At 68.6% G+C, this 57671-nt stretch carries 44 protein-coding genes, 2 pseudogenes and 1 CRISPR repeat array; of the genes and pseudogenes, 29 read left to right on the forward strand and 17 right to left on the reverse strand.

The genetic code is table 11. The features are described from left to right. The 5 genes from RT051_RS02955 to rpmH all read right to left on the reverse strand — a co-directional run. On the reverse strand, nt 1-1527 hold a 1527-nt coding region (locus RT051_RS02955), incomplete at its 3' end, for an ABC transporter substrate-binding protein (RefSeq protein ID WP_313071380.1). A 132-nt stretch (nt 1528-1659) separates the two neighbouring features. Further along, the gene (yidC, locus tag RT051_RS02960; protein ID WP_313071382.1) at nt 1660-3357 is read right to left on the reverse strand and encodes a membrane protein insertase YidC; all 1698 of its coding nucleotides are present in this window, start codon (nt 3355-3357) and stop codon (nt 1660-1662) included. Continuing rightward, entirely contained in the window at nt 3354-3647 is a 294-nt protein-coding gene (yidD, locus tag RT051_RS02965; RefSeq protein ID WP_313071384.1) for a membrane protein insertion efficiency factor YidD, read from the reverse strand. The genes yidC and yidD overlap by 4 nt, the downstream gene beginning before the upstream one ends. After that, nucleotides 3644-4105, reverse strand: coding sequence for a ribonuclease P protein component (gene rnpA / locus RT051_RS02970; RefSeq protein ID WP_313071389.1), 462 nt, complete (start codon nt 4103-4105; stop codon nt 3644-3646). The genes yidD and rnpA overlap by 4 nt, the downstream gene beginning before the upstream one ends. Before the next feature lie 53 nt (nt 4106-4158). Continuing rightward, nucleotides 4159-4293 carry a 50S ribosomal protein L34 gene (gene rpmH / locus RT051_RS02975; protein ID WP_005798102.1) on the reverse strand — a complete coding sequence of 45 codons (135 nt, stop codon included), beginning with the start codon at nt 4291-4293 and terminating at the stop codon, nt 4159-4161. A 205-nt stretch (nt 4294-4498) separates the two neighbouring features. Between rpmH and dnaA the strand changes: the two genes are divergently transcribed. From dnaA to gyrB, 3 genes are all read left to right on the forward strand, one after another. Further along, entirely contained in the window at nt 4499-5920 is a 1422-nt protein-coding gene (gene dnaA / locus RT051_RS02980) for a chromosomal replication initiator protein DnaA (protein WP_313071395.1), read from the forward strand. A gap of 107 nt (nt 5921-6027) precedes the next feature. Beyond that, nucleotides 6028-7134, forward strand: a complete 1107-nt coding sequence (gene dnaN, locus RT051_RS02985; RefSeq protein ID WP_313071399.1) for a DNA polymerase III subunit beta — start codon at nt 6028-6030, stop codon at nt 7132-7134. Between the two features lie 82 nt (nt 7135-7216). Continuing rightward, on the forward strand, nt 7217-9841 hold the full coding sequence (gyrB, locus tag RT051_RS02990; RefSeq protein WP_313071403.1) for a DNA topoisomerase (ATP-hydrolyzing) subunit B: 2625 nt from the start codon (nt 7217-7219) through the stop codon (nt 9839-9841). Nucleotides 9842-10021: 180 nt separating this feature from the next. On the opposite strand, the pseudogene RT051_RS14670 reads toward gyrB, so the two are convergent. Beyond that, nucleotides 10022-10420: pseudogene (locus RT051_RS14670) on the reverse strand (DoxX-like family protein); the annotation flags it as partial. A gap of 343 nt (nt 10421-10763) precedes the next feature. Continuing rightward, nucleotides 10764-11306: pseudogene (locus RT051_RS14675) on the reverse strand (NAD-dependent epimerase/dehydratase family protein); the annotation flags it as partial. On the opposite strand from RT051_RS14675, the gene RT051_RS03000 reads away from it, so the two are divergent. Further along, nucleotides 11305-11526: a hypothetical protein gene (locus RT051_RS03000; protein ID WP_313071581.1), complete on the forward strand. Its 222-nt coding sequence runs from the start codon at nt 11305-11307 to the stop codon at nt 11524-11526. The pseudogene RT051_RS14675 and the gene RT051_RS03000 overlap by 2 nt on opposite strands. 29 nt (nt 11527-11555) lie before the next feature. Here RT051_RS03000 and dprA read toward each other — a convergent pair whose 3' ends face one another. Both dprA and RT051_RS03010 read right to left on the reverse strand, forming a co-directional pair. Further along, nucleotides 11556-12728: a DNA-processing protein DprA gene (gene dprA, locus RT051_RS03005; protein WP_313071409.1), complete on the reverse strand. Its 1173-nt coding sequence runs from the start codon at nt 12726-12728 to the stop codon at nt 11556-11558. A 5-nt stretch (nt 12729-12733) separates the two neighbouring features. Beyond that, complete coding sequence (locus tag RT051_RS03010) at nt 12734-13975, reverse strand: LysM domain-containing protein (protein WP_313071412.1); 1242 nt, start codon at nt 13973-13975, stop codon at nt 12734-12736. 140 nt (nt 13976-14115) lie between these two features. On the opposite strand from RT051_RS03010, the gene def reads away from it, so the two are divergent. The 7 genes from def (at nt 14116) to RT051_RS03045 (ending at nt 19254) form a co-directional block, all read left to right on the forward strand. Continuing rightward, nucleotides 14116-14634: a peptide deformylase gene (def, locus tag RT051_RS03015; protein WP_313071415.1), complete on the forward strand. Its 519-nt coding sequence runs from the start codon at nt 14116-14118 to the stop codon at nt 14632-14634. Nucleotides 14635-14651: 17 nt separating this feature from the next. Then, the gene (fmt, locus tag RT051_RS03020) at nt 14652-15626 is read left to right on the forward strand and encodes a methionyl-tRNA formyltransferase (RefSeq protein ID WP_313071572.1); all 975 of its coding nucleotides are present in this window, start codon (nt 14652-14654) and stop codon (nt 15624-15626) included. Continuing rightward, on the forward strand, nt 15623-16375 hold the full coding sequence (locus tag RT051_RS03025) for an AzlC family ABC transporter permease (RefSeq protein WP_313071419.1): 753 nt from the start codon (nt 15623-15625) through the stop codon (nt 16373-16375). Before fmt ends, RT051_RS03025 begins: the two co-directional genes overlap by 4 nt. Next, entirely contained in the window at nt 16372-16707 is a 336-nt protein-coding gene (locus RT051_RS03030; protein ID WP_313071423.1) for an AzlD domain-containing protein, read from the forward strand. Before RT051_RS03025 ends, RT051_RS03030 begins: the two co-directional genes overlap by 4 nt. Nucleotides 16708-16826: 119 nt before the next feature. Further along, complete coding sequence (locus tag RT051_RS03035) at nt 16827-18020, forward strand: phosphoglycerate kinase (RefSeq protein WP_313071427.1); 1194 nt, start codon at nt 16827-16829, stop codon at nt 18018-18020. A 119-nt stretch (nt 18021-18139) separates the two neighbouring features. Continuing rightward, nucleotides 18140-18685, forward strand: a complete 546-nt coding sequence (locus RT051_RS03040) for a hypothetical protein (RefSeq protein WP_313071432.1) — start codon at nt 18140-18142, stop codon at nt 18683-18685. A 2-nt stretch (nt 18686-18687) separates the two neighbouring features. After that, complete coding sequence (locus RT051_RS03045) at nt 18688-19254, forward strand: FlgO family outer membrane protein (RefSeq protein WP_313071436.1); 567 nt, start codon at nt 18688-18690, stop codon at nt 19252-19254. Between the two features lie 59 nt (nt 19255-19313). On the opposite strand, the gene RT051_RS03050 is transcribed toward RT051_RS03045, so the two are convergent. After that, nucleotides 19314-21632 (reverse strand): TonB-dependent hemoglobin/transferrin/lactoferrin family receptor, encoded by a 2319-nt coding sequence (locus RT051_RS03050; protein WP_313071440.1) that lies wholly within the window; start codon nt 21630-21632, stop codon nt 19314-19316. A gap of 249 nt (nt 21633-21881) precedes the next feature. Between RT051_RS03050 and RT051_RS03055 the strand changes: the two genes are divergently transcribed. Next, on the forward strand, nt 21882-23603 hold the full coding sequence (locus RT051_RS03055) for a cytochrome D1 domain-containing protein (protein WP_313071444.1): 1722 nt from the start codon (nt 21882-21884) through the stop codon (nt 23601-23603). Nucleotides 23604-23909: 306 nt separating this feature from the next. On the opposite strand, the gene RT051_RS03060 is transcribed toward RT051_RS03055, so the two are convergent. After that, a complete protein-coding gene (locus RT051_RS03060; protein ID WP_313071449.1) occupies nt 23910-24797 on the reverse strand; it encodes a DMT family transporter in 888 nt (295 codons plus the stop codon). A 59-nt stretch (nt 24798-24856) separates the two neighbouring features. Here RT051_RS03060 and pyrF point away from each other — a divergent pair, with 59 nt between their 5' ends. Further along, nucleotides 24857-25690, forward strand: a complete 834-nt coding sequence (pyrF, locus tag RT051_RS03065; protein ID WP_313071452.1) for an orotidine-5'-phosphate decarboxylase — start codon at nt 24857-24859, stop codon at nt 25688-25690. Nucleotides 25691-25770: 80 nt separating this feature from the next. Here the strand turns inward: pyrF and uvrA are convergent, their stop codons facing one another. Further along, nucleotides 25771-28860, reverse strand: coding sequence for an excinuclease ABC subunit UvrA (gene uvrA, locus RT051_RS03070; protein ID WP_313071456.1), 3090 nt, complete (start codon nt 28858-28860; stop codon nt 25771-25773). 183 nt (nt 28861-29043) lie between these two features. Here uvrA and cas1f point away from each other — a divergent pair, with 183 nt between their 5' ends. The 8 genes from cas1f to RT051_RS03110 all read left to right on the forward strand — a co-directional run bounded on the left by cas1f (nt 29044) and on the right by RT051_RS03110 (nt 41807). After that, a complete protein-coding gene (gene cas1f / locus RT051_RS03075; RefSeq protein ID WP_313071460.1) occupies nt 29044-30036 on the forward strand; it encodes a type I-F CRISPR-associated endonuclease Cas1f in 993 nt (330 codons plus the stop codon). Beyond that, nucleotides 30033-33545, forward strand: coding sequence for a type I-F CRISPR-associated helicase Cas3f (gene cas3f / locus RT051_RS03080; RefSeq protein WP_313071464.1), 3513 nt, complete (start codon nt 30033-30035; stop codon nt 33543-33545). Before cas1f ends, cas3f begins: the two co-directional genes overlap by 4 nt. 365 nt (nt 33546-33910) lie before the next feature. Beyond that, on the forward strand, nt 33911-35317 hold the full coding sequence (gene csy1, locus RT051_RS03085; protein WP_313071469.1) for a type I-F CRISPR-associated protein Csy1: 1407 nt from the start codon (nt 33911-33913) through the stop codon (nt 35315-35317). Further along, nucleotides 35314-36390, forward strand: a complete 1077-nt coding sequence (gene csy2, locus RT051_RS03090) for a type I-F CRISPR-associated protein Csy2 (RefSeq protein ID WP_313071473.1) — start codon at nt 35314-35316, stop codon at nt 36388-36390. Before csy1 ends, csy2 begins: the two co-directional genes overlap by 4 nt. 56 nt (nt 36391-36446) lie before the next feature. Further along, nucleotides 36447-37472 carry a type I-F CRISPR-associated protein Csy3 gene (gene csy3, locus RT051_RS03095; RefSeq protein WP_313071476.1) on the forward strand — a complete coding sequence of 342 codons (1026 nt, stop codon included), beginning with the start codon at nt 36447-36449 and terminating at the stop codon, nt 37470-37472. Nucleotides 37473-37485: 13 nt separating this feature from the next. After that, nucleotides 37486-38061 carry a type I-F CRISPR-associated endoribonuclease Cas6/Csy4 gene (cas6f, locus tag RT051_RS03100; protein ID WP_313071479.1) on the forward strand — a complete coding sequence of 192 codons (576 nt, stop codon included), beginning with the start codon at nt 37486-37488 and terminating at the stop codon, nt 38059-38061. A 130-nt stretch (nt 38062-38191) separates the two neighbouring features. Further along, a CRISPR array of direct repeats spans nt 38192-40561; the repeat unit is 28 nt; unit sequence GTTCTCTGCCGTGTAGGCAGCTCAGAAA. Between the two features lie 157 nt (nt 40562-40718). Further along, nucleotides 40719-41132, forward strand: a complete 414-nt coding sequence (locus tag RT051_RS03105) for a YkgJ family cysteine cluster protein (protein WP_313071483.1) — start codon at nt 40719-40721, stop codon at nt 41130-41132. A gap of 27 nt (nt 41133-41159) precedes the next feature. Continuing rightward, entirely contained in the window at nt 41160-41807 is a 648-nt protein-coding gene (locus tag RT051_RS03110; protein WP_313071486.1) for an FMN-binding negative transcriptional regulator, read from the forward strand. 8 nt (nt 41808-41815) lie between these two features. Here RT051_RS03110 and RT051_RS03115 read toward each other — a convergent pair whose 3' ends face one another. After that, nucleotides 41816-42139: an acylphosphatase gene (locus tag RT051_RS03115; RefSeq protein WP_313071490.1), complete on the reverse strand. Its 324-nt coding sequence runs from the start codon at nt 42137-42139 to the stop codon at nt 41816-41818. 162 nt (nt 42140-42301) lie between these two features. Here RT051_RS03115 and RT051_RS03120 point away from each other — a divergent pair, with 162 nt between their 5' ends. Then, nucleotides 42302-42745 carry an OsmC family protein gene (locus RT051_RS03120; protein WP_313071494.1) on the forward strand — a complete coding sequence of 148 codons (444 nt, stop codon included), beginning with the start codon at nt 42302-42304 and terminating at the stop codon, nt 42743-42745. A gap of 168 nt (nt 42746-42913) precedes the next feature. Here RT051_RS03120 and RT051_RS03125 read toward each other — a convergent pair whose 3' ends face one another. Next, the gene (locus RT051_RS03125; RefSeq protein WP_313071498.1) at nt 42914-43204 is read right to left on the reverse strand and encodes a hypothetical protein; all 291 of its coding nucleotides are present in this window, start codon (nt 43202-43204) and stop codon (nt 42914-42916) included. Between the two features lie 220 nt (nt 43205-43424). Here RT051_RS03125 and dinG point away from each other — a divergent pair, with 220 nt between their 5' ends. From dinG to RT051_RS03155, 6 genes are all read left to right on the forward strand, one after another. Further along, the gene (gene dinG / locus RT051_RS03130) at nt 43425-45599 is read left to right on the forward strand and encodes an ATP-dependent DNA helicase DinG (RefSeq protein WP_313071501.1); all 2175 of its coding nucleotides are present in this window, start codon (nt 43425-43427) and stop codon (nt 45597-45599) included. 176 nt (nt 45600-45775) lie between these two features. Continuing rightward, a complete protein-coding gene (locus RT051_RS03135) occupies nt 45776-46279 on the forward strand; it encodes a pyridoxamine 5'-phosphate oxidase family protein (protein WP_313071505.1) in 504 nt (167 codons plus the stop codon). A 27-nt stretch (nt 46280-46306) separates the two neighbouring features. Then, nucleotides 46307-46504, forward strand: a complete 198-nt coding sequence (locus RT051_RS03140; RefSeq protein WP_313071508.1) for a hypothetical protein — start codon at nt 46307-46309, stop codon at nt 46502-46504. Between the two features lie 143 nt (nt 46505-46647). Further along, nucleotides 46648-47175 (forward strand): C40 family peptidase, encoded by a 528-nt coding sequence (locus RT051_RS03145; protein WP_313071512.1) that lies wholly within the window; start codon nt 46648-46650, stop codon nt 47173-47175. A 70-nt stretch (nt 47176-47245) separates the two neighbouring features. After that, nucleotides 47246-48346 carry a 3-deoxy-7-phosphoheptulonate synthase gene (locus RT051_RS03150; protein ID WP_313071516.1) on the forward strand — a complete coding sequence of 367 codons (1101 nt, stop codon included), beginning with the start codon at nt 47246-47248 and terminating at the stop codon, nt 48344-48346. Nucleotides 48347-48522: 176 nt separating this feature from the next. Then, complete coding sequence (locus RT051_RS03155; protein WP_313071520.1) at nt 48523-52896, forward strand: EAL domain-containing protein; 4374 nt, start codon at nt 48523-48525, stop codon at nt 52894-52896. Here the strand turns inward: RT051_RS03155 and RT051_RS03160 are convergent. The 3 genes from RT051_RS03160 to RT051_RS03170 all read right to left on the reverse strand — a co-directional run bounded on the left by RT051_RS03160 (nt 52884) and on the right by RT051_RS03170 (nt 56385). Continuing rightward, the gene (locus RT051_RS03160; RefSeq protein WP_313071525.1) at nt 52884-54686 is read right to left on the reverse strand and encodes an SLC13 family permease; all 1803 of its coding nucleotides are present in this window, start codon (nt 54684-54686) and stop codon (nt 52884-52886) included. The genes RT051_RS03155 and RT051_RS03160 overlap by 13 nt on opposite strands. Before the next feature lie 369 nt (nt 54687-55055). Further along, nucleotides 55056-55667 carry an acyloxyacyl hydrolase gene (locus tag RT051_RS03165; RefSeq protein ID WP_313071529.1) on the reverse strand — a complete coding sequence of 204 codons (612 nt, stop codon included), beginning with the start codon at nt 55665-55667 and terminating at the stop codon, nt 55056-55058. Between the two features lie 121 nt (nt 55668-55788). Then, a complete protein-coding gene (locus tag RT051_RS03170) occupies nt 55789-56385 on the reverse strand; it encodes a Spy/CpxP family protein refolding chaperone (RefSeq protein ID WP_313071534.1) in 597 nt (198 codons plus the stop codon). 205 nt (nt 56386-56590) lie between these two features. On the opposite strand from RT051_RS03170, the gene RT051_RS03175 reads away from it, so the two are divergent. After that, nucleotides 56591-57556 carry a recombination-associated protein RdgC gene (locus RT051_RS03175; RefSeq protein WP_313071538.1) on the forward strand — a complete coding sequence of 322 codons (966 nt, stop codon included), beginning with the start codon at nt 56591-56593 and terminating at the stop codon, nt 57554-57556. Nucleotides 57557-57671: the final 115 nt, after the last annotated feature.

The following is a 57671-nucleotide window of genomic DNA, read 5'->3' on the forward strand; positions in this document are numbered from 1 at the left end:
CTTGCGCATGGCCCAGGGGCGGATCTGGTGGTGCAGCGGCAGGTAGTAGTACTCGTCCTTGACCAGCTGCAGCGCGTCGTGGATCAGCTGGTCGCGCCGGGCCTGGTCCATCTCCACCTTGATCTGGCCGATCATCTCGTCGAGCTTGGGGTCGGAGAAGCGCCCGCCGTTATAGACGCCGGCCGCCGTCTTGCCCTGCTTGGTGGACATGAGCGAGTCGAGCGTGTAGAGCGAGTCGAACGTCGCCACGCCCCAGCCGAACAGGAAGGCGTTGACGTCGTTGTTCATCACCCGCGTGACGAACTGCGCCATGGGCGCGGCCGACAGCTGGGTCTTGACGCCGATGCGCGTCCACATGGCGGTGACGGCCTGGCAGATGGCCTCGTCGTTGACGTAGCGGTCATTGGGGCACTCGAGCTTGATCGAGAAGCCGTTGGGGTAGCCCGCGTCGGCCAGCAGTTTCTTGGCGCCCTCCACGTCGTACCTGGCAGCGCGCTCGTCGAGCTGCTTGGTCCAGCCATGCACCGAGGGCGCGACCATGACGCCGGCGGGCACGGACAGGCCACGCATGGTGTTCTTGTGCAGGCCCGCCGAGTCGATGGCCTGGTACAGCGCCTGGCGCACGCGCTTGTCCTTGAGCGGGTTCTTGCCCGGCGTGCCGGCGCCCGGCAGCTCGTCGCGGAACTGGTCCAGGCCCAGGTAGATGGTGCGGTTCTCGGCGCCCTCGATCAGCCGCAGGTCGGGCGTGTTCTTCATGCGCGCCAGGTCTTGCGGCGGGGGGTCGGGCACGAAGTCCACCTGGCCGGAGACCAGCGCTGCCGTGCGCGTGGCCGCCGACTTGATGGGCGTGAAAACGACCTCGTCGATGTTGCCGCGCGGCTTGTCCCACCAGTCGGGGTTCTTCTTGAGCGTGACCTTGACGTCGGGCTGCCAGCCGACCAGCTTGAAGGGCCCGGTGCCGTTGGCGTTGCGCGAGGCGTAGTTTTCTTCCTTGCCGCCGTAGTCCTGCGACTTGACCGAGTTGTTCTTCTCGGCCCAGGCCTTGTTCATGATGCGCGCCTCGGTCAGCTCGCGCAGCAGGATGGGGTTGGGGCCCTTAAGGATCAAGTCCACCGTGTGGTCGTCCACTTTTTTGGCTTCCTTGACACCCTGCACGGCGCTCATCATGTTGGACGGCGGTGTGGCGGCGCGGGTGATGGAGAACACCACGTCGTCGGCGGTAAAGGGCGAGCCGTCGTGGAACTTCACGCCCTTGCGCAGCGTGAAGCGCACCTGCGTGGGGCTGATCTGCTCCCACTTGGTGGCCAGCGCCGGCTCGATCTGGAACTTGTCGTCGTAGCGCACCAGGCTCTCGTACACCTGCTGCAGGAAGGCGTGCGTGGTCTGGTGGTTCTGCGCGTGCGGGTCCACCGTCAGGATGTCGTTGGCACCGGCCCAGCGCAGCGTGGCGGCGTTGGCCGCGCCGAAAGCCAGGGCGGCAGCGCCGGCCAGCAGGGCCAGGCGGAAGGTCTTGCGTTGCACCGTCATGGGGATCTGTCTCCTTGCAGGCATCGTGGTTGTGGTGGCGCATCCTAACCAAAACGACGACGGCCGCTGGGTGCGGCCGTCGTCGGGGTTTTCCTCGGTGGGCGGTGCCCCGCTGCCGGGGCGCCCGCACCTTCAGCGGAACTTGGGCAGGTTGAACTGCGGCGGCACGCCCATGCGGCGGTTGATGATCCACTGCTGGGCGATCGACAGCAGGTTGTTGGTGAGCCAGTACAGCACCAGGCCGGCGGGGAAGAAGAAGAACATCACGCTGAAGACCAGCGGCATGATCCACATCATCTTGGCCTGCATGGGGTCGGGCGGGGCGGGGTTGAGCGCCGTCTGCAGGAGCGACGACAGCGCCATCAGCACCGGCAGGATGAAGAACGGGTCGGGCGAGGACAGGTCATGGATCCAGCCGATCCAGGGCGCGCCGCGCATCTCCACGCTCGACAGCAGCACCCAGTACAGCGCAATGAACACGGGGATCTGCACCATGATGGGCAGGCAGCCGCCCATGGGGTTCACTTTTTCCTCGCGGTAGATGCGCATCATCTCCTGCTGCATCTGCTGGGGCTTGTCCTTGAGACGCTCGCGCATCTCCTGGATGCGCGGGTTGATGGCCTTCATCTTGGCCATGCTGGAGTAGGCCTTGGCGTTGAGCCAGTAGAACGCCACCTTCAGCAGCACCACCAGCGCGACGATGGACCAGCCCCAGTTGGCGATCACCTTGTGCAGCTGGTCGAGCAGCCAGTACAGGGGCTTGGCCAGGATGGTCAGCCAGCCGTAGTCCTTGACGAGTTCCAGGCCGGGGGCAAGCTTTTCCAGCAGCGTCTCGATCTGCGGGCCGGCGAACAGGCGCGCCTCCAGGGCCTTGGCCTGGCCGGGGGCGATCTCGCCCAGCGGCGTGATCATGCCGACCGAGTACAGGTTGGCGTCCACCTTGCGCACGAACAGGTCGCGCTGCACGCCCTCGGCCAGCAGCCAGGCCGTGGCGAAGTAGTGCTGCACCATGGCGACATAGCCGTTGGTGCTGCTCTTGTCGATGTCGGCCTTGCCGTTCTCGATGTCCTTGAAATCGACCTTGTGGTACTTCTTGGCCTCGGTATAGACGGCCGGGCCGGTGAAGGTGGAGTAGAAGGTCGATTCACCCGGCGGCTTGTTGCCATCGCGCACCAGCTGCAGGTACAGCTGCGGCGAGACCGGCGTGCTGCCGGTGTTGACCACCTCGTGGCGCACGCCGATGTCATAAGCGCCGCGCTTGACAGTCCAGGTCTTGACCAGCTTCACGCCGCCCAGGTCGGGCGACTCGAAGCGCAGCTCCAGCGCCTCGCTGCCCTCGGCCAGCGTGCGCGGGCCGGGCACGGCCGTCATGGGCGTCTTGTGCGTGGGAAAGCTGCCGCCGATCAGGCCGGTCTGCGCCACATAGACGCGGCGCGCGCTCTCGTCGAGCAGCACGAAGGGCTGGCCCGCGTCCTGCGACTCGGGGTAGCGCAGCAGCTCGCCATGCACCAGCGAGCCGCCTTCGCTGTCGAACGCCAGGCGCAGCACGTCGGTGGTGATGGTGACGCGCTCGCGCGGGGCGGCGGCCGGGGCCGGTGCCTCGGCGGCGCCTGTGGGCGGCTGGGCGGCGCCGCCGCTGGCCACCGGCACGCTGGAGGGGCTGGTCGCAGCCGGCTGGGCGGGCGCCGGGCCTGCGACGGCCTCGGTCTGCGCTGGCGGGCTGGGGAAGAAGGTGGCCTGTTTGCCGTTGTGGATCTGCCACTTGTCCCACAGCAACACCATGGAAAAGCCAAAGATCACCCACAGGATGGTGCGGCGGATGTCGTTCATGGAGAGGTCTTGTCCAAAGAGGAGGAAGTGGACGGGGCGACGAGCCGCGACAGCAGCCCGAAGGCGCGCGGCGCCTGCCCGGGCACGGGGTCGTGCCCGCCCGGGCACCACGGATGGCAGCGCGCCAGGCGGCGCAGCGTGAGGTAGCTGCCGGCGGCCGCGCCGTGCTGCTCGAGCGCGCCGATGGCGTAGAGCGAGCAGGTCGGCTCGAACCGGCAGGACGCGCCCAGCCAGGGGCTGAGCAGCAGCCGGTAGCCGCGCACCAGGGCGATCAGCAGGCGGCGCATCATGGGGCGGGCGCCTCGCGCTGGCGCGTGGCACGCGCGAACAGCTGCTCGAGCTCGGCGCGCACGGCGCGCTTGAGCGCCTCGGAGCTGGCGCTGACGAACTGGCCGCGGTCGAAGGTGGCGCGCAGGCGCACCACGTGGGCGGCCTGCACCGGCAGGCGTGCGCCGTGCTCGTGCGCGACGGCCCGGATCTGGCGCTTGATGGCGTTGCGCGTGACGGCGCGGCGCGCCCAGCGCTTGGGCACCATGGCACCCAGCCAGGGCGCGGCGGCCGTGCCGGCAGGCAGCAGGAACAGGGGGTGGAGCGGGGGCTGCGGCGCGCCGGCATCTCCGCCGGACGGCGCCTCGAGCGGCGCGTCAGCGTTCAGCATCAGGCGGTGCAGCGCAAAGTGCGCGGTGCGCGCGACCGTGCCGCCCGCCAATACCGCCTGGAACTGGGGACGGGTCTTGAGCCGGTGCATGACGACGCTGCCGCACGCCCAGGCCGGGCAACCGACGCGTGCAGCCTGTGGCCTCAGACGGCCAGGCGCTTGCGGCCCTTGGCGCGGCGGGCGTTGATGACGGCGCGGCCGCCGCGCGTCTTCATGCGCACCAGGAAACCGTGGGTGCGGGCGCGACGCGTCTTGGAAGGCTGGTAGGTACGTTTCATGATGGTTCTCGGTCCGTGAAGGGTTCAGTGGCCCCAAGCGCATCTCAGGGAAACCCGCAATTATTGCAGCCCCGCGCCGCCCTGGCAATGCCCCGCAGCGGGCAAGGCCCTCTACAGAGCCCGTCCCGCCTTGTGGATAACCTATTGACAAGCTAGAATTGCCGGCTGCGCGACGTTCCTCCTATCCACAACTACAACCACTTCAATGTCCGAGGAACCCCTGTCCTCCCCCGACCCCTTCGATGACGCCAGCGCCGGTCTGGGCCTGTGGCAGGCCTGCGCCGAGCAGCTCGCCCAGGAGCTGCCCGAGCAGCAGTTCAACACCTGGATCAAGCCGCTGGCAGCACAGGTCTCGCCCGATTTTTCCAAGGTCACCCTGCTGGTGGCCAACCGCTTCAAGCTCGACTGGATCCGCTCGCAATATGCCGGCCGCATCGCCGCGCTGCTCGAGGAGCTCTACGGCCAGCCCGTGACGCTGGAACTGGCCCTTGCCCAGAGGGAAGCGGTGGTGCGCACGCACGTGCGCCCGAGCGCCCCCGCACCCGCCCTGTCCAGCGAGGCGGCGCCCGCGCCGCTGGCGGCCGACGACGCCATGGGCGGGGGGTTCCGCTCCCGGCTCAACCCGGCGCTCACCTTCGAGACCCTGGTCGAGGGCACGGCCAACCGCATGGCGCGCTCGGCCGCCATGCACGTGGCGGGCTCGCCCGGGCACCTGTACAACCCGCTGTTCATCTACGGCGGCGTGGGCCTGGGCAAGACCCACCTGGTGCACGCGGTGGGCAACCGGCTGCTGCAGGACCGCGCGGACGCCAAAGTTCTCTACATCCACGCCGAGCAGTTCGTCTCGGATGTGGTCAAGTCGTACCAAAGGCGCACCTTCGACGATTTCAAGGCGCGCTACCACTCGCTGGATCTGCTGCTGATCGACGACGTGCAGTTCTTCGCCAACAAGGACCGCACGCAGGAGGAGTTCTTCAACGCCTTCGAGGCGCTGCTGGCCAAGAAGAGCCACATCGTGATGACGTCGGACACCTACCCGAAGGGCCTGGCCAACATCCACGAGCGCCTGGTCTCGCGCTTCGACTCGGGCCTGACCGTGGCGATTGAGCCGCCCGAGCTGGAGATGCGCGTGGCGATCCTGATCAACAAGGCCCAGGTCGAGGGCGCCGGCATGCCCGAGGAGGTGGCGTTCTTCGTCGCCAAGAACGTGCGCTCCAACGTGCGCGAGCTCGAAGGGGCGCTGCGCAAGATCCTGGCGTACTCGCGCTTCAACCAGAAGGAAGTGTCGATCCAGCTGGCGCGGGAAGCCCTGCGCGACCTGCTCTCGATCCAGAACCGCCAGATCAGCGTCGAGAACATCCAGAAGACGGTGGCCGACTACTACAAGATCAAGGTCGCCGACATGTACAGCAAGAAGCGCCCGGCCAGCATTGCCCGACCGCGCCAGATCGCCATGTACCTGGCCAAGGAACTCACGCAAAAAAGCCTGCCCGAGATCGGCGAACTCTTTGGCGGGCGCGACCACACCACGGTGCTGCACGCGGTGCGCAAGATCGGCGCCGAGCGCCAGCAGCTCACCGAGCTCAACCAGCAGCTGCACGTGCTCGAGCAGACCCTCAAGGGCTGATCCGCCATGCGCTGGCGGGCCATGGTTCAAAGGCAAAATGGCGCGTTGTCCGGCCAGCCGAGGCCGGGCCCACGCAGCACCACACCATCCCCTCCAAGGTTGATGACATGAATGTCCTGAAGGCTTCCCAAAACGAGGTTCTGGCCGTCCTGCAGGCGGTGTCCGGCATCGTCGAGCGCCGCCACACCCTGCCCATCCTGGCCAACGTGCTGATCCGCAAGACCGGCAATGCCCTGCAGTTCACCACCAGCGACCTGGAGATCCAGATCCGCACCACCGCCGAGCTGGGGGGCGACGCCGGCGACTTCGCCACCACCGTAGGCGCGCGCAAGCTGATTGACATCCTGAAGACCATGCCGGCCGACCAGACCGTGAGCCTGGAGTCGAGCCAGAACAAGCTGATCCTCAAGGGCGGCAAGAGCCGCTTCACGCTCACCAGCCTGCCGGCCGATGACTTCCCCCTGGTGCAGGAGGCGGCCAACTTCGGCCCAGCCTTCAGCGTGCCGCAGAAGGTGCTCAAGGGCCTGATGCAGCAGGTCTCGTTCGCCATGGCGGTGCAGGACATCCGCTACTACCTGAACGGCATCCTGTTCGTCGCCGAGGGCAACACCCTGAGCCTGGTCGCCACCGACGGGCACCGCCTGGCGTTCGCCAGCAGCCAGTTGGAGGTCGAGGTGCCCAAGCAGGAGGTCATCCTGCCGCGCAAGACGGTGCTGGAGCTGCAGCGCCTGCTCTCGGACGGCGACGGCAACATCGAGATGCGCTTTGCCGGCAACCAGGCGCGCTTTGGCTTCGGCGGCATGGAGTTCGTCACGAAGCTGGTCGAAGGCAAGTTCCCCGACTACAACCGCGTCATTCCGCGCAACCACCACAACAGCGTGACGCTGGGGCGCGCGCCGCTGCTGGCCAGCCTGCAGCGCACGGCCATCATGACCAGCGACAAGTTCAAGGGCGTGCGCCTGAACATCGAGCCGGGCTCGCTGCGCGTGGCCAGCAACAACGCCGAGCAGGAGGAAGCCATCGACGAGCTCGACATCGACTACGGCGGCGACACCATCGAGATCGGCTTCAACGTCACCTACCTGATCGACGTGCTCGCCAACATGGGCCAGGACATGGTGAAGATCGACCTGCAGGACGGCAACAGTTCGGCGCTCGTCACCATCCCCGACGACGACCGCTTCAAGTACGTCGTGATGCCCATGCGCATCTGAAGCGCAACACCATTTTTGATAGCTGTCAGCCCAGCCCCCAGGCGGGCTGGCAGCCTGTTTGATTCCAGAAGGCCGCCCTTTCATGACCGCAGAGCAAACGCACAGCGCACCCGACGAGCCCCTGTTCGGCGCCGACGAGACGCCCCCGACGGCGATCGCCGCACCCAGCGAGGGCTATGGCGAAGGCGCCATCCAGATCCTGGAGGGCCTGGAGGCGGTGAGAAAACGCCCGGGCATGTACATCGGCGACACCAGCGACGGCACGGGCCTGCACCATCTGGTCTTCGAGGTGGTGGACAACTCCATCGACGAGGCGCTGGCCGGGCACTGCGACGACATCCTGGTGACCATCCACTCGGACAACTCGATCTCGGTGCTGGACAATGGCCGCGGCATCCCGACCGGGGTGAAGATGGACGACAAGCACGAGCCCAAGCGCTCGGCCGCCGAGATCGCGCTGACCGAGCTGCACGCCGGCGGCAAGTTCAACCAGAACAGCTACAAGGTCTCGGGTGGCCTGCACGGCGTGGGCGTGTCGTGCGTGAATGCCCTCTCGAAGACGCTGCGCCTGACGGTGCGCCGCGACGGCCAGACGCACCAGCTCGACTTCTCGCGCGGCGCGGTGCAGAACCGCCTGATCGAAGAGGTCGATGGCGCTGAGGTCTCGCCCATGCGCGTCGTCGGGCCCACCGAAAAGCGCGGCACTGAGGTGCGTTTTCTGCCCGACACCGAAATCTTCAAGGAAAACAGCGACTTCCACTACGAGATCCTGGCCAAGCGCCTGCGCGAGCTGTCCTTCCTGAACAATGGCGTGCGCATCCGCCTGATGGACGAGCGCACCGGCAAGGAGGATGACTTCTCGGGCGCGGGCGGCGTGAAGGGCTTTGTCGAGTTCATCAACGGCACCAAGAAGGTGCTGCACCCCACGCCCTTCCACGCCACCGGCAGCCGCCCGGCCGAGACCTACGGCGGCATCCCCGGCACCGAGATCGGCGTCGAGGTGGCCATGCAGTGGAACGACGGCTACAACGAGCAGGTCCTCTGCTTCACCAACAACATCCCGCAGCGCGACGGCGGCACGCACCTGACCGGCCTGCGCGCGGCCATGACGCGGGTGATCGGCAAGTACATCGAGCAGAACGAGCTGGCCAAGAAGGCCAAGGTCGAGGTCACGGGCGACGACATGCGCGAGGGCCTGTGCGCCGTGCTGTCGGTGAAAGTGCCCGAGCCCAAGTTCAGCAGCCAGACCAAGGACAAGCTGGTCTCGAGCGAAGTGCGCGCGCCGGTCGAGGACATCGTCGGCAAGCTGCTGGCGGAGTACCTGGAGGAAAAGCCCCAGGACGCCAAGATCCTGTGCGGCAAGATTGTCGAGGCGGCCCGTGCCCGCGAGGCCGCGCGCAAGGCGCGCGAGATGACGCGCAGGAAGGGCGTGCTGGACGGCATGGGCCTGCCCGGCAAGCTGGCCGACTGCCAGGAGAAAGACCCGGCGCTGTGCGAGATCTACATCGTCGAGGGCGACTCCGCCGGCGGCTCTGCCAAGCAGGGGCGCGACCGCAAGTTCCAGGCCATCCTGCCGCTGCGCGGCAAGATCCTGAACGTGGAGAAGGCGCGCTATGAAAAGCTCCTCTCCAGCCAGGAGATCATCACGCTGATCACCGCTTTAGGCACCGGCATCGGCAAGACCAACGAGGATGACTTCAGCGGCAAGGGCAAGAGCGGCGCCGACGACTTCGACGTCGCCCGGCTGCGCTACCACCGCATCATCATCATGACCGACGCGGACGTGGACGGCGCCCACATCCGCACGCTGCTGCTGACCTTCTTCTACCGCCAGATGCCCGAGCTGGTCGAGCGCGGCCACATCTACATCGCCCAGCCGCCGCTGTACAAGGTCAAGAACGGCAAGGAAGAGCTGTACCTCAAGGACGCCGCGGCGCTGGACCAGTTCCTGCTGCGCGTGGCGCTCAAGGACGCGGCCGTGCACACCGCGGGCGAGGCCGGCAGCCGCGTCATCGCCGGCGACGAGCTGGCGGGGCTTGCGCAGCTGCACCAGCGTGCCGAGCACATCATCGAGCGCCTGTCGGCCTTCATGGACCAGGAGGCGCTGCGCGCCATCGCCGATGGCGTGGCCATCGAGCTGGACACGGTCGAGCAGGCCGAGGCCAGCGCCGCGCGCCTGCAGGCCTGGTTGCGCGAACGCGGCAGCGCCGGCGTGCCGGCCGAGGTGGCGGGCGAGTTCGACACGCGCAGCGACAAGCCGGTGCTGCGCATCAGCCGCCACCACCACGGCAACGTGAAAAGCAGCCTGATCACGCAGGACTTCGTCGCCGGCGCCGACTACGCCGCCCTGGCCGAGGCCGCCGAGAGCTTCCGCGGCCTGATCCAGGAGGGCGCGCGCGCCACGCGCGGCGAGGGCGAGCGCCAGCGCGAGGAGAAGGTGGGCGATTTCCGCCAGGCCATGCAGTGGCTGATCCGCGAGGCCGAGCGCACCACCGCGCGCCAGCGCTACAAGGGGCTGGGCGAGATGAACCCCGAGCAGCTGTGGGAGACCACCATGGACCCGGAGGTGCGGCGCCTGCTGCGCGTGCAGATCGACGACGCCATCGAGGCCGACCGCGTCTTCACCATGCTCATGGGCGACGAGGTCGAGCCGCGGCGCGACTTTATCGAAACCAATGCGCTCAGGGCTGGGAACATCGACGTGTGACCTACAGTGTAGGTAGACGCATAAGCTGAGAAAAAAGACCCATAAGTTGAGAAATTTATGGGTCTTTTGTGTTGGGCTGCCAAAATCTATCGGCCCACAGCAGGCCGATGAGCGCGGCCAGGGGCAGGTTTTTGGACAGGGGCCGAAGGGGTGCAGCCACCACTGGGGCACGCTTGCGCTCAGGATCAGCGTGTAGCCGGCCATGGTCGCGAGCTGGCCGGCCCAGACCCAGCGCCGTGTGCGGCCCCGCGTGCCTGCCACCGCCAGCCCCAGCGCCAGGTCGAGCGCGGCGGCACCGTAGAGCGACCACCACGCCAGCGTGCCGGTCACGCCCACGCTGGCCAGCAGCGCCAGGCTGTCCGCCGCCGGGTACAGGCCCAGGGACATCAGGCCGGTCCAGACCCACAGCAGGGCCACCACTGCGCGCAGCGGCGTCAGCCACAGGCCCAGCAGAGCGTCCTGGCGACGCCAGCGCGCTTCGGTGCTGCCTTCGGCGACCGGATCGGCGAGCGAGCGCGGCATGCGCCCGAGCAGCCGGGCGAAGGGCTCCACGGGCGCAGTGTTGCCGCGCAGCAGCATGGCCACATGCGTCGGCGGTGAACGGGCTGTCCGGCAGCCGCTCGAAGACGCGCGCGCCGGCCAGCGCCAGCGCTGCGGGCACCGGCAGCACCCGCTGGGGCGTGCGCACGCCCAGCCGTCGGCGCAGCACCAGCAGGTGCTGGCGCAGCGCCAGGGGCTGCGGGCCCACGAAGGCCAGCGTGCGCGTGCCCTCGGGTGGGCCGAGGGCAAGAGCCACCAAGCCGTCGATCACGTCCTGCAGGGCTACCGGCTGTACCTGCGACACACCGCCTTCCGGCAGCGCCACCCAGGGCAGCAGGGCCAGCCGGTCGAACAGGCCCGCGCTTTCGATGCCGGGGCCATGGACCAGGGATGGCTGCACGATGGTGGCGGGCAGGCCCAGGGTGCGCAACGCGTCGTCGGCCACCTTCTTGCTGCAGTGAAAGGGCGTGGCCGCCTGCGCGTCGGCGCCCAGGGCCGAGAGCTGCACCACGTGCTTCACGCCCGCCATGGCGCAACCGTGAAAAAGCTCGATCGGCCCGTCGGTGTGCACGGCCTCGAAACGATTGGCGCCGCGCTCGCGGATGATGCCCGCGGCGTTGACGACCACGTCGACGTTGGCCAGCTGGCGCACCCACCACTGCCGCGAGGGCGGATCGGAAAAATCGGCCTGCAGCCCTCCACCGGCGGGCGGCACGACGCGGACGCCCCGCTGCGCCAGCGCGGCGATCAGGGCGCGGCCAATGGCGTCGGTAGCACCCATCACCGGGATCTTCATGCCAGGCACGCTAGGGAGGCACGTCTGATGGCTGCGTCGGCGGACTTCCCCTGGCCGCGTCAGGATCGCCAGGAAACTCGCACGCCCTGGGGCTTCGGTGTGGTGGGCGGCGCTGCACGCTGCGGTCATGCAGCGCCATGCCTGGGGCCGCAGCCCGGCGGGCCTTGCCACTGAAGCGGCGGTGACGGGCGCGGTGGCCTGCGTGGTGGACGTGCGGTGCACGCCCGAGCGGCTCACGCCGGGGTTCGAGCACCACCTCTCGCGTCGCTCGCTGGGCGTGGTCTATGCCTTGTTCGCCGTGGGCCTGGCAGCGGGCGCCTGGGCGTCGCGGCCCGGCGTGGGGCGCTGAAGCCACGCCGCGCCGGAGTCTGGCATTTTTCAGCCCCGCCCCAGTCGCTGGAACAGTCCGCCGGCCAGCCGCGCCACGTGGCCGTCGAGCTCCAGCTCCAGCAGGCACGCCTGCAGCGCGGCCGCGTCCAGCCCGGTGCGGGCCACAAGCGCATCCAGCCCGAGGGGATCGAAGCCCAGCGCCCGCAACACCTCCCCGGCCCGGGCCGGGAGCGGCGGGGCGGCAGCCGGGCCCTCGGGAGCACAAGGTGCGGCAGCCGGCAGGGCCGACCCGGGCAGCTGCAGCTCTTCAAGCACGTCCTGCGCCGACTCGACCAGCTTGGCGCCCTGGCGGATCAGGGCATGGCAGCCGCGCGACTGCGGCGCGTGGATCGAGCCCGGGATGGCGAAAACCTCGCGCCCCTGCTCGGCGGCCAACCGCGCCGTGACCAGCGAGCCCGAGGCGAGCGCCGCCTCCACCACCAGGGTGCCCAGCGACAGGCCGGAGATGATGCGGTTGCGGCGCGGAAAGTTGGCCGGCAGCGGCGGCGTGCCCAGCGGGTATTCGCTCACCAGCAGGCCGGCGCGCGCGATGCGGTGCGCCAGCTCGCGGTGCGTGCGCGGATAGACGCGGTCCAGCCCGGTGCCGACCACGGCGATGGTGGCCGCCAGGCCGTCCGCGTGCGGTGCTTCGGCCAGCGCCCCTTCGTGCGCTGCGGCGTCGACGCCGCGCGCCAGGCCCGAGACGATGCACAACCCGGCCGCGCGCAGCGCGCGGGCGAACTGCCAGGCGTGCTCGGTCCCCTGCGCCGTGGGGTTGCGGCTGCCCACCACGGCCAGGCAGCGCTCGGGCGCCAGCGGCCGCCCGCCTTGCAGCAGCTGCGGCACGCCCATCAGGTACAGCAGCAGGGGTGGGTCTTCGGTAGCCAGCAGCGCCGGCGGGTAGGCCGCGTCGCCCAGGGTCACGAGGGCACGCGCCGCGCCGGCGCCGCTGTCCTCGCGCAGCCATTCCCACGTCGCCTGCAACAACTCCTCCTGCTGGGTCGCGCCGTCTGCCAGGGCGCGCGCCGGCCCGGCTCCCACGCAGTCGCGCCACTGCGCCTGGCTCTGCTCGAAGACGCTCTGCGGCAGGCCGAAGGCGGCCAGCAGGCGCCGGGCGCTGGTGCGCCCCACGCCCGGGGTGTGCGCGAGCCGCAGCCAGGCGGCGAGTTCGTCGCGTTCCATGTCAGTCAGGGGTTGACCAGGGGGTCGCCCACCCGCACCGGCTGCTGTGCGCTGAGGACCAGCGCGTAGGAGACGCGCTCGAAGGTGCGAAATACCATGGCCAGGCCGTTGGGCTCGCTCGGCAGCTGCACTGTGGCGCGCCCGGGATCGGTGCGGTCCACGATGCTGCGCCCCGGGGCGAGCAGCTGCAGCACATGGCCGGGCTGCATGCCGTCGTCGGCGCCGCGGTTGATGGCGATCACACTGCCTTGCGCTGCCAGGCGCGCCGTGTCGCCTCCGTAGAGCGAGACCACGGCCGCCGCCACCGCCTGTTGCGGCGCATGCGGCGCGTAGTGGGCGAAGCTGCGCTCAGGCGCGGGCAGCAGCCGGTCGCCCACGCGCACTTCCTGGCGGATGCGACCGATCTGCACCGTGGCCGGCAACCAGGGCGCCTGGCCCGCCGCCTGCGGCGCCGGCTCCTCGCCGCGCAGCAGCGTCGCCTGGCCGACGTACCGGGCCTCGTAGCCCAGCACCTGCCGCGTCACCGGGTCGATGAGGGGCACAGCGTCGCGGAACACGCGGTATTCGCGCGCCGCGCCAGCCGGCAACTCGACCGGGTGGCCCGGCGCGCCGCGCACGTAACCGTGGTCGCCGCCGCCCAGAATGGCCCGTCCGTCGCGTGCGGCAATCAGGCGCGGCGCCTGCTCCAGGGTCTGGTCATCGACCACCAGCGGCTCGGCCAGGAAGGGTTCGATCAGGTGCGGTTTGAGCGTGGGCAGCGCCTCGGACGGCAGGTTTTCGCTGCGCACGTGCGGCGACAGGCGCACGGTCGGCAGTCCGCCGTCGTCGCGGGCCGGGCCGGCGCGCAGCCAGGCGCGCTCGCCCGCGTGCTCCAGGTAGAGCGTCTGGCCTGGAAAAATGCGATGCGGGTTGGCCACCGCCTGCAGGTTCATGCCCCACAGCTCGGGCCAGCGCCAGGGGCGGCGCAGGTAGAGGCCGGCGATGTCCCACAGCGTGTCGCCCGGGCGCACCGTGTAGGTGGCGGGCGCGCCGGGCGCGAGCTCGGCCAGGGGCACGCCGCGCTCGGCCACCGCCTGCGCCGTGGCGCGCTGGCCGGCGGTGACCGGCTGGCCCCACGCCCCGTCGGTCTGCAGGCCGGCCGCAGCGGTGGCCACGGCCAGCGCCAGCGTGGCCGCCCGCGCCGCAGACCTGCGCGGCCGGCTGCCACCGGCGCAGGGTGCGCCCGAGGGATGATGCTCGTCCTGCATGGGAAAGAAACCTCCTTGCCGGCTGCCGCGCAGCGGGTCGATTGTGTGGGCAAGCCCTTGACCGGACAACGATTATTGCGGTGCAGCACGGCGCTGGCGCCTGAAAGTGGCGAAAATCGCGGCTTCTACGACACGCAGCCATGGCCATTCTTCCCATCCTTTGCTATCCCGACCCGCGCCTGCACAAGGTGGCCCGCCCCGTGGCCGCCGTCGATGACCGCGTACGCGCACTGCTGGCCGACATGTTCGCCACCATGTACGACGCCAAGGGCATCGGCCTGGCGGCCACGCAGGTGGACGTGCACGAGCGCATCGTGGTGATCGATGTGTCCGAGGAGCGCAACGAGCCCCTGGTGCTGATCAACCCCGAGATCACCTGGGCCAGCGAGGAGACCCGCGTTGGCGAGGAAGGCTGCCTGTCCGTCCCCGGCATCTACGATGGCGTGGAGCGCTCCCTGGCCGTGCGCGTGCGTGCGCTCGACGCCCAGGGGCAGGAGCAGACCATCGAGGCCGAAGATCTGCTGGCCGTGTGCATCCAGCACGAGATGGACCACCTCATGGGCAAGGTGTTCGTCGAATACCTCTCGCCGCTCAAGCGCGGACGCATCAAGACCCGGCTGCTCAAGCAGCAAAAGCAGCAGCAGGCCGAGCGCGCATGACAGCGCCGGCCGCGCCCCTGCGCCTGGTCTTCGCCGGCACGCCCGAGTTCGCGCGCGTGGCGCTGCAGGCGCTGCTGGCCGCCGGCTTCGACGTGCCCCTGGTGCTGACCCAGCCCGACCGCCCGGCCGGGCGCGGCATGAAGCTGCAGGCCTCGCCCGTCAAGCAGCTGGCCCTGCAGCACGGCATTGCCGTGGCCCAGCCGCGCAGCCTGCGCCTGGACGGCAAATATCCCGAAGACGCGGCCGCCGCACGCAAGGCGCTGCAGCAGGCGCACGCCGACGCCATGGTGGTGGCCGCCTACGGTCTGATCCTGCCGCAGTGGGTGCTGGACGCGCCGCGCCTGGGCTGCCTGAACATCCACGCCAGCCTGCTGCCGCGCTGGCGCGGCGCCGCGCCCATCCACCGCGCCATCGAGGCGGGCGACGCCGAGACGGGCGTGACCATCATGCAGATGGACGCCGGCCTGGACACCGGCGACATGCTGCTGCGCCAGGCCCTGCCCATCGCCCCCGGCGACACCACGGCCGCGCTGCACGACCGCCTGGCCGACCTGGGCGGGCAGCTCATCGTGCAGGCCGTGCGCCAAGGCGCCGCCGGACAGCTCGTGCCCACGCCCCAGCCCGGGGAGGGCGTGACCTACGCGCACAAGATCGACAAGGCCGAGGGCGCCATCGACTGGCGGGACGGCGCCCGGCAGATCGCCCGGCGCGTGCGCGCGTTCGATCCGTTTCCTGGCGCCAGCACCGGGCTGGAGGGCGACGCCATCAAGGTCTGGGCCTGCGAAATGGATAGCACCACCTCCAGCACTGGCGCCGCCCCGGGCCAGATTCTTTATGCAAACGACGCGGGCGTGGGCGTGGCCTGCGGCGACGGTGCCGTGCTGCGCCTGACCGAGCTGCAGCGCGCCGGCGGCAAGCGCCTGGCGGCGCGCGATTTTGTGCGCGGCTTCACGCTGGCGCCGGGCAGGGTGCTGAGCGGCGCGGCCCGATGACGCGCGTGGCGCTGCGCTCCTGGCTGGCCGACCCCTGGGCGCGCCTGGGCGCGCGCGACATGCTGGCCACCTGCCTGGGCATCGCCGCCTGGGGTCTGGTCACCGGGGTGGCCATGGTCAAGACCGGCATGCCGGTGGGGCTGGCCATCTTCATGTCGCTGCTGGTCTATGCCGGCAGCGCGCAGCTGGCGGTGCTGCCGCTGCTGGCTGCGGACGCGCCGCTGTGGGTGGTGTGGCTGACGGCGGCCTGCGTGAATCTGCGCTTCGTCATCTTCAGCAGTATGTGGCGCAGCTATTTCGCCCACCTGCCGCGCAGGCACCGCCTGTGGCTGGGCTACTTCAGCGGCGACGTGATCTTCGTGGCCTTCATGAAGCGCTTCGCCCGGCCCGAGCCCGCGCCCGAACAGGTGCCCTACTTCTGGGGCGCGGCGGCGGCCAACTGGCTGGCCTGGCAGGTGCCGTCCATCATTGGCATCCTGGCGGCCAACGCCATTCCGCTGTCCTGGGGCCTGGGCTTTGCCGGGGTGCTGGCGCTGCTGGGCATCCTGCTGTCCATGCTGGCCGACCGCGCCAGCTGGCTGGCCACGGCGGTGGCCAGCACGGCGGCCATCGCCACCTTCGCCCTGCCCCTCAAGCTCAACATCCTGGTGGCCATCGCCGCCGCCGTGGCGGCGGGCCTGGGCATGGAGGCGGCCGAGCGCAGCCTGGCGCGCGCGCGGCGCGCGCCCGCCGCGGGGGACGGCGCATGAACGGCTCGTGGCTGCTGCCCATCGCCGCCATCGTCGGCCTGGCGGTGATCACGCTCATCACGCGCGCCTTTTTCATGATCCCCGAGCGTGAGCTGCCCATGCCCGACTGGCTGCGCCGCGGCCTGAAGTATGCGCCTCTGGCGGCGCTGGCCGGCGTCATCGCACCCGAGATCTTCATGAGCGGCGGCGCGCTGATCCACACCCTGGCCGATGCCCGCCTGCCCGCCGTGCTTTGCGCGGGGGGCTACTACTTCTGGCGCCGCAGCATCCTGGGCACCATCGCGCTGGGCATGGCGGTGTACCTGCCGCTGCACATCGGGCTCGGCTGGTAGGCGGAAGCGGCCGGCGCGCGTCCCTACAATCGCGCGCCAGGCCCTGCCGTGGCGAGCGCCCGGGCAGGGCGCCCTTCTCCCCCGCAGACCTTCCCCTTCGCAGCCTCCCGCCACAGACCATGCACATTCTTCGCTTCTCCGATCTTTGCGCCCAGGGCCGGGCGCGCGGCCAGCGCGTGTTCATCCGCGCCGACCTGAACGTGCCGCAGGACGATGCCGGCCGCATCACCGAGGACACGCGCATCCGCGCCTCCGTGCCCTGCATCCGCATGGCGCTGGACGCGGGCGCCGCCGTCATGGTCACCAGCCACCTGGGCCGGCCCAAGGAAGGCCAGCTGCGCCCCGAGGACTCGCTGGCGCCCGTGGCCGAGCGCTTGGCCGAGCTGCTGGGCCGCGAAGTGCCGCTGGTGGCCGACTGGGTGGACGGCGTGCAGGTGCAACCCGGCCAGGTCGTGCTGCTGGAGAACTGCCGCGTCAACCCGGGCGAGAAGAAGAACGACCCGGTGCTGGCGAAAAAGATGGCCGCGCTGTGCGACATCTACGTGAACGACGCCTTCGGCACCGCGCACCGCGCCGAGGGCACGACCTACGGCATCGCCGAGTACGCGCCAGTCGCCTGCGCCGGCCCGCTGCTGGCCGCTGAGATCGACGCACTCACCCAGGCGCTGGCGCAGCCGAAACGCCCGCTGGTGGCCATCGTCGCCGGCTCCAAGGTCAGCACCAAGCTGACCATCCTGCAGAGCCTGGCGAAGAACGTGGACGGGCTGGTCGTGGGCGGCGGCATCGCCAACACCTTCATGCTGGCCGCCGGCCTGCCCATCGGCAAGAGCCTGGCCGAGCCCGACCTGGTGGGCGAGGCCCGCGCCGTGATCGACGCCATGGCCGCGCGCGGCGCCGAAGTGCCGATCCCGACCGACGTGATGGTAGCCAAGGCCTTTGCCGCCGACGCCCAGGCCACGGTCAAGCGCGCCGCGGACGTGCAGGACGACGACCTGATCCTGGACATCGGCCCCGAGACGGCGCAGCGCCTGGCCAGGCAGCTCGAGGCGGCCGGCACCATCGTCTGGAACGGCCCGGTGGGCGTGTTTGAATGGGACCAGTTCGCCGGCGGCACGCGCGCCATCGCCCAGGCGATCGCCGCATCGGGCGCCTTCAGCATCGCCGGCGGCGGCGACACGCTGGCGGCGATCGCCAAGTTCGGCATCGAGGACAAGGTGGGCTACATCTCCACCGGCGGCGGCGCCTTTCTCGAAGTGCTGGAGGGCAGGGAGCTGCCGGCGTTCGAGATCCTGCAAAAGCGCGCGGCGGGCTGAACGCCGCCCGTGCGGGGCGCGCTGCGCGCTGCTTGTTTTTGCCGCAGTCCGCCTCCAAAATGGTTCGCAAGCACCCCGCCCGGCATCCCGGGCGTTCGCCCTTCTCCAGGAGCTGTCCCATGTCCCCATCCAAACCACCGGGCCGCGTGCGTGGCGCCGTCGCGGCCTGCGCCGCGCTCGTGCTGGCAGGCTGCGCCAGCGCGCCGGTGCCCCTGCTCACGGGCTTCGAGACGACCCTGCAACGCGGAACGCGCTCGGCGGGCCACTGGGAGCTGCTGTCGCGCGAGGTGGCGGCGCAGACCCGCAGCACGCTGCAGCAGATCGGCTACGGGCAGGAGGTGCCGGTACACGTGTCCTTCGCGCCGCAGCCCAGCGCCTTCGACCTGGCCTGGCGCGACTTCCTCATCACCGCGCTGGTGCAGCAGGGCGCCATCGTGCAGCAGGCCGCGGGCGCACCGCTGGAGCTGACCTACCACACGCAGCTGGTGCATCACCGCAGCGCGCCCGAACTGTCGGAGGTGATCCTGACCACGACGGTCTCGCGCGGCGGGCAGTACCTGACGCGCGCCAGCGGCGTGTACTACCTGGAGAACGCAGATGCCTCGCTGTTCCTGCACCCGGCGCCCCAGTACCGCGCCGTGCCCATGAGGGTGGTGTCGCAATGAGCATGCCCTGCCGCCTCCCCGCCCTGGCCGCCGCATTTGGCGCCGCCCTGCTGCTGGCCGGCTGTGTCCAGCCGCCGCCCCAGGCGCCCATGCGCCTGGAGCCCACCTACGAGAGCGCCGCGCGTGCACCGCTGCTGCACAGCAGCCGCGAGGCCATCGCGCGCCTGCTCTCGGGCCTGGACACCACCGTCACCGGGCCCGGGCCGGTGCTGGTGGCCACCGTGGTCAACATCAACGACCTGGGCATGTCGGCGCCGCTGGGACGCACCCTGTCGGAGCAGTACGCCAACGCCATGGCCATGGCGGGCTTCGACGTCAAGGAGATCAAGCTGCGCGGCGAGGTCTTCGTCAAGGAGGGCGCGGGCGAGCTGCTGCTGTCGCGCGAAATCCGCGACATCGCGCGCCACCACAGTGCCTCCATGGTGCTGGTGGGCACCTTCTCGCCGGCGGCCAGTTACACCTACGTGAGCCTCAAACTGGTGCGCACCGAGGACAGTCGCATCATCCGCGGGCACGACTACGCGCTGCCCAACGACCGGGACATCACGCGACTGCTGGTGCCGCGCTGAAAGCTGCGGCGCCCGCGCGGCCGAAACCGGCCGCAGGCGCCCGCGCCCTGCCCCTGTCGTCAGAAATCCATCACCAGCGACACGTGCGCGCTGCGCCCGGGCTGCGTCCACGCGTCGTTGGTCGTGGACGACGCTGCCAGGCCATAGACGTCCGACCACAGCCAGTACTTGCGATCCGTCAGGTTGCGCAGGCCCAGGTTCAGGCGCACGTCCTTGCGCACGCGCCACTGCACCGAGGCGTCCAGCACGGTGGCCGAGGGGATGGTGAACTGGGTGTTGGGCGCCTTGACGGCCGAGGCGCTGTCGATGTCGCGCGCGCGCTTGGCGGCGTGGTGGCGTGCCTGCAGCTGCAGGCCCCAGGCGGCGGTGTCGTACTGCAGGCCCAGGGCCAGCTGCGCCGGGTCCACCGAGTTGAGCGGCTGGCCGGTGTCGCGGTTGGTGCCGCGTGCCTGTCCATAGGCGAACGAGGTGGCCAGGCGCCCGCCCGCCACGCGGCCCCAGTCGTACTGGCCCTTGACCTCGAAGCCCGAGATGCGCGCGCGCTCCAGGTTGATGGCCTGGAAGACGCGCGGGTCGGCGGCGCTGCCGGTGCCGCGGATCAGCGCCGCGTCCATGATCAGGTTGGAGTACTGGTTGTGGAAGAGCGAGGCGTCCAGGCGCAGCCGGTCGAGGCGCCCGCGCACGCCCAGCTCCACGCCGCGGCTTTTCTCGGGCTGGAGGTCGGGGTTGGGCAGGATGACGACCTGCTCGGCCAGGTTCTCGAAGTAGCCGTTGACCTGGCCGGCCTCGGGCGCGCGAAAGCCCGTGGCGTACTGGCCGAACACGCTCCACTCGCGCGTGGCGCGCCACAGCACGCCGAATTTCGGTGAGACGGCCGAGCCCGACAGCGACTGCCCGGGTTGGCGCGCCGGCGGGTGAAAGCCCGCCTGGCTGGTGACATCGAGCGCGAAATGGTCCAGGCGTACGCCGGGGGTGAAGCTCCAGTCGCCCAGCACGGATTCGTCCTGCAGGTACAGCGCGCTGCTGGTCTCGCGTGTGTCGGGAAAACGCTTGAGCGGAAAGACCTCGGGCGGCGCCGGGTTCAGGCCATCGTAGGTGTTGGTGATGCGGCTGCGCACGTGGTCCACGCCGTAGGTGAGCTGATGCGTCCAGGCGTCGCCGCGCAGCGTCTTGACCGCCTGCAGTCCGGCCTGCCAGGTGCGCTCGTCATAGCGGTTGTCGCGCACGCGCAGCGGCAGGGCCTGGCGCACGCTGGTGCCCACCTGGCGCGAGTCGGACTTTTGCCAGGCCAGCGTGGTCTGCAGCTGGTCGGCCGCGGCCCAGTCCACGTCGAAGCGCCCGCTCCAGGCCAGGCGCTCGCGCCGCATGTCGCGCGAGGCCGACTCGCCCGTGATGGCGCCGGCGACCTGTGCCGGCGTGCCGGTGAAGGGCCGGGGCGTGCGGCTCGACAGCAGCTCGATGTCGGTCTCGCGCTGGACGTGCTCGACGGTGAAGACTTGCCGCTGGCCCGCGTGGGGCGCCAGCACGATCTTGCCCAGCACCGCTTCGTCGCCGTCGCGCTGCGGGTTGGGGAGGGTGCGGCGGCTGTCGGGCGTGTCCACGTCGCCGCGGTTGTCCAGTGCGCGCGCGCGCCGGGCGCTGGCGGTGAGCATCCACTGCAGGCTCTCGCTGGCCTGGCCGGCCACCGTGCCGGCGATGCGCCGGCCGCGGTCGTCGCCGCTCCAACCCATGGACACGCGCCCGCCGAGGGTCTTGGCGGGCTCCCCGTCCCGGGCGACCAGGAAGTCCGCCGGCTCGTGGGTGATGAAGTGCACCAGGCCGGCCATGCCGTCCGAACCGTACAGGGCCGAGGCCGGGCCGCGCACCACCTCGACGCGCTTGAGCAGCTCCAGCGACAGCGACTCGCGGTCGAACACCGTGGTGCGGAAAGCGTAGCTGCGCGGCAGGCGCACGCCATCGACCATGAGCAGCACGCGGTTGCCGCCCAGGCCGCGGATGTTGATGCCGGTATTGCCGTCGCGCCCGGTGGCCGAGGTGACGCCGGTGACGCTCAGTCGCGAGGGCAGCAGCTTGACCGAAGTGTTGGGCAGCTCCTGCAGCGCCTCGCGCACGTTGCGCGCCTGGCCGTCGGCCAAGGCGCGCGCGTCGATCACGTCGTAGGTCAGCGGCAGCTCGTCGGCCAGCTGCTCGTGGCGCGAGCCGCTGACGACCATTTCCGGCAGCTGGCCCGGGGCACCGGCGGCCACCTGCACGGCGGCGCCGGCCCCGGGCGCCGGCTGCTGGGCCTGCGCCGCCATCTGCAGGCAGGCCAGGGCCACCGCCACGGCCAGGCAGGCATGCACGCGGGCAGGGGCAGGGGCGGAGGGGGACAAAGTCATGAACAGCTCCAACGTCCAAGGGAAAACCATGTGTCCTGCCCATTATTGGCCGCTTGACAGTCGAGGAAAACACGCTGTTGGATAAAAGTGCATTTCCTGTGAAGCTTTGATTTTCCTCAAGCTCCGCGGCTGTGGCGCCACGGAACATGCAGCCGTTGTCCGCCGCGTCTTGGACGCCGCAGCCCGCAGCGGACTCACTTTCACGTTCTCTTGCAGACAGGGCAGCGGCGCACAACAAGGAGTTGTCTCATGAAAACCCGCACGCTGGCGCGCGCCACCGCCCTGGCACTGTCCACCCTGGCGCTCGCCGCCATGGCACAGCACGAAAAGGACGTGTCAAAGACGGAGCTGAACTACCAGGCCGGCTCCTCGCCCCTGGCGGACGTGCCGATGTACCAAAGCTCCAACCCCAAGGCGCCCAAGATGACGCAGGCGGAATTTGACCGCGCGCGCCAGATCTACTTCGAGCGCTGCGCCGGCTGCCACGGTGTATTGAGAAAGGGCGCCACCGGCAAGCCTTTGACACCCGACGTGACGCTGCCCAAGGGGACGGACTACCTGAAGGTCTTCATTGCTTACGGCTCGCCCGCGGGCATGCCCAACTGGCAGACCTCGGGCGACTTCGACGAGGCGACCGTGGACCTGATGGCGCGCTACATCCAGCAAGACCCTCCCACACCGCCCGAGTGGAGCCTGCAGGATGCCAAGAACACCTGGAAGGTGATCGTGCCGCCCGAGGCGCGCCCGAAGAAGAAGATGAACAGCTACAACCTGGAGAACATCTTCTCGACCACGCTGCGCGACACGGGCGAGGTGGCGCTGATCGACGGCGACACCAAGGAGATCATCAACATCGTCAAGACCGGCTACGCGGTGCACATCTCGCGCATGTCGGCCTCGGGACGCTACCTGTTCGTGATCGGGCGCGACGCCAAGATCAACATGATCGACCTGTGGATGGAGAAACCTGACAACGTGGCCGAGATCCGCGTGGGCCTGGAGGCGCGCTCGGTGGAGACCAGCAAGTTCAAGGGCTACCAGGACAAGCTGGCCATTGCCGGCTCGTACTGGCCGCCTCAGTTCACCATCATGAATGGCGACACGCTGGAGCCCCTGAAGATCGTCTCCACCCGCGGCATGGTCGTGGGCACGCAGGAGTACCACCCCGAGCCGCGCGTGGCCTCGATCCTGGCCTCGCACTACAAGCCCGAGTTCATCGTGAACGTAAAGGAAACGGGCAAGACGCTGATGGTGGACTACTCCAACCTGGACGCTGTTCGGATGACCGAGATCGGCTCGGCGCCCTTCCTGCATGACGGCGGCCTGGACGCATCCAAGCGCTACTTCATGGTCGCCGCCAACAACAGCAACAAGATCGCCGCCATCGACACCAAGGACAGCAAGCTGGCCGGCCTGATCGATGTAGGCAAGATCCCGCACCCGGGGCGCGGGGCCAACTTCACGCACCCCAAGTACGGCCCGGTGTGGGCCACGGGCCACCTGGGTGACGAGACCATCTCGCTGATCGGCACCGACCCCAAGAAGAACGGCCAGTACGCCTTCAAGGAAGTGGCCAAGCTCAAGGGCCCGGGCGGCGGCGCGCTGTTCGTCAAGACGCACCCCAAGTCCAACAACTTGTGGTCGGACGCGCCGCTGAACCCCGATCCGAAGATCTCGCAGGCCGTGGTGGTGTTTGACATCAAGAACCTGGACAAGGGCTACCAGACGCTGCCGATTGCCGAGTGGGCCGGCTTGGCCAACGACGGCGGCGCCAAGCGCGTCACCCAGCCCGAGTACAACAAGGCGGGCGACGAGGTGTGGTTTGCCGTGTGGTCGGCCAAGGACAAGGAAAGCGCCCTGGTCGTGGTGGACGACAAGACGCTCAAGCTGAAAAAGGTCATCAAGGACCCGCGCCTGATCACCCCCACCGGGCACTTCAACGTCTACAACACGCAGCACGACGTGTATTGAGGTGGTGCAGCTGCAGGCCTGAGCCGCTTGGCCTGATTGCGTGATCCCCAAGACAGAACCCGCCGCGTGCGGGTTCTGTCGTTTTTCCGAAGGCCAGCGTGGCCTGGGCTCCTTCCCCCTTTGGGGGAAGGTGGGGATGGGGGCCGGCTGGCTCTGGCGTGCCGCATGAGGCCAGTCAGCGTTGCTGGCCCCCACCCCAGCCCTCCCCCGGCAGGGGAGGGAGTGAATCCAAACCCCAGGACTCCCCGCAGTTCAATCAAAAAATATAGCAATCGCCCCTTGCCCTGTAATGGTTCACAGCCGATTTCATTGATTTTTTACCGGCGCCGGCCACAGGACCGAAGCAATCGCCAGCATCATCAGCAGCACCGCCGTCCAGTCCTGCCAGCGCAGCACCTCGCCCAGCCACAGCGCGCCGCTGAACACGCCGATGACCGGGACCAGCATGACGCTCAAAGTGGAGGCCACCGGCGGCAGCGTGCGCGCCAGGAAGAACCAGGCCACCTGGGCGAAGGCCAGCGCCAGCAGGCCGTTGTAGAGCACGGCGGCCACGGCAGGGGTGCCCGGCACATGCCAGCGCGCGCGCTCGAAGCCAAAGGCCAGGGCCGTCAGCACCACGCAGGTCAGCGCCACCATCCAGAACGACAGGGTCAGTAGCGGCACCGGCATGTGCAGCCGGCGCAGCAGCTGTGTGCCCAGCGCCCAGGACGCGGCGGAGGTCAGCATCAGCCCCACGCCCCAGGCGCTGGCCCCCAGCGCGCCCATCTCGTTCCACAGCAGCAGCAGCACCCCCACGGCGGCGGCCAGCACGCCCGCCCAGCCACGCGCGGCCAGGCGGTCGCCAAAGGCCAGGCTGCCGATGACCGCCGAGAAGATCGGCATGGTGTAGCCCAGGATGGCGGCCCGGCCGCTGGACAGCAGCGGGATGGCCAGGATCATCAGCGAGTGCCAGACGATCATGTTCACCACCGCCAGCAGCAGCACGCGCGGCCACCAGGCGCGCGCGATGGTGAAGGACTCGCCACGCCGCCACAGCACCAGCCCCAGGAACGGCAGCCCCAGCCAGAACGACAGCATGCGGAAGGTGAGCGGCGGGATGTCGGCCACGCCCAGCTTCATGACCGGCCAGTTGAAGCCCCAGATCAGGGTGAGCAAAACGAGGACGATGAGCTGGTGGCGGGACAGTGAAGGCATGGACGTCGATTGTGCGGGCACCCGCCCATGCGTGCAGGCGGCTCCTAAAATCGCGCCCCATGAGCTCCACGACCTTCCTCGACATGCTGCACGGCGCCACGGCGCGCAACGATTCGCTCCTGTGCGTGGGTCTGGACCCCGAGCCGCAGCGCTTTCCGCACGCGCTGCGCGGCGACGCGCAGCGCATCTATGACTTCTGCGCCGCCATCGTGGACGCCACCTGTGACCTGGTCTGCGCCTTCAAGCCGCAGATCGCCTACTTTGCCGCGCACCGCGCCGAAGACCAGCTGGAACGCTTGATGCAGCACATGCGCGCCAATGCCCCGCATGTGCCCATCATCCTGGACGCCAAGCGTGGCGACATCGGCTCCACCGCCGAGCAGTACGCCCGCGAGGCCTTCGAGCGCTACGGCGCCGACGCCGTGACGCTGTCGCCCTTCATGGGTTTCGACTCCATCGAGCCCTATCTGCAATACCACGGCAAGGGCGCCTTCCTGCTGTGCCGCACCTCCAACCCGGGCGGCGACGACATCCAGGCGCAGCGCCTGGCGAGCGTGGAGGGCCAGCCGCTGCTGTACGAACACATCGCCACCCAGGCACAGGGGCTGTGGAACAAAAACGGCCAGCTGGGCCTGGTGGTGGGCGCGACCTACCCCGAGGAAATCGCCCGCGTGCGCCAGCTTGCGCCCACGCTGCCGCTGTTGATCCCGGGCGTGGGAGCCCAGGGCGGCGACGCTGCGGCCACCGTGCGCGCCGGGCTCACGGAAAGCGGCACCATCGTGGTGAACTCCTCGCGCGCCGTGCTCTATGCCTCGGGCGATGTGGACTACGCCCAGGCCGCACGCAGCACAGCGAAGGCCACGCGCGAAGCGTTGAATGCGGCGCGAGGTTGAGGCAATCCCGAACGACGCCTGTTTTTTTACTCTCAATTTGGTAGCTCCCAGCCCTTGCCAGACAAGGGCTGGAGCCACTTTCAGCGCAGATACCGCCGCAGATACTCCCCCGTGTGGCTGGCCGGATTCGCCGCCACGTCTTCCGGCGTGCCTTCGGCCACCACGCTGCCGCCGCCGGCGCCGCCCTCCGGCCCCATGTCGATGACCCAGTCCGCCGTCTTGATGACGTCCAGGTTGTGCTCGATCACGACCAGGGTGTTGCCCGCGTCGCGCAGGCGGGTCAGCACCTGCAGCAGCAGATCGACATCGGCAAAGTGCAGGCCGGTGGTCGGCTCGTCCAGGATGTAGAGCGTGCGCCCGGTGTCGCGGCGCGACAGCTCCTGCGCGAGCTTCACGCGCTGTGCCTCGCCGCCCGAGAGCGTGGTGGCGCTCTGGCCCAGGCGGATGTAGGACAGGCCGACCTCCAGCAGCGTCTGCAGCTTGCGCGCTATTGTTGGCACGTCCTTGAACAGCAAATACGCGTCCTCCACCGTCAGCTCCAGGATCTGCGCGATGCTGCGGCCCTTCCACTGCACCTCCAGCGTCTCGCGGTTGTAGCGCTGGCCGTGGCAGACGTCGCAGGGCACGTACACGTCGGGCAGGAAGTGCATCTCCACCTTGACCACGCCGTCGCCCTGGCAGGCCTCGCAGCGCCCGCCCCCTGCCGCCTGCGACACGTTGAAGGAAAACCGCCCGGGCCCGTAGCCGCGCTCGCGCGCGGTGTTGGTCTCGGCCATCAGCTCGCGGATCGGCGTGAACAGGCCGGTGTAGGTGGCCGGGTTGCTGCGCGGCGTGCGACCGATGGGGGACTGGTCCACGTTGATGACCTTGTCGAAGTATTCGATGCCCTCGATGGCGTCATGCTCGGCCGGCTCGTCGTGCGCGCGGTACAGCTGGCGCGCCACGGCCTTGAGCAGCGTGTCGTTGACCAGCGTGCTCTTGCCGGAGCCGGACACACCCGTCACGCAGGTCAGCAGGCCGACGGGGAAGGACACGCTCACGTCCTGGAGGTTGTTGCCCCGCGCACCCAGCACGCGCAGCGCCTGCAGGTTGCCCTGCGTGGCGCGGTGCTCGGCCAGACGCTCCTTGCGACGCTGGCTGGCGGCGGTTTCGGGGAAGCGCGAAGTGCCCTTCTTCTTCGCCGGCGCGGCGTCCTGCGGCTCGGCCAGCACCGGCAGCCACGGCGTGCGCCGCGCGGGCACGGCGATCTTCTTCTCGCCCGACAGATACTGCCCGGTCAGCGAATCAGGGCTGGCCGCCAGATCGCCCGCGGTGCCCTGCGCCATGACGCGCCCGCCGTGCACGCCGGCGCCCGGGCCCATGTCCACCACGTGGTCGGCGGCGCGGATCATGTCCTCGTCGTGCTCGACCACGATGACGCTGTTGCCCAGGCCCTGCAGGTGCTTGAGGGTGGCGATCAGCCGGTCGTTGTCGCGCTGGTGCAGGCCGATGCTGGGCTCGTCCAGCACGTACATCACGCCGGTGAGGCCGCTGCCGATCTGGCTGGCCAGGCGGATGCGCTGCGCCTCGCCGCCCGAGAGCGTGTCGGCACTGCGCGCCAGGCTCAGGTAGGACAGGCCGACATCGTTCAGGAAGGCGAGGCGCGCGGCGATCTCGCGCACGATGCGCGCGGCGATCTCGGCTTTCGAGCCGGGCAGGTCCAGGCGCTCGAACCAAGCCTGCGCATCGGCCAGCGTGAGCGCGCTGACCTGGTGGATGGCCAGGGCCTCGCCGCCCTCGCCCACCTTGACGGCGCGCGCCTCGGGCCTGAGGCGCGCGCCCGCGCAGGCCGGACAGGGCTGGCACTGGCGATAGCGCGCCAGCTCCTCGCGCACGGTGGCCGAGTCGGTGTCGCGCCAGCGCCGCTCCATGTTGGGAATGACGCCTTCGAAAGGATGATGCTTGACGAGGGCCTCGCCCTTGTGCTCGCCGCTGCCCAGCACATAGGAAAAGGCAATCTCCTGCTCGCCCGAGCCATGCAGCAGCACCCGTTGCACGTCCTGCGGCAGCTGCTCGAAAGGCGTCTGCACGTCAAAGCCATAGTGCGCCGCCAGGCTCTCGAGCATGGCGAAATAGGTGCTGTTGCGCCGGTCCCAGCCGCGCACGGCACCGCCCGCCAGGCTCAGCTCGGGGTGCGCGACGATGCGCGCCGGATCGAACACCTCCACCTCGCCGATACCTTCACAGCGCGGGCAGGCGCCCGAGGGCGAGTTGAAGGAAAACAGGCGCGGCTGCAGCTCGGCCAGCGCGTAGCTGCACACCGGACAGGCAAAGCGGCTGGAAAACAGATGCTCGTGGCCGCTGTCCATCTCCAGTGCCAGCACCCGGCCGGCGCCTTCCGAGCCGCCCACGCGCAGCACCGCCTCGACGCTCTCGGCCAGGCGCTGGCGCGCATCGGGGCGCACCTTGAGACGGTCGATGACGACGTCGATGTCGTGCTTCTCCGTCTTTTTCAGCGGCGGCAGGTTCTCGGCCTCGACGATCTGCCCGTCGATGCGAAAGCGCACGTAGCCCAGCTGCTGCATCTGCGCCAGCACCTCGGTGAATTCGCCCTTTTTCTCGCGCGCCAGCGGCGCCAGCAGCATCAGCCGCGTGTCTGGCGGCAGGGCCAGCACGGCGTCCACCATCTGGCTCACCGTCTGTGCGGTGAGCGGCAAGCCGTGCTCGGGGCAATAGGGTGTGCCGGCGCGGGCATACAGCAGGCGCAGGTAGTCGTGCACCTCGGTCACCGTGCCCACCGTGGAGCGCGGGTTGTGGCTGGTGGCCTTTTGCTCGATGGCGATCGCCGGCGACAGGCCTTCGATCAGGTCCACGTCGGGCTTGTCCAGCCGCCCCAGGAACTGGCGCGCATAGCTCGACAGGCTCTCCACGTAGCGCCGCTGGCCCTCGGCGTACAGCGTGTCGAAGGCAAGACTCGACTTGCCCGAACCCGACAGCCCGGTGATCACCACCAGCTGGTTGCGCGGGATGTCCAGGTCGATGTTCTTCAGGTTGTGCGTGCGCGCACCGCGGATGCTGATGCGCTGCTCGCGCAAGGCGTGGGCGAGGTAGGCGCCGTGGTCGGCGCGCGGTTCATCGTGGGGCGAAGGCAGGGTCACGGCAGCGGCGGGGGCGGCAGGGGAACCCGCCATGATAGACAGCCTCACCAAGGCTGGTGCATGTTTATAAATGGCCCTTTTCCACCCCAGCGGAAAGCAGCGGCACACGCAAAAATTACCTGCGGGCTTTGCAGCGTGGGCCTCCTTCTGAAAGGCTACTGCCCTATCTCGCCGTTACGGATTGGCAGTGCCGCGCGTGTCTCGCATACTGCCCTGATGCAAGACATCGCTCCCTCCGATCTCAAGACCATTCTTCATTCGCAGCGCGCCAATCTCTATTACCTGGAGCACTGCCGAGTGCTTGTCAACGGAGGGCGTGTGGAATATGTGACCGATACGGGCAAGAGAAGCCTGTATTGGAATATTCCTATCGCCAACACCACCAGCATCCTGCTGGGCACGGGCACGTCGATTACCCAGGCCGCCATGCGCGAACTGGCCAAGGCGGGCGTGCTGGTCGGCTTTTGCGGTGGGGGAGGCACGCCGCTTTTCAGCGCCAACGAGGTGGATGTCGAGGTCGCTTGGCTCACGCCACAAAGCGAGTACCGGCCCACGGAGTATCTGCAGGCCTGGGTCAAATTCTGGTTCGATGACGAGCTGCGCTTGCATGCGGCCCGGCAGCTGCAGACCTGCCGTCTGCAGCGGCTGCTGTCCGAGTGGGATACCCGAGCCCTGCGCGAATCGGGCTTTGCCGTGGACCTGGAGCGGCTGCAAGCGTTGGTGCAGCAATTCGCTCGTCAGATCACCAACGCACCCGATGTAACTACGCTGCTGACGGATGAAGCCCGCTTGACCAAGGCGCTGTTCAAGCTGGCTGTGGATACCGTGGGATATGGCGAATTCACGCGCGCCAAGCGCGGCACGGGCACCGATGCCGCCAATCGCTTCCTCGACCACGGCAACTACCTGGCCTATGGCCTTGGTGCTACGGCCACCTGGGTGCTGGGCCTGCCACATGGCTTGGCTGTGCTGCATGGCAAGACGCGGCGCGGCGGACTGGTATTCGACGCCGCTGACCTGGTCAAGGATGCGGCCATCCTGCCGCAAGCTTTTCTGTCGGCCATGCGCGGCGACGATGAGCAGCAGTTTCGCCGCCAGTGCATCGAGACGCTCACGCGCAGCGCCTCGCTGGACTTCATCATCGACACGCTCAAGCGCATCGCCGTCGATACGGCCCGCCTGGCCAATGCCTCGGAGCCATCCGCATGAATGTGCTCTTCATTTCCCAGTGCACCAAGCGCGCGTTGACCGAGACACGCCGGATCCTGGACCAGTTCGCCGAGCGCCGGGGCGACCGGACGTGGCAGACGCCCATCACCCAGGCAGGCCTGGACACCGTGCGCAAGTTGCTGCGCCAGAGCGCACGCAAGAACACCGCCGTGGCCTGCCACTGGATCCGCGGGCGCGACCACAGCGAACTGCTGTGGGTGGTGGGCGATGCCCGCCAGTTCAACGGCCAGGGCGCCGTTCCCACCAACACCACTGCCAGCAACGTACTGCGCGCAGGCGATGAGAACGCCTGGCACCACCTTCCGCTGCTGACCGCCTTGGCAGCGCTGGCCGCCTTGCTACACGACCTGGGCAAGGCGACGCAAGCCTTTCAGGACCGGCTGCGCAACCCCGGCCTGCGCGAGCGCAACCACTACCGGCACGAGTGGGTGTCGGTACGGCTGTTCCAGGCGTTCGTCGGCCAGGACGGGGATGCGATCTGGCTGCAACGGCTGGCGGCCTGTGCCGATGCGGATACCGATGCCCAGGCATTTGAAGCACTGTGGCTGGACCATGCGGACGGGCGGCTGCTGCGCGATGGGCTGAACGAGCCCCAGGCATCACAGCACCTGCCGTTTGCCGGGCTGCCGCCGCTGGCGCAGGCGGTGGCGTGGCTGGTGTTCACCCACCACCGCCTGCCGTGCCTGCCCGTACAACGGTCAGATGGCATGGATGACGGCGACCTCGAAGAAGGGCGGCGCATGTATCGCCGCTTTGGCGCGCGTCCCAGTTTCCTGAATGCCAATCTGCTGGACGACGTGCTGCTGCGCATCAACGCCGACTGGAACGAGCCGCGCGAACGCGTCGACCCAGCCACCGAGCAAGCCCACTGGCGCTTTTCGCACGGCCTGCCGGTCGCCACGCCGGCCTGGCGCAGGCAGGCTGCCCGCTACGCGCGCAAACTCTTGGAGCTGCCCCAGGTACACAGCCAGCGGACAGTGCTGCACGACCCGTTCGCCATGCACGTCGCACGCCTGTGCCTGATGCTGGCAGACCACCACTACTCCAGCATCAGCGACACAGCCCGGCGTACCCCCTATCTCAACGAAAGCTACCCGCTGTACGCCAACACACGCAGCGTTCACTATCAAAACAATAGCTGTCAGCGCTTGCCGGACAAGGGCAGGGGCCCGATATTCAATCAAACCCTGGACGAGCACCTGCTGGGCGTGCAGGCCCACGCCACACTCGTGGTGCACTCGCTGCCCAGCCTGGCGCACAGCCTGCCGGCGCTGAAGAACCACAAGCCGCTCAAGCGCCGCAGCGCTGACCCGCGCTTTGCCTGGCAGGACAAGGCCGCCGATCTGGCCGCCAGCGTGAACGCCCGTGCAGCGCAGCAGGGGGCCTTCATCGTCAACATGGCCTCCACCGGCTGCGGCAAGACACTAGGCAACGCCCGTGTCATGAACGCGCTGGCCGATCCCGCCACCGGCATGCGCTGCGCGTTCGCCATCGGGCTGCGCACGCTGACCCTGCAGACCGGCCGTGTTTTTCAGCAGGACCTGGGGCTGGGCGATGAACAGCTCGCCATCCAGGTGGGCGGCGCAGCCAGCCGCGCGCTGTTCGAGTACTGGGAGCAGCAAGCCGAGGCCACAGGCTCGGCCTCGCGCCAAGAATTGCTGGACGAAGCAGGCGCCGTGCTCCATGAAGGCAATGACCAGCATCCGCTGCTGCAACGCCTGACCGACGACGCCAAGGTCCGCGCCCTGGTGGGTGCGCCGCTGCTGGTCTGCACCGTGGACCACCTCACCCCCGCCACCGAAAGCCTGCGCGGCGGGCGCCAGATCGCACCCATGCTGCGCCTGCTGACGAGTGACCTGGTGCTGGACGAGCCCGACGACTTCGACATGGCCGACCTGCCTGCACTCACCCGGCTGGTGCACTGGGCGGGCCTGCTGGGCAGCCGCGTGCTGCTGTCGTCAGCCACGCTGCCACCCGCACTGGTGGAGGGCCTGTTCCTCGCCTATCGCGCCGGGCGTGCCGTGTATCAGCAGCATCGCAGCGAGCGGCCCGGCGAGCCCGTGCGCGTCTGTTGTTTATGGATCGACGAGTTCCACCAGGCCGCGCACGACTGTGCGGACGGATCCGGCTTCCGCGAGGCGCATAAGCAGTACGTGGACAAACGGATTGTCAAACTGAAGCAGGCAGAGGTGCGGCGGCTGGCACAGATTGCCCCCTTGCCTGACACCTGGCGCGGCATGCAAGAAGCAGAGCGCCGCAAAGACTTCGCCCGCCTGGTGCTGGCGCAGGCCTGGAATCTGCACCAGCAGCCCCACAACCACTGCACCGACACCAGCGGCAAGCGCGTGAGCCTGGGCCTCATCCGCATGGCCAACATCGCACCGCTGTACGACGTGGCGCTGGCCTTGCACGCAGCCGATGCACTGCCGCCCGAGCTGCAAGGGAAAGTGCGCATCCATCTGTGCGTGTACCACTCGCAGTTCCCCTTGCTGCTGCGTTCGACCATTGAGCAGCAACTGGACACCCTGCTCAACCGCCGTGGCGCCAAGGACGGGCTCGATCCTGCCTTGCAACGTCCGGCCCTGCGCGCATGCATCGACACCCACCCTGAACCGCACCACCTGTTCATCGTGCTGGGCTCGCCCGTTACGGAGGTCGGCCGCGACCACGACTACGACTGGGCCGTGGTGGAGCCTTCGTCCATGCGATCGCTGATCCAACTGGCCGGGCGCGTGCGGCGACACCGGCCTGGGGCAGTGGCGGGGGTGAACATGGTGGTGTTGGACAGCAACCTGCGGCACTACGAGAAACCCGACAAGCCCGCGTACGAGAGGCCAGGGTTTGAGACCGGGCATGCGCCGTTCCAGCTCAAGTCTCACTATCTACGTGACCTGCTTGTGCGAGACGTCGGCGAAGCCAATTCGTGGACTGTGGACGCACAACCGCGCATAGTCTTGCCGGCCGACAAGCTGGTGCCTAGCCGCCGCTGGGCAGACCTGGAACACGCCCGCATGCACGACAGCCTGCTGCCTAAGCCCCAGGGGAGCGCCCTCGCCACTCACGCCGCCTGTCTGCACTGGCACGAGCCCCCAAACGAAACGCCTCGGTCCCTTTGGCTCACCGGCCTGCTGCCGCAGTTTCAGCGCTTTCGCCGGGACGACCAGAAGCGTGATGACGTGGCCCTGCTGCCGTACGAGGAAGAAGCAACCCTTCGGCTGCACCGTGTGCAAGACGGTGAACGGCGCTATGACAAGCTTTACGTGCCCATTCACCAGAGCCTGTGCCACACGGTGCCTGCCGCGCAATTGGCATCGCTCAGCCTATCGCCCTGGATACAAGTGGATTTGATGGAGGAACTGGCTGCACTGGCGCAAACGCGGGGCCTATCGCTGGAGCACTGCGCAGAACGCTATGCCACCGCCAGCCTGCCTGAATCTCAAGCCGGCTGGTGGTGGGATGTCCATCTGGGTTTTGCCAAGAAAGTGTGAGCTGCCTATGCGGCAGAGAACCAGAGCCACGCAGGTTAGGTGACTTTTCTGAGCTGTCTTGCGACAGGACATTGATTGTCCGCCATTCCTGAGCTACCATGCAGGCGATCTCAAAAGCTTAATGCTACGCAGGTAAGCTGACTGGTTAAAAACAGGGATTTGAGAAAAACCGTGGTGCAAGTACCAGTTGCACCACGGTTGGTTCAGCAGTGTGCCCAGCAAGCACCAGGAGAAAGGAGGCTTTGTATTTAGCCACCACTTGATCTTATTAGCCGTTTGACGGTTCGCCGTCCAAACGTCTCCCCCGGTTTGGCTGTGTGCTGACCGGGGAATTTTAACTTCCAACCCTTTGGAAAGGTATTCCCATGTCTGAAGCCCCTGGGACAGGCGGCAAGGCAGGCTACCGAGCGGCCATCAGCGCCTTCTTGCAAGAGCGACTGCAAGCCAAGCTCGACAAGCTCAAGCCTGACGATCCCCAACGCGAGGAGGTGATTGCCTCGTTCGCCCATGATGTTTGGCTGGCCAGCGCAGCCAAGCGCGTGGAGCAGATCCAGGCCGTCACGCACTCCCTCAAACCCATCCACCCCGACGCGCGGGGCACAAATTTGTATGTGGAGCCCCGCACGTTGCCCCCGCTTGCCGAGTTGGGCAGCCATGCGCTGGGTGAGCGCTTTGTGAGCGACGTGGTAGGCAATGCCGCTGCGCTGGATGTGTACAAGCTGCTCAAGCTGGAGGTGAACGAACGCAGCCTGCTCACTGCCCTGCTGGCGCAGGATGCTGACGCATTGGCTGCCCTGCATGCCGACCCAGCGCAAGCCCGAGCGCTGCGTGATGCCTTCGTGTCATTGACCCAGCCGCGAGCCGAGGGCCCCGGCAGCCACACTCTGGCCAAGCAGCTGTACTGGCTGACGGGCAGCGATGCCTGCGACGACGCCAGCTACACCCTGCTGGCCCCGCTGTACGCTACATCGCTGGCGCATGCGGTGCACGCTCAAGTGCAGGAAGACCGCTTTGGCGAAGCCAACAAGGCTGCCCGGCAAGCGCGGCGCGAACAAAAGTTGCATGACGGCATGTTCCACGACTACCCCGGACTGGCGGTGCAGAACATGGGCGGTACGAAGCCACAGAACATCAGCCAGCTCAATAGCGAGCGCCGGGGCATGAACTACCTGCTGTCGTCACTACCCCCGCGGTGGCAGGCCAGCGCGGTCCGGCTGCCCGTCCATGCCACATCGGTCTTCGAAAGACTGTTCATCGCCCGGCCTGAGGTACGCCGCACCGTCCGGGCTTTGCGAACTTTTTTGGAATCGGACCCCGATGCCAATCTGGCTACCCGCGAGCGGCGCGAACAACTGCTGGATACGCTGGTGGATGAACTGGTATCGCTGGCCGCCGAGTTGCAGCAGATCCTGCCGCCGGGATGGAGTCGGGATGACGAGCGCTTTAACAACCTGGATGACGTAGAGGCGCTTTGGCTGGACCCTCTGCGCGCGGAGATGCCCGAAGAAGCCCGGTTTGCACACGATTGGTTGTACATGGATTGGCCTGCAGCCATCGGCAAGGCCTTCGGCAACTGGCTCAATCAACAACTGCGCGGCAAGCTACCGGTCGGTGACGCCGAAGCACGCGAGTGGAAGAAAGTGCTGCTGACAGACGAAGACGGGTTCAAGCAACAGTTGCGTGAATTGCGCGACAGGCTAGATGCTCCTCATTACATCCCCATCCGCAAAACGCATGCGGAGTTGGTGGCGCTGCAGGAGGAGAACCCATGAGTGCGCAACAACCCCAAGCTCTCATCGTTCTGCCGCATCTGCGCATCCAGAACGCCAACGCCATCGCCAGCCCACTCACGCACGGCTTCCCTTCCATCACTGCTTTCGTCGGCCTGATGTGGGCGCTGGAGCGCAAGCTGGCGCAGGCGGGTGTGCCGCTGCGGCTGCAAGGCGTGGGCGTGGTCTGCCACCACCACCAAGAGCAGGTCACGCAGGGCTATGTGCGCAGCTTCAACCTCACGCGCAACCCGGTGGACAAAGACGGCAGCACCGCCGCCATCGTGGAAGAAGGCCGCATGCACCTGCAGATCACGCTGGTGCTGGCCGCTTCGGAGAAGCGCACGCCCGGCGCTCCTGCGGCGCTGGTACAAGGCAACCAAGCGCAGTTGAACGAGTGGGCCGCGCAAGCGAGCCACATCCTGGCGGGCATGCGCGTGGCGGGGGGTAGTGTGCTGCCCTCGCGTCCCATGCCGGGCAAGCGGGTGCGGCCCTGGATGGCCATCGTGCCCGAAGACCTGGAGGCCGCCGCCAAAGAGTTCCGCCAATGGCGCCGGCAATGGCTTCCGGGCTTTGCCCTGGTGGGGCGTGATGACCTGTTGGCCCAGCGCCTTCAAGAGCTGCGCACCACCCGGCCCGACGCCACGCTGTTGGACGCTTGGCTGCACGCTGCCCGCTTCAACTACGCACCGGTAGTGCCTGACGGCGGAGTGCCAGCGCCCGACGGGCAGGTGAGGTGGGAGGACCCACAGCGCCGCAAAGGCGGCGGCTGGGTAGTGCCCCTCCCCGTAGGCTACGCAGCGCTTACGCCCGCCCACGCCCCGGGCACCGTACGCAATGCGCGCGACGCCACGGTGCCAATGCGGTTTGTGGAGTCAGTCTATGCACTAGGCGAGTGGATCAGCCCGCACCGCCTGACCCACCTGCGCCAGTTGCTGTGGTACGCCGAAGCCGACGAACCGCGGGGGCTATACCGCTGCCGTAATGGCTACCAGCCTGCGAAGACAGAAGACGCTGGCGCAGATGACACCGAAGCACCTGATGAATTGGACGACGAGCCCTATGAATACATCTGAGCCCCGTATGCCCGCCTCTTCGCATTCAACACGCCTATTTTTGAAAGATTGACACCATGACCGACAAACTCATCACCGCTTCCGTCTTGGCCTTCGAGCGCAAGCTGGATCCCTCTGACGCCGTACTCCACGCGGGCCGTTGGGAAGACCGGGCCCAGTCGCACAGCTGGCAGCCAGTGGTCAACCGGAAGAAATCCGTCCGCGGCACCATCAGCAACCGCCTCAAGGCCAAGGACCAAGACCCGGCCAAGCTGGATGCCGCCATCGAGAACCCGAACCTGCAAACCGTGGACGTGGCTGCGCTGCCCGCCCAGGCCGACACGCTCAAAGTGCAGTTCACGCTGCGCGTGCTGGGCGGTGCGGGCACGCCTTCGGCCTGCAACAGCGCGGCCTACCAGGCCAAGCTGCTGGCCACCGTGCAGGGCTATGTACAGCAGCACGGCTTTGACGAGCTGGCCCGGCGCTACGCAGCCAACTTGGCCAACGCACGCTTCCTGTGGCGCAACCGCACAGGGGCGGAACAGGTCGAAGTGATCGTGGAACAGATGCAGGACGGCCAAGCCGCGAAAACATGGTCTTTCAATGCCCTGGCCCTTGATACACGAGCGCTGGCAGCTATCAATAATGAAGCGCCCGAGCTTGAGGAACTGGGCCAGGCCATCGCTGCCGGACTGGCGGGTTCGTCCCATGTGCTGTTGCGGGTGACGGCCTTCGTGCGCCAGGGCGCGGGGCAGGAGGTATTCCCCTCGCAGGAGCTGATTCTGGACAAGGCCAGCGCAGGCAAGAGCAAGACGCTGTACGACGTGGATGGTGTCGCTGCCATCCACTCGCAGAAGATCGGCAACGCCATCCGCACCATCGACACCTGGTACGAAGGCGCCGAAACACTCGGCCCCATCGCGGTGGAGCCCTACGGCTCGGTAACCACCCAGGGCAAGGCCTACCGGCAGCCCAAGCAGAAGATGGACTTCTACACGCTGCTGGACAGCTGGCTTTTGAAAGACCAGGCGCCGCCTGCGGAGCAGCAGCACTTCGTGATGGCGGTGCTCATCCGTGGTGGCGTGTTCGGTGATGCCAGTTGATCCAGGGCCGGCCATGACGACGCACTACATCGACATTACCCTGCGGCCCGATCCCGAATTCAGCCATGCGCACCTGCTCGGTGCCCTGGTCGCCAAGCTGCACCGCGCCCTCGTCCATCTGCAAGCCGACGACATCGGGGTGAGCTTTCCCCAGCACGTCAGCGCTCCCTTGCCCCGGCGCACGTTGGGACCCCTGCTGCGCCTGCATGGGCAGCCCGCAGTGCTGGAAGCCCTGATGGCGCTGGAGTGGCTTCAAGGCATGCGCGATCACGTCCGGCTGACCAACCTTACGCCCGCGCCAGAGGAAGCGCAGCACCGAATCGTGCAGCGCCGCCAGTTCAAGACCAGTGCAGAGCGCTTGCGCCGTCGCCGCATGCAGCGAAAAGGTGAAACGGCCCAGCAGGCCGCCGCCGCCATTCCGGACAGCGTGGAGCAGCGTCCGCAATTACCGTACGTCCAGTTGCGAAGTCAGAGTACGGGACAGCCATTTTGCCTATTCATTGAGCATGGCCCCTTGTTAACCGCTGCGCAAAAGGGGCCTTTCAACGCCTTCGGCCTCAGCCGGGAGGCCAGCATCCCCTGGTTTTGACCCTTTTTTCTACAGGGAGGAACAAGTCCTTTGAAATCAAAGACTTGGAGTACTTCAAGAAATTTTGGTGAAAGGCGATAAAAGAGACTTTTCTTCTGGAGATTCAACAGGTTAGCTTGGTACATTTGAAGTTCTCTGCCGTGTAGGCAGCTCAGAAAACGCAAGTGCATAACCCTCAATCCCCCAGGCCGTTCTCTGCCGTGTAGGCAGCTCAGAAATTCGCCCAAGCCGGATGGCGTGATCACCTTGCGTTCTCTGCCGTGTAGGCAGCTCAGAAACGGACGGTGCGGCTCATGGGGGACGGTGATCATGTTCTCTGCCGTGTAGGCAGCTCAGAAATCGGGCACCTTGGCGGCCGGGCCGCGCGGCCTGTTCTCTGCCGTGTAGGCAGCTCAGAAATCAATGTGGTTCGTGCGAGGAGTCGTCAGAGAGTTCTCTGCCGTGTAGGCAGCTCAGAAAAGGGCCCGCCGCCGGCCCCAGGTCTTCCCCGCGTTCTCTGCCGTGTAGGCAGCTCAGAAAGGCAAGAGTGCGGCGCTGGTCGCGATGCTTGAGTTCTCTGCCGTGTAGGCAGCTCAGAAAACCTCCTGGGCCTGATGCAAGTACTTCCCGAAGTTCTCTGCCGTGTAGGCAGCTCAGAAAGTAGCGGGCCCGCCGGATGAGCGTGTGGACTTGTTCTCTGCCGTGTAGGCAGCTCAGAAATGCTGTTCGCCTGGGAAGGCAGCGCCGCCGTCGTTCTCTGCCGTGTAGGCAGCTCAGAAATTCAAATCCTTCTCCAGCGCCTCATACAGCGCGTTCTCTGCCGTGTAGGCAGCTCAGAAAAGCATTCCATTTGTGCAGAGGCAGCGATGCGAGTTCTCTGCCGTGTAGGCAGCTCAGAAAATCTGCAGCCGGTTGTCGGCCTGGATCTCGCGGTTCTCTGCCGTGTAGGCAGCTCAGAAAGAAATGCGCCAGCAAGCCGAGCGCGACACCTGGTTCTCTGCCGTGTAGGCAGCTCAGAAATCATCGAAGTAGTCATGGTCGGCATCCGTGATGTTCTCTGCCGTGTAGGCAGCTCAGAAACGGCCCCAACCACATGCGATGGGTGCCCGTCAGTTCTCTGCCGTGTAGGCAGCTCAGAAACTGCTGCACCACCGCGCCCGTCTGAGAGGACGGTTCTCTGCCGTGTAGGCAGCTCAGAAATCCACCACGCAGGGCTGCATGACGGGGATGTTGTTCTCTGCCGTGTAGGCAGCTCAGAAAATGCGGGTCACGGTGTTTCTCTTCGAACATGAGTTCTCTGCCGTGTAGGCAGCTCAGAAACCATGTAGCGCTCGCTCGCGCAGCGTGCCCCAGTTCTCTGCCGTGTAGGCAGCTCAGAAATCGATGGCCCAAATATGCTGCAGCAACCCCCGGTTCTCTGCCGTGTAGGCAGCTCAGAAAGCAGGCGGTGCTGGGGCCGGCGGCGCCCTGATGTTCTCTGCCGTGTAGGCAGCTCAGAAAATCGGCATCAGCGGACAGGGCTTTTTGGTACGCGTTCTCTGCCGTGTAGGCAGCTCAGAAATGATGCGCGACGATGGCTCGCTGTTTTCCGGGGTTCTCTGCCGTGTAGGCAGCTCAGAAAACGCACCACAACGGGGCAAAGCAGATGGCGGAGTTCTCTGCCGTGTAGGCAGCTCAGAAAATGCCCTCTTGCATCAGCACGCCGTCGCTTGTGTTCTCTGCCGTGTAGGCAGCTCAGAAAATCGCGTCCGGGTGCTTCCGAAAATTCGCTGCGTTCTCTGCCGTGTAGGCAGCTCAGAAAATCAAGGCGTTCCAGCGGTTCGGAGTTGGACCGTTCTCTGCCGTGTAGGCAGCTCAGAAATTGGAGAGGCGGCGGTCGGGGCCGATGTAGGGGTTCTCTGCCGTGTAGGCAGCTCAGAAAAAGCAGGCCGACCTGGACGTGTTCGTCAAGGCGTTCTCTGCCGTGTAGGCAGCTCAGAAAACTGCAGATGCCAGGCGTCATCTACCCATGCTGTTCTCTGCCGTGTAGGCAGCTCAGAAAAGGCACTCGGTTTGGTACTGCGCGGCTTGCCGGTTCTCTGCCGTGTAGGCAGCTCAGAAATGCACGCGCCCTGCCCCTTTTTTTGTGGACTTGTTCTCTGCCGTGTAGGCAGCTCAGAAAAAACGCAGGCCGCCGCATCGGCTCGATGGATGGTTCTCTGCCGTGTAGGCAGCTCAGAAACGGCCGGCATCGAGGGCATTGCATCAGTCCTGGTTCTCTGCCGTGTAGGCAGCTCAGAAAACAGAAAAAGCCCGAATTGTGGAACTCCTGCGGTTCTCTGCCGTGTAGGCAGCTCAGAAAAGCAGGTCGATGGCGGATGTGGGCGCGGCGGGGTTCTCTGCCGTGTAGGCAGCTCAGAAAGAGATCGCCGTCGAGGCCATCGACCGGCCCTGGTTCTCTGCCGTGTAGGCAGCTCAGAAATACCCGTGAGCTGTCGCGGGTGAGCTGGCATAGTTCTCTGCCGTGTAGGCAGCTCAGAAAATTCGGTCCAGCCCAGGCCCGTGAATGCTCGATACCCCGGCAAGTTCTCCGCCGCATAGACACGTCACTTAAAACCTGGCTTGCATCAGACAGCTACTCCCGCAGAAAAACCACGCAGCCCGGCCGCCTCGCGTCCCGCTCCACAATCCGCCCTCCCATGCCCCCCCGCACCATCCCCCTCGTCGACACCGACCGCCCGGGCACCTGGACGCGCCACCGCGCCGGCCTGTGCGAGTCCTGCAACGCCAACTGCTGCACCATGCCGCTCGAAGTGCAGCTGCCCGACCTGGTGCGCCTGGGCCTGGTCGAAGCTTTCGAGGCCGACAACGTCGAGCCGCGCCTGATCGCCCGGCGCCTCTCCAAGGCGCGGCTGATCGACCACTTCAGCCCGAAAAATCAGCTGTTCACCCTGGCGCGGCGTGCCAGCGGCGACTGCCAGTTCCTGGATGCGCGCACGCGCCGCTGCACGGTGTACGAGCGCCGGCCCGAGACCTGCCGCCTGCATCCGCAGCAGAAAAGCCCCCGCCCTGGCTGGTGCGCCTATGGCGCGCGGATGCCGGCGCGGCCCTGAAAAAAGCCCTCCGCACCCAGGCCCGCCATGTACACGCCCGCCGCCTTTGCCGAAGACCGCCCCGAAGCCCTGCACGGCCTGATCCGCGCACACCCGCTGGGCCTGCTGTGCCGCCAGGGCCCCCAGGGGCTGGATGCCGAGCACCTGCCTTTTTTGCTCGACGCCGAGCGCGGCCCGCACGGCACGCTGGTGGCGCACGTGGCGCGCGCCAATGCGCTGTGGCGCGAGGTGCCGGCCGGCGGCGCGGTCGATGCGCTGGTGGTGTTTCGCGGGCAGCACGGCTACATCTCGCCCAACTGGTACCCCTCCAAGCACGAGACGCACCGCGCCGTGCCCACCTGGAACTACGAGGCGGTGCACGTGCACGGCCGGCTCACCGTGCATGACGACGAGCGCCATGTGCGCCGCGTGGTCGCACGCCTGACGCGCCAGCACGAGGCCGCCGAGCCCCAGCCCTGGCGGATGGGCGACGCGCCGCGCGACTATCTGGACGAGATGCTGCGCGCCATCGTCGGCATCGAGGTGGGCATCACGCGCATCGAGGGCAAGCGCAAGCTGAGCCAGAACCGCACCGCGCCCGACCGGGACGGCGTTATCGGCCAGCTGCAGACGCGCGGCCAGCAGGCCCTGGCCGAGGCGATGCGCCGGGCAGCTGAGCGCCAGCCGCCGGGCTGAGCGGCCAATCAGAGCGTCTCGCGCTGCACGAAACCCTGGGGCGGGGGCTCGGGTGCAGCCTCCTCGGCCACTTCGACGCGGTCCACGCGCGCATCACGCGGCCCCTGCTGCGCCCAGTCCACCAGGGCCTGCACGGCCGCCTGCGTGCCCATGATCAGGGCTTCGACCGTGCCATCGCTGCGGTTGCGCACCCAGCCGGCAACGCCCAGGCGGCGCGCCTGCTCGACGGTGGACTGGCGGTAATACACGCCCTGCACCCGGCCGTGGATGCGCAGGCGCCGGGCAACGAAGGTCGATGGGTTCGAGGAAGAGATGCAGCGGCTGTCGGACATGCGCCGCACTGTAGCGCCTGGGGCCGCGCCGGCGCTGTAGGCGCCGGGCTTCGGCCTGCAGGGCGCGCGGGCCGACAGCGGGCATGGCGCGGCCGTGCTGTGATCGGCGCTTCGGCCGCACGGGCCGGCCGAGTTCAACCACCCCGCCACAGGAGCCAGCACATGAGCGAGAAATCCGCATCCGTCCACTGGGAGGGCGCCGGCCGCGCCGGCCAGGGCCAGGTCAGCACCGAAACCGGGTCGCTGCAGAAATACCCCTACGGCTTTGCCAGCCGCTTTGGTGACGACCGCAAGGGCACCAACCCGGAAGAGATCCTGGGCGCCGCGCACGCCGCCTGCTTCACCATGGCCGTCTCGTTCGCCTGCGACAAGGCGGGCTTTGCCACGCGCACGCTCGACACCACGGCACGCGTGCGCCTGGCCAAGGAGGGCGAGGGCTTCAAGATCGATCGCATCGCGCTCACGCTCACGGCCCGCATTCCCGGCATCGGCGAGGATGAGTTCCAGAAGATCGCCGAAGAGGCCAAGCGCAACTGCCCCCTGTCCAAGGCCTTGGCCGCCGTGCCCGAGATCACCTTGCAGGCCCGGCTGGAGCAGGGCGACTGAAGGCTGCTGCGGCAGCACCCGGCGCTGGCCGATTTATCTGATTGAAAAAGCCGTTCTTCCCTTGCGCAGCAACGGCTTTCAGCTATGAAAAATGATTCCGCCTGGCACGCCTCGCCCCACCGCCCGGCGCGCCGTGATGGCGCTACGGACTATGAGCTCCCGCCAGACCTAAACCGGCGGGCGCGGCCGGGTGCGGCTCTCGTCAGTCTGCAGGCCCTGGTCGGTGTCCTGCAGGCCGCGTTCGAGGTCGCGCGCACCTTGCTGCACCCGGGGATCGGGCGTATCGCTGGTCATGTCGACGTCCTGGTCGCGCTCGTGCGGCATGCGGGGCGGGTTCTGCGCCTCGTCCTTGCGGGCGGGCTGCGTCAGGTCCACGCCATGCAGGTTGGCGGGCTTGCCCGGCGGGTCGCGGTCCTGGGGTGAGGTGGGGATGGTGTGAGCAGTGGGCTGGTTTGCCATGGCAGGCCTCGGCAGTGTGCGGTGAAGGAAAAAGGGTCCAGAAATGGGCAGGCGGGCGGGCTGCCGCCGTCTGCCAGGGCCATGCTAGGGTGGCGGCGCGAGGCACGGGCGTAGGCCCGGGCCGGGCAACCCCATAGGCTGTGTGCCCGCGGCGTTCCGCTACCATCCTGGATAAACATACAGGCTTTCCTACAGGCTTTTTTTGTCGCTCTTTCCCCCCATGACCGCGCAGCAGTGGGCCGATGGCGCCCTGCAGACCTTCGAGGCGGTGGTGCAGTCCACCGCCGGCTTTCGCGCGCGCGAGGGCCAGCGCCTCATGGCCGAGCGGGTGGCCGAGACCTTCAGCCGCGCCGAGCTGGGCAAGGCCGAGGACGGAGACGAGGAGCCCGGGCGCGCCATCGCCGTGGTGCAGGCCGGCACGGGGGTGGGCAAGTCGCTGGCCTACAGCGCGCCGGCCATCGCCCTGGCGCTGTCGCGCGGCACGCGGGTCGTCATCTCCACCGCCACCGTGGCGCTGCAGGAGCAGCTGGTCACCAAGGACCTGCCGGCGCTGGCCGCGCACCTGGACGAGCCGCTGCGCTTTGCCCTGGCCAAAGGGCGCGGGCGCTACGTCTGCAAGCTCAAGCTCGAGCGGCTGGCCGCCGGCACCGACGACGAGTTCGGCGCCACGGAGGACCTGTTCGGCGCGCCCGCCGAGGAGCCCGAGGCCGCCCCCACCCCGAAGAGCCGCCAGGGCGCGCAGGCGCGCATGAAGTTCTACGCCAGCATGGCCGACGCTCTGGCCTCGGGCAGCTGGGACGGCGACCGCGACACGCTGCAGCACCCGCCCGAGCCCGAGGCCTGGACGCCCGTGGCGGCCGAGATGCACTCCTGCACCGGCCGGCACTGCCCTATGTTCTCGCAGTGCACCTATTACGACCGGCGCAAGGAGCTGGTGGCCGCCCAAGTCATCGTCGCCAACCACGACCTGCTGCTGTCGTCCCTGGGCGCGCGCCTGCTGCCCGACCTGGACAACTGCCTGCTGATCCTGGACGAGGCGCACCACCTGCCCTCGACCGCCCTGTCGCAGTTCGCCTGCGAGGTGGACCTGTCCTACCTCGGCTGGATCGACAAGCTCGCCAGCCGCGCGCTGCGCATCGGGCAGCTGGTCGAAGTGGCCGAGATCGCCGACATCCCCAACCACGCCGCGCGCCTGCGTGCCGCGCTGCAGGATGCGGCCCGCCTGGCCATGGACCTGTACGGCGAGAGCCTGCGCGCCGCGCCGCGCGCCGGCAGCGGCGCCGGCCTGCCCACGCGCGCCCGGGTGGCCTGCGGCCTACTGCCCGAGCCGCTGCGCGAGCCTTTTGGTCAGGCCGCCCAGCACGCCGAGGGCTTCATCGAGGCGCTGCGCGCCATCGCCAAGGCGCTGCGCAGCGCCATGCGCGAGACGCCGGACGAGGCGCGCCGGCTGTCGCAGCTCTACGCCCAGATCGGGGCGCTGGCGCCGCGGCTCGAGGCCGTGCACGCGGCGGCGCAGCTGCTCACGGCCGAGGCGCCCGAGGGCGCCGTGCCCGCGGCCAAGTGGTTCACCCTGTCGACGCAGGGCGACTTCGCCAGCCTGCGCGCGCACGCCAGCCCCGTGCTGCCGGGCAACGCGTTGCGTCAGCACCTGTGGTCGGCCGTGCGCGGTGCGGTGCTAACCTCGGCCACGCTCGCCAGCTGCGGGCAGTTCGACTTTTTCCTGCGCGAGGCCGGCCTGTCGGGCGACGCGGCGGTCTCCACGCTCTCGGTGGACAGCCCCTTCGACTACCCCCGCCAGGGCACGCTGGTGGCGCACGAGACACGCGCCGAGCCGCGCGACGCGCAGGCCTTCACCGCCGAGATGGTGGACGCACTGCTGACCGACCTGGCGCAGGTCGAGGCCGGCGCGCTGGTGCTGTTCACCTCGCGCGAGCAGATGCGCCGCGCCGAGGCCGAGCTGCCCACGGCGCTGCGCAGTGCCGTGCTGGTGCAGGGCCAGCTGCCCCGGCGCGAGCTGCTGGCGCGCCACCGCGAGCGGGTCGCCGCGGGGCAGCCGTCCATCATCTTCGGCATGCAGTCCTTCGGCGAGGGGCTGGACCTGCCCGGGCGGCTGTGCGAGTCGCTGTTCATCACCAAGCTGCCCTTTGCCCCGCCCGACGATCCGGTGGGCGAGGCCCGCGCCGAGTGGCTGCGCGCCGCCGGGCGCGACCCGTTCAGCGAGCTGGTGGTGCCGGCCACCGCCATCCGCCTGGCGCAATGGGTGGGCCGGGCCATCCGCACCGAGGACGACCACGCCCGGGTGTTCTGCTACGACAAGCGCCTGGTGCGCACCGGCTACGGCCAGCGTCTGCTGGCCGGGCTGCCGCCGTTCACGCTGCAGCGGCGCGCGGGCTGAAGGCAGCCCGCACGGGCGCCCATTGGCCGCGCGCGTCGGACGGCCCCCACAGCGGCGCTGGCCCGGCGCTGACCCGGCGCCCGCGGGTGCAGGCCTACAGTGGTCTGGACGGACGGCGGCCCGCCTTGGCGAGCGCCGCGCTCTCGCATCCATCCACCCTGCCTGGAGCCCCTTGCATGACTTCCGAGACCGACGACCCCCGCGCCGCGCTGTTTGAGCGCATCAAGGACATCCGCTTTGGCATGCTGACGCACCGTGCGGCCAGCGGCATGCTGCACTCGCACCCGCTGACCACGCTCAACAAGGACATCGACCAGCAGGCGCAGCTGTATTTCTTCATCCCACGCGACGGCGAGCTGCACGAGCGCCTGGCCGCCGACAGCCAGGTCAACCTGAGCTACGCCGACCCGGGCGAGGACTGCTACGTCTCGGTCTCCGGCACTGCCGCCTTCATCGAGGACGCGGCGCGCAAGGAAGAGCTCTGGAACCCCATGGCCAAGGCCTGGTTCCCGGACGGCCCGGGCGACCCCAACCTGGTGCTGCTGGCGGTGCACATCCAGCACGCCGAGTACTGGGACGTCAAGGAAAGCAAGCTGACCCAGCTCTACAAGATGGCCACCGCCGCCATGACGGGCGAGCGGCCCAAGGGGCTGGGCGAGCACCGCGAACTCGATCTTTGACACCCGCATCCACAGGAGGAATCTCTCATGCATCCACAAAACGAAAAGACCACCCAGGACGTCTCTCCGCAGACCGGCAAGCCCCGCGAGGAGGGGCAGGGCACGCAGGACGCCGAAGTGCAGACCAGCAACAAGGAGTCCGCCCAGCGCCGCGACCTCCAGAGCAACGTCGGCAGCGACAACCAGGTGCAAGAGCGCCGCGGCACCAACCTGGACAAGTTCTGACGACATTGTCTTGAGAATCAGCTGGAAACCCGCGCCAGTCGCGGGTTTCCAGCTATCAAAACGGGTTTTTCAGGTCAGGGGGCGAGGCCCCTCGGGGTCAGTGCCGGTGCCGCCGGGCGCCTGCTGCGCTACGCTCGGCCCCCATGTCCCGCTGCCTCTTTCCCCGTTTCGCGCACATGGCTGCCGCGCTGGGCCTGGGCGCTGTGCTGGTCGGCTGCGCCGCGCCGCCCTCCGGCAGCGTGCGCGCAAGTGCCCCTGCGGCTGGCAGCAGCGCAGCCCGGATGCCCTACGCGCGCCTGTCGCCCGAGCAGTCGAGCGACATCGCCATCCACGCCCTGGGCCTGGTCGGCACGCCCTACCGCTACGGCGGCAACACCCCCGACAGCGGCTTCGACTGCAGCGGCCTGATCGGCTACGTCTATACCAGCCGCGCCGGCGTGGCGCCGCCGCGCACGGTGGCCCAGCTCAGCAGTTTCGGCGCCGACGTGGACATGGCCGACCTGCGCACCGGCGACCTGGTGGTGTTCGGCCAGGGCCGGGCCACGCACGCCGGCATCTACGTGGGCGAAGGGCGCTTCGTGCACGCGCCCTCCACTGGCGGCACGGTGCGGCTGGACCACCTGCAGTCGCGCCACTGGGCCCGCCAGAACGCGCGCTTTCGCCGGCCGTGAGAGCCTTCTGCCTGTACAGGCCGTGAGCCCGTCAGCAGCGCGTCGGACACGGGCGCGACAATCGCCCCCCATGATCCATACCGCCACTTCCTCTTTTTCCACGCAGGACACGACCCGCATCGATGACCTGCGCATCAAGGCCGTGCGCCCGCTCATCACGCCGGCGCTGCTGCAGGAATGGCTGCCCGCGACCGAGGCGGCGCAGGCCCTGGTCGAGGACAGCCGCGCCGCCATCGCCCGGGTGCTGGCCGGGCAGGACGACCGGCTCGTCGTCGTCGTCGGCCCCTGCTCCATCCACGACCACGATGAGGCGATCGAGTACGCACGCCTGCTCAAGGCCGAGGCCGATGCGCTGGCGACCGAGCTGCTGGTCGTGATGCGCGTGTATTTCGAGAAGCCCCGCACCACCGTGGGCTGGAAGGGCTACATCAACGACCCGCGCCTGGACGGCAGCTTCGCCATCAACGAGGGACTGGAGCGCGCCCGGGCGCTGCTGCTGGACGTGCTGGCGCTGGGCCTGCCCGTGGGCACCGAGTTCCTGGACCTGCTCAGCCCGCAGTTCATCAGCGACCTGGTCAGCTGGGGCGCCATCGGCGCGCGCACCACCGAAAGCCAGAGCCACCGGCAGCTGGCCAGCGGCCTGTCGTGTCCGGTGGGCTTCAAGAACGGCACCGACGGCGGCGTGCGCGTGGCCGCCGACGCCATGCTTGCCGCGCGCTCGTCCCATGCCTTCATGGGCATGACCAAGATGGGCCAGGCGGCCATCTTCGAGACGCGCGGCAACCACGACTGCCACGTCATCCTGCGCGGCGGCCGCCAGCCCAACTATGGCGCCGCCGACGTGCAGGCAGCCTGCGAACTGCTGGCCGCCAGCGGCCTGCGCGAGCAGGTCATGGTCGACCTGTCGCACGCCAACAGCAGCAAGCAGCACGCGCGCCAGATCGCCGTGGGCGAGGACGTGGCCGCGCAGATCGCGGCGGGCGATGTGCGCATCACCGGCATCATGGTCGAGAGCCACCTGAACGAGGGCCGCCAGGACATCGTGCCCGGGCAGCCGCTGGCGCCCGGTGTCTCGGTGACCGACGCCTGCATCGGCTTCGCGCAGACGGTGCCGCTCTTGCAGGCGCTGGCCGGCGCCGTCCGCGCGCGCCGCGGCAGGGCCGCGGTCTGACCGGGCGGTCAATTCTCCGGTGTACCATGGCCGCTCCGCCGCAGGCCAATTTTTCTGCTTCGAGGACAGGCCACCTGGCGGTGCCTTCGCTTCCAGCCCATGCAGATGTCCCGCAACGCTTCGCCGTGTGACCGCATCGAGCCGTCCGAGCGCTCCGCCTGTGGAGGGCTGCGCCCGTGAGCACCTCCACCATCAGCGCCCCCGTCCAGCTGCAAGGCGAGAGCCGTGCCCAGGCGCTGCGCGCGGTGGCACGCCTGGCGCGCGCGGTGGGCTGGCAGCTGCTGCTGCCCCCGCCTGGCAAGACGCGGGGCGACCTGACCGGGGCGGCGTTCTGCTGGGCGCCCGAGGCCGCGCACCTGTTCGGCTGGCCGCGCACGCCCCAGCCCCTGGCGCATGCGCTGCTGCAGTTCGCGCCCGAAGATCGCTCGCTGGTGCATGAGGCGCTGGCCCAGTGCGCGCTGCGCGGCCAGTCCTTCGACCTGCTGGCGCAGGCGCTGCTGCCGGACGGCCAGCAGATGTGCGTGCGCCTGGCCGGCCAGGGCGTGCGCGACGCCGACGGGCGCATCACCGCGCTGTATGGCGCGGCGCAGGACGTGCGCGAGAGCGAGGAGCGCTTTCAGCTGGTGGCGCGCGCCACGTCCGACACCATCTGGGACTGGAACCTGTTGAGCGACGCCCTGTGGTGGAGCGAGGGCCTGCAGCGCCTGACCGGCGAGACGCGCGCCGACCTGCCGCCCGACAGCCGCTCCTGGACCGAGCGCCTGCACCCCACCGATGGCCTCAAGGTGATCGAGGCGCTCTACACCACCATCGCCGGCACCGGCCAGCACTGGAGTGCCGAGTACCGCTTTCGCCGCAAGGACGGCAGCTACGCCTGGGTGAGCGACCGCGGCTTCGTGCTGCGCGATGCCGCCGGCGTCGCCTACCGCATGGTGGGCGGCATGAAGGACATCAGCACGCACAAGCAGATGGAGCTCAACGCCCGCGCCGAGGCGCGCGCGCACGTGCTCCTGCTACAGGTGCAGCAGCAGATCACGCGGCTGGACCAGCCGCTGCAGGAGGCGCTGGCGCAGGCGGCCGAGGCGGCCTGCGAGCTAGCCGGCGCCGAGGCAGCACTGGTGGCGCTGCGCGAAGGGGACGCGCTGCGCATGCTGGCCGCCGTCGGCGCGCAGCCCCTGCCGCCGCTGCAGCAGGCCACGCCGCTGCAGGACTGCCCGCCCTGGCTGCAGCTGGAGGCGCTGGCCGGCGCCCCGGGGGCCGCGGCCCACGCCACGGGCGAGGAACACGGTCGCCAATTCGTGGCCGTGCCCCTGTCGGCTGGCGGCGAGCTGTTGGGCCTCGTGCAGGTGCTGGCGCCGCCGCACCGGCCGCTGGCGCAGCAGCACCTGGCGCACCTGCGCATCCTGGCGGAGTCGCTGGCGGCGCTGGTGCAGCTGCGCCGGGTCGAAGCGCGGCTACGCGCCTCCGAGCGCCAATACCGCAGCCTGTTTGCCGAGCATGCCCAGCCCATGTGGGTCTGCGAGCGCGGCAGCCTGCGCATCCTGGCGGCCAACCGCGCCATGGCGCGGCACTACGGCTACGACCAGCAGGAACTGCTGGAGCTGGACATGCGGGCGCTGTGGCCGCCCGCGCAGCAGGCAGGCGTGGATGCCGCCGTGGCCCAGGCAGGCGCCTCGCACGCCCCCACGCTGTGGCGCCACCAGCGCCGCGGGGGCGCGCCCATCGACGTGGAGGCGGTGCTGGGCGAGACCGAATTCGACGGCCGCCCCGCCTGGCAGGTGCTGGCCAGCGACGTGACCGAGCGCTGCCGCATGGAGGACGAGCTGGCCCGCGTCAACCGTGCCCGGCGCATGAAGACCGCCTGCAGCGAGCTGCTGGTGCGGGCCTCGTCCGAGGACGAGCTGCTGCACGCCGTGTGCCGCATGACGGTGGAGATCGGCGGCTACTCGCTGGCCTGGGTGGGCATGGCGCGCAGCGACATGCGCCGGAGCATCGACATCGTGGCCAGCGCCGGCGGCTTCGAGGACTACGTGGCGCAGCTGCACCTGAGCTGGTCGCCGGCCGATCCGCGCGGGCGCGGCCCGGCGGGCAAGGCGCTGCGCAGTGGCCAGACCGTGATCGTGCGTGACGTCGATGCCGCTTCGGGCTTTCATTCCTGGTCGCACGAGCTCACGCGCAAGGGCCTGCACGCCGTGGTCTGCCTGCCGCTCAAGAGCAGCGGCGAATCATTCGGGCTGCTGTACCTGTACGCGCCCGAGGTGCTGCACATCGGCCAGGAGGAGACGCAGCTGCTCGAAGCCCTGGCCGCCGACCTGGCCTACGGCATTCAGGGCCTGCGCACGCGCGCCGGCCAGCAGCGCCTGCAGTCGGTGCTGCTGAAGGTGGCAGCGGCCGTCTCCGACGGCACGGGCGCGCAGTTCTTCGAGCGGCTGGCGCAGAACATGGCCTCGGCCCTGGGCGCGCAGATCGCCTGCGTGGCCCGGCTGCTGCCGGCCGAGCCGGGCGGACCCCAGCGCGTGGCGACGCTGTCGCACGTCTGCCAGGGCCACACCCAGGCCAATGGCGAATACGCGCTGGAGGGCACGCCCAGCCACTACCTGCTCACGCACCGCCAGTACGTGGTGGCCGACCACGCGGCCACGCTCTACCCCAACGCCCCGCTGCTGGCGCGCTCGGGCGCGCGCAGCTATGTCGGCCAGCAGCTGGCCGACCGCAACGGCGTGCCCATCGGTCTGCTGTTCGTGGCTTACGAGCAGCCGCTGGAGCCCACGCAGTTCGTGGTGAACACGCTGCAGATTTTTGCTGCCCGCGCCACCGCCGAACTCGAGCGCCAGACGGCCGACGCGCACATCCGGCGCCAGGCCTCGCTGCTGGACAAGGCGCGCGACGCCATCATCGTGCGCGACCTGCAGCACCGCGTGATCTACTGGAACCACAGCGCCGAGCGCCTGTACGGCTGGCGCAGCGCCGAGGTGCTGGGCCGCAACGTGAGCGAGCTGCTGTACCGCGACCCTTCGATCTTCCACCACGCCATGCAGGCCACCCTGCGCGAGGGCGAGTGGGGCGGCGAGATCGTGCAGTACGACCGCGAAGGCCGCCGGCTGGAGGTGGAGGGCCGCTGGACGCTGGTGCGCACCGACGATGGCGAGCCCGAGGCGGTGCTGGCCATGAACACCGACATCGCCCAGCGCAAGGCCAGCGAGCGCGAGATCCAGCGCCTGGCCTTCTTCGACGCGCTGACCGGCCTGCCCAACCGGTTGCAGCTCATGCAGCACATGGAGCGCGCCCTGCTCGGCCAAGCCCGCGAGGGCGGCGGCGGCGGCCCGGACCCGCACGGCGCGCTGCTGTTCATCGACCTGGACAACTTCAAGACCCTCAACGACACGCTGGGCCACGACATGGGCGACCAGCTGCTGCAGCAGGTGGCCGAGCGCCTGCGCGGCTGCACGCACGCGGACGACCTGATCGCGCGCATCGGCGGCGACGAGTTCGTGGTGCTGCAGCGCTACCCCGACATCACGCAGCTGCGGCCGGTGGCGCAGGCGCTCAGCCTGGGCGAGGAGCTGCTGGCGGTGCTGGCCGCGCCCTACACGCTGGGCGACTACCAGGCGCGCAGCACGCCCAGCATTGGCATCGCCGTGTTCGGCGACCTGCCCACCAGCGTGGGCGAGCTGCTCAAGCAGGCGGACATGGCCATGTACCAGGCCAAGATGGCCGGGCGCAACACGTTGCGCTTCTTCGACCCGACCATGGAGCAGGCGCTGGCCGAGCGCACGCAGCTGGAGGCGGACCTGCGCGAGGCCCTGGCGCAGGGCCAGTTCCACCTGGCCTACCAGCCCGTGATGGATAGCGCCGGCCACGTGCGCGGCGTCGAGGCGCTGACGCGCTGGCAGCACCCCGGGCGCGATGGCGTCTCGCCCGCGGTCTTCATCCCGCTGGCCGAGGAGACAGGGCTCATCCTGCCGCTGGGCCGCTGGGTGCTGCACACGGCCTGTGCGGTGCTGGCGCAGTGGCAGCGCGAGCCGCGCCTGGCCCACCTGACCATGGCGGTGAACGTGAGCTCGCGCCAGTTCCGCAATGCCGGCTTCGTCGATGAGGTGCTGCGCACGCTGGCCGATACCGGCGCTCCCGCGCGCCAGCTCAAGCTGGAGATCACCGAGAGCCTGCTGGTCGAGGACATGCAGGCGACCATCGCCACCATGCAGGCCCTGTGCGCGCATGGCGTGGGGTTTTCGCTGGACGACTTCGGCACCGGCTACTCGTCGCTGGCCTACCTCAAGCGCATGCCGCTGGCGCAGCTGAAGATCGACCAGAGCTTCGTGCGCGACCTGCTGACCGACCCCAACGACGCGGCCATCGTCAAGACCATCATCGCCCTGGCCTCCAGTCTCGGGCTCGAGGCCATCGCCGAGGGCGTGGAGACCCACGACCAGCACCACTGGCTGGGCAAGGCCGGCTGCAGCGGCTACCAGGGCTACCACTTCAGCCGGCCGCTGCCCCTGGCGCAGCTGGAGGGCTGGCTGCGCCAGCGCATGGCTCACGACGCCTGAAACGGCCAGAGGATCGGGATGAAGACCATCCCGGCCACCCAGAAGATGAGGTTCAGCGGCGCCCCGACCTTCATGAAATCCGAGAAGCGATAACCCCCGGCGCTGTAGACCATGGTGTTGGTCTGGTAGCCCACCGGCGTGAGGAAGCTGGTCGAGGCCGAGAACAGCACCGCGATCAGGAACGGCGTGGGGTCGGCGTCCACCAGGCGCGCCGCGGAGAACGCGATCGGCGTGAGCAGCACCGCCGCCGCCGCGTGGCTCATCATTTCGCTCAGCAGTAGCGCCAGCAGGTACAGCACGCCCAGCACCACCAGCGGGCCGTGGCTGCTGACCAGGCCGATGGTGTGGTCCACCAGGAACTGCGCCGCGCCGCTGTTGTTCACCGCCGTACCCAGGGGCAGCAGACAGGCTATCAGCAGCAGGATGCGTCCGTCGATGGCGTCGTACAGGTTGTCCAGGTCCACGCAGCCGGCCAGCACCATGGCCACGGCGCCGGCCAGGGCGGCAATGGCGATGCTGACCCAGCCCAGCGCCGCGCCGGCCACCACCAGCGCCATGGTGATGAGCGCGAACGGCGCGCGCCAGCCCTTCGGGGTGGGCGCGGCGCGCTCGGACAGCACGACGATGGTGTTGTTGCTGCGCAGCTTGCCCACCTCGGACTCGCGCATCAGCACCAGCAGGATGTCGCCCACGGCCAGGCGCACGCTGTCGAGGTGCTCGCGGATGACCTGGCCACGCCGCTGGATGCCCAGGATGGCGTTGTGCCGCGGCAGGCGCCGGTCCACCGCCTGGATGGTGCGCCCCAGCAGGGGCGAGTTGGTGGCGATCATGACCTCCACCATCAACTGCTTGTCGCGCTCGGCCTCGCCGGCTTCCTGGTCGCCGCGCTGCACGGTGCCTTGCGCGTTGGCCTGGCGGTGGTATTGCAGTTGCAGCTCTTCCTTGAGCTTTTCCAGCTGCGACCACTTGCCGCGCACCAGCAGCACGTCGCCCTGCTCGAGTTTTTGCGACTTCGGTGCCCACATGCGCTCGTGCCCGCGCCACAGCTCCAGCACATAGATCTTGTACTTGCTGCTGATTTTCGCCTCCTCCAGGGTCATGCCCAGGCAGGTGGAGTCTTCGTCGACCAGCAGCTCGGTCACGTAGTGGCCCGATTCCTGCACCGTGGGCAGGTCCAGCTGGCCCTGGCTGGGCAGCAGCCAGCGGCCCAGGGTCAGCAGGTACAGGCAGCCCGCCGCCCAGCAGATCAGCCCCAGGGGCAGGAACTCGAACATCGAAAAGCCGCGATGCCCCAGGTCCTTGGCCACCGAGTTGACCAGCAGGTTGGTGGAGCTGCCGATCAGTGTCCACACGCCCGTCATCTGCGAGACGTAGGACAGCGGGATCAGCGCCTTGGTCGGCGGCATGCCGATGTTCATGCTGGCGTTGATGACGATGGGGATGAACACCGCCACCACCGCCGTGTTGCTGACGAACGGCGCGATCAGCCCGAGCAGGCCGAACAGCAGCAGCAGGAACACCACCGGCGAGCGGCTCTTGCTGAGCAGCCGCGCGATGGCCGACAGCGCGCCGGTGTTCTCGATGCCGGCGGCCAGGATGAACATGGCGGCCACGGTGATGGTCGCCTCGTTGGAAAAGCCGCTCAGGGCTTCGCCCGGCGTGACCAGCCCGGTGAGCGCCAGCGACAGCAGCACCAGCAGCGCCACGATGTCCATGCGCAGCCGCTCGCTGATGAACAGATACATCGCGACCGCGGCGATGCCCAGCACGAGTGCGATCTGCAAAGTCATGATGAAGAAAGCTCCGGCGGGTAAGCCCGAAAAATTTTGGGTGAAAACCGGCTTTTGCCTTGGTGCGGCAACAACCTATAGCTATTTAAATGGGAGCATCATGGCGCGTGGCAGGCTGCGCTCGCCCGGCCCGGCTGTTATTCCTTGTAGTTCTTATAAAGAGATAGTCGTAGTAGTAGAGGCGCCGCCGGGCTGTGGACAAGCCGCTTTTTCGCAATGTTGGCGCGCAGTTGCCTGGTGCCGAAGGCTGTGCCCGGGCCCGTGCTGCGGGTGCGCCGCGATTGGGTACAACTTGCGCGCGTGCGCCGCGGCTGTGGACAAGTGGCGGCTTGCACGATCGGGCTCCCCAGGGTTGTCCACAGGCCGCGCCTAGAAGTGCAGCGCGTAGCGCAGCTGCACGAAGTTGTTGCCCGGGTTGGGCTTCCTGATGCCGGCGTTGGAGACGTGCTGAACGCGCAGCATCAGCTCGTGCTGGCGCTGCGCGCCCAGGCGCACGCCGGCACCCAGGTGCGAGGCGAAGTTGAAGCGCGTGCTGAATTCGCGCTCGGGCGTCTGGTAGTGCTGGTTGGCGTAGGTGGCGCCGATGCCGCCTTCCAGGAAGAACGCCGAGCGGCCCTGGTCGGGCACCAGGCGCAGCACCGGCGTGATGCCCAGCAGCGTGGTGTGGCCGCTGCCGCCGGGCACGGCGTCGTGCGACCAGCGGCTCACGTAGAGATCCCAGTGCCCGCGCAGCTCGCTGCCGCCAAGGCTGCGGCGAAAGCCCTTCCAGGGCAGTGTGGCGCCCAGGGTCAGCGCGTCGGTGTCACCGCGCGCGCGGCCGGCCTGCACATAGACGGCCGGGGTGTCCGCAAGGCTCGCGGCGTCGTCCGGCTGCTGCGCGGCAGCGGGCTGGGATGCGAGCAGCAGGGCGGAAACAAAGGCGCCGCCAAGGCCCGGCAAGGGCAGGCGGCGCGGCATGTTGCAAATGAAAGGCAGGGGCATGGGACAGCGCGAGGGTTACGAAAATTTATGTAACCACTGTAGAGGTCGCCCCCTGCCGCCCCCTGTAGGCGGGCACCGCAACGCCGCGCCGGGCGGCCGGCGCGGCGTGCGGGTGGCACGCTTACTGCGGCTGCGGCTGGCCCTGCGGCGCAGCCCCGCGCTTGCCGTGCGCGTGGTGGCCGGCATGCTTGCCGTGCTGGCCATGCATGCCATGGCCAAACCGGCTGAACATGCGCGCGCCCTCGGCGTCGAAGGTCTTTTGCTGCTCGGGCTGGAGCGAGGCGTAGAAGACCTTGGTGGCCTCGGCCCGGCGGTCGAACTCGGCCGCGCGCTGGGTTTGCAGGGCGCGCATGCGGTCCAGGCGCTCGGGCGTGGACAGCTGCTTCCAGTCCTGGCGCTGGCCGCCGTCCAGGCGGGCGTGCTGCTGGCCCGGCTGCATGGCCTGCTGGAAGGCGGCCCAGGCCGGCTCCTGCTGCGCCGTCAGGGCGAGCTTTTGCTTGAAAGCCTGGGCGCGCTGCTGGCGCATCTGCTGGCGCTGCTCGGGCGTCATGGCGCGGTGCCGGGCGTGCGCGCCGTCGTGGGAGGGGTGCGCGGCCTGCTCGGTGGCGGTGGCCGGGGCGGGCGAAGGTGCGCTCTGGGCGATGGCGGCCGTGGCGCCGGCCAGGGCCAGCAGCGCGGCGCAGGCGCCGGTGACGAGGGTGGTGCGGGTGCGGGTCATGGGGTGTTTCCTTTCAAGGTGCACTGCAAGATGAAAGGCAGTGTGCGGCGCCGGTGTAACGCCCGCGTGTGGCAATGCTGCGCCTGTGTAAAGTTGCACCCGGCTGCACCGCGCCGTACCCCGGTTTGTGATGAAAAACAGACCGAAATGCTTGCCAGGTAAAGGCGTGCAGCTATTTTTTTGATAGTACGAAAGCAGATCTGAAGTGTTCAAGAACATCATCGTCTACCGCATCGCCGAGGGCTGGCAGTCCGACCTGACGACCCTGGAGGAAGCGCTGGCCAGGGTGCCGTTTGCCGAATGCGGCGCGACGCAGGAAAGAAGCGCCGGCTGGGTGCCGCCGCGCGGCGAGGCCCATGGTCCGCTGGCCGAGAGCGTGGCCGGGCAGTGGGTGCTGCGGTTCATGACCGAGGCCAAGGTGCTGCCCGGCTCGGTGCTGGCGCGCAAGGTGCGCGAAAAGGCCGAGGCCATCGAGCGCGAGACGGGCAGGAAGCCCGGCAAGAAGGAGTCCAACGAACTCAAGGACGAGGCCAAGCTGGACCTGCTGCCCATGGCCTTCACCAAGCAGGGCTCGACCTGGGTGTGGATCGACCGCGAGGCGCGCACCCTGGTCATCGACAGCGGCAGCCAGGGCCGCGCCGACGAGATCACCACCGCGCTGGTCGAGCAGCTGCCCGGCCTGTCGCTGGCGCTGCTGGACACGCAGACCGCCCCCCAGGCGGCCATGGCGCACTGGCTGCGCGAGCAGGAGCCGCCAGCGGGCTTCACCGTCGACCGCGAATGCGAACTCAAGAGCCCCATGGAGGACAAGGCCGTGGTGCGCTACGCGCGCCACCCGCTGGACATCGACGAGGTGCGCGCGCACATCGAGACCGGCAAGCTGCCCACGCGCCTGGCCATGACGTGGGACGACCGCGTGTCCTTCGTGCTGACCGAGGGCCTGCAGCTCAAGAAGGTGCAGCTGCTGGACACCGTGCTGGACGCCCAGGGCGATGACGATGGCGGTTTCGATGCCGACGTGACCATCGCCACCGGCGAGCTGTCGCGCCTGCTGGTCGATCTGGTGCAGGCACTCGGCGGCGAGGGCCGCAGCGCGGGCATCCCGGCCGCGCCCGCGCCCGCCGCCCCGCAGGCGGGCGTGGCCACGCCCGAGGACGACGCGCCCTTTTAAAACCTGCCTCGGTCCCCCTCCAGCGCCCGCCCGGGCGCTTTTTTTGTGCTCGGGCGCGCCGCCACCACGACCACCAACGTTATCTCTTGTCTTCAATATCTTTAATTGGTAGTGG

This window comes from Melaminivora sp. (assembly GCF_032059615.1).
Lineage (GTDB): Bacteria > Pseudomonadota > Gammaproteobacteria > Burkholderiales > Burkholderiaceae_C > Melaminivora.

Excerpts from the sequence above, each read along its gene's own strand:
- RT051_RS03030 (WP_313071423.1), top strand. The coding sequence starts at position 16,372 with ATGAACGGCTCGTGGCTGCTGCCCATCGCCGCCATCGTCGGCCTGGCG.
- RT051_RS03035 (WP_313071427.1), top strand. The coding sequence starts at position 16,827 with ATGCACATTCTTCGCTTCTCCGATCTTTGCGCCCAGGGCCGGGCGCGC.
- RT051_RS03025 (WP_313071419.1), top strand. The coding sequence starts at position 15,623 with ATGACGCGCGTGGCGCTGCGCTCCTGGCTGGCCGACCCCTGGGCGCGC.
- RT051_RS03115 (WP_313071490.1), bottom strand. The coding sequence starts at position 42,139 with ATGTCCGACAGCCGCTGCATCTCTTCCTCGAACCCATCGACCTTCGTT.
- RT051_RS03050 (WP_313071440.1), bottom strand. The coding sequence starts at position 21,632 with ATGACTTTGTCCCCCTCCGCCCCTGCCCCTGCCCGCGTGCATGCCTGC.
- dnaA (WP_313071395.1), top strand. The coding sequence starts at position 4,499 with ATGTCCGAGGAACCCCTGTCCTCCCCCGACCCCTTCGATGACGCCAGC.
- uvrA (WP_313071456.1), bottom strand. The coding sequence starts at position 28,860 with ATGGCGGGTTCCCCTGCCGCCCCCGCCGCTGCCGTGACCCTGCCTTCG.
- RT051_RS03150 (WP_313071516.1), top strand. The coding sequence starts at position 47,246 with ATGATCCATACCGCCACTTCCTCTTTTTCCACGCAGGACACGACCCGC.
- RT051_RS03040 (WP_313071432.1), top strand. The coding sequence starts at position 18,140 with ATGTCCCCATCCAAACCACCGGGCCGCGTGCGTGGCGCCGTCGCGGCC.
- yidD (WP_313071384.1), bottom strand. The coding sequence starts at position 3,647 with ATGATGCGCCGCCTGCTGATCGCCCTGGTGCGCGGCTACCGGCTGCTG.
- gyrB (WP_313071403.1), top strand. The coding sequence starts at position 7,217 with ATGACCGCAGAGCAAACGCACAGCGCACCCGACGAGCCCCTGTTCGGC.
- RT051_RS03055 (WP_313071444.1), top strand. The coding sequence starts at position 21,882 with ATGAAAACCCGCACGCTGGCGCGCGCCACCGCCCTGGCACTGTCCACC.
- pyrF (WP_313071452.1), top strand. The coding sequence starts at position 24,857 with ATGAGCTCCACGACCTTCCTCGACATGCTGCACGGCGCCACGGCGCGC.
- def (WP_313071415.1), top strand. The coding sequence starts at position 14,116 with ATGGCCATTCTTCCCATCCTTTGCTATCCCGACCCGCGCCTGCACAAG.
- RT051_RS03120 (WP_313071494.1), top strand. The coding sequence starts at position 42,302 with ATGAGCGAGAAATCCGCATCCGTCCACTGGGAGGGCGCCGGCCGCGCC.
- cas3f (WP_313071464.1), top strand. The coding sequence starts at position 30,033 with ATGAATGTGCTCTTCATTTCCCAGTGCACCAAGCGCGCGTTGACCGAG.
- RT051_RS03000 (WP_313071581.1), top strand. The coding sequence starts at position 11,305 with ATGCAGCGCCATGCCTGGGGCCGCAGCCCGGCGGGCCTTGCCACTGAA.
- RT051_RS03140 (WP_313071508.1), top strand. The coding sequence starts at position 46,307 with ATGCATCCACAAAACGAAAAGACCACCCAGGACGTCTCTCCGCAGACC.
- csy1 (WP_313071469.1), top strand. The coding sequence starts at position 33,911 with ATGTCTGAAGCCCCTGGGACAGGCGGCAAGGCAGGCTACCGAGCGGCC.
- RT051_RS03105 (WP_313071483.1), top strand. The coding sequence starts at position 40,719 with ATGCCCCCCCGCACCATCCCCCTCGTCGACACCGACCGCCCGGGCACC.
- csy2 (WP_313071473.1), top strand. The coding sequence starts at position 35,314 with ATGAGTGCGCAACAACCCCAAGCTCTCATCGTTCTGCCGCATCTGCGC.
- RT051_RS03125 (WP_313071498.1), bottom strand. The coding sequence starts at position 43,204 with ATGGCAAACCAGCCCACTGCTCACACCATCCCCACCTCACCCCAGGAC.
- RT051_RS03160 (WP_313071525.1), bottom strand. The coding sequence starts at position 54,686 with ATGACTTTGCAGATCGCACTCGTGCTGGGCATCGCCGCGGTCGCGATG.
- RT051_RS03045 (WP_313071436.1), top strand. The coding sequence starts at position 18,688 with ATGCCCTGCCGCCTCCCCGCCCTGGCCGCCGCATTTGGCGCCGCCCTG.
- RT051_RS03010 (WP_313071412.1), bottom strand. The coding sequence starts at position 13,975 with ATGCAGGACGAGCATCATCCCTCGGGCGCACCCTGCGCCGGTGGCAGC.
- csy3 (WP_313071476.1), top strand. The coding sequence starts at position 36,447 with ATGACCGACAAACTCATCACCGCTTCCGTCTTGGCCTTCGAGCGCAAG.
- RT051_RS03170 (WP_313071534.1), bottom strand. The coding sequence starts at position 56,385 with ATGACCCGCACCCGCACCACCCTCGTCACCGGCGCCTGCGCCGCGCTG.
- RT051_RS03060 (WP_313071449.1), bottom strand. The coding sequence starts at position 24,797 with ATGCCTTCACTGTCCCGCCACCAGCTCATCGTCCTCGTTTTGCTCACC.
- yidC (WP_313071382.1), bottom strand. The coding sequence starts at position 3,357 with ATGAACGACATCCGCCGCACCATCCTGTGGGTGATCTTTGGCTTTTCC.
- RT051_RS03110 (WP_313071486.1), top strand. The coding sequence starts at position 41,160 with ATGTACACGCCCGCCGCCTTTGCCGAAGACCGCCCCGAAGCCCTGCAC.
- dinG (WP_313071501.1), top strand. The coding sequence starts at position 43,425 with ATGACCGCGCAGCAGTGGGCCGATGGCGCCCTGCAGACCTTCGAGGCG.
- RT051_RS03135 (WP_313071505.1), top strand. The coding sequence starts at position 45,776 with ATGACTTCCGAGACCGACGACCCCCGCGCCGCGCTGTTTGAGCGCATC.
- cas1f (WP_313071460.1), top strand. The coding sequence starts at position 29,044 with ATGCAAGACATCGCTCCCTCCGATCTCAAGACCATTCTTCATTCGCAG.
- cas6f (WP_313071479.1), top strand. The coding sequence starts at position 37,486 with ATGACGACGCACTACATCGACATTACCCTGCGGCCCGATCCCGAATTC.
- rnpA (WP_313071389.1), bottom strand. The coding sequence starts at position 4,105 with ATGCACCGGCTCAAGACCCGTCCCCAGTTCCAGGCGGTATTGGCGGGC.
- RT051_RS03165 (WP_313071529.1), bottom strand. The coding sequence starts at position 55,667 with ATGCCCCTGCCTTTCATTTGCAACATGCCGCGCCGCCTGCCCTTGCCG.
- dprA (WP_313071409.1), bottom strand. The coding sequence starts at position 12,728 with ATGGAACGCGACGAACTCGCCGCCTGGCTGCGGCTCGCGCACACCCCG.
- rpmH (WP_005798102.1), bottom strand. The coding sequence starts at position 4,293 with ATGAAACGTACCTACCAGCCTTCCAAGACGCGTCGCGCCCGCACCCAC.
- RT051_RS03145 (WP_313071512.1), top strand. The coding sequence starts at position 46,648 with ATGTCCCGCTGCCTCTTTCCCCGTTTCGCGCACATGGCTGCCGCGCTG.
- dnaN (WP_313071399.1), top strand. The coding sequence starts at position 6,028 with ATGAATGTCCTGAAGGCTTCCCAAAACGAGGTTCTGGCCGTCCTGCAG.